The sequence below is a fragment of the Streptomyces sp. Xyl84 genome (assembly GCF_059731885.1).
The window spans coordinates 1,369,686-1,425,771 of the sequence record NZ_AP029182.1; the positions used below are offsets into that span (position 1 = coordinate 1,369,686).

The 56,086-nt window shown below is 73.8% G+C and carries 48 protein-coding genes and 3 pseudogenes (2 of these 51 only partly in view); 16 read left to right on the top strand and 35 right to left on the bottom strand.

The window, feature by feature from the left end; translation table 11 throughout:
- The 8 genes from AC6I72_RS05895 to AC6I72_RS05930 form a co-directional block, all read right to left on the bottom strand.
- Positions 1-346, bottom strand: the 5' end (the start) of a protein-coding gene (locus tag AC6I72_RS05895) for an FAD/NAD(P)-binding protein (RefSeq protein ID WP_497999803.1). Its footprint begins 473 nt before the window's first position; 346 of the gene's 819 nt are visible here — the first part of the coding sequence; it begins with the start codon at positions 344-346; its stop codon lies beyond the left edge, outside the window.
- Complete coding sequence (locus tag AC6I72_RS05900; RefSeq protein ID WP_497999804.1) at positions 343-801, bottom strand: Crp/Fnr family transcriptional regulator; 459 nt, start codon at positions 799-801, stop codon at positions 343-345. The genes AC6I72_RS05895 and AC6I72_RS05900 overlap by 4 nt, the downstream gene beginning before the upstream one ends.
- Positions 798-1,973 (bottom strand): 4Fe-4S dicluster domain-containing protein, encoded by a 1,176-nt coding sequence (locus AC6I72_RS05905; RefSeq protein ID WP_497999805.1) that lies wholly within the window; start codon positions 1,971-1,973, stop codon positions 798-800. The genes AC6I72_RS05900 and AC6I72_RS05905 overlap by 4 nt, the downstream gene beginning before the upstream one ends.
- A gap of 29 nt (positions 1,974-2,002) precedes the next feature.
- A complete protein-coding gene (locus AC6I72_RS05910) occupies positions 2,003-2,668 on the bottom strand; it encodes a CBS domain-containing protein (protein ID WP_497999806.1) in 666 nt (221 codons plus the stop codon).
- 122 nt (positions 2,669-2,790) lie between these two features.
- Positions 2,791-3,213 carry an Hsp20/alpha crystallin family protein gene (locus tag AC6I72_RS05915; protein ID WP_497999807.1) on the bottom strand — a complete coding sequence of 141 codons (423 nt, stop codon included), beginning with the start codon at positions 3,211-3,213 and terminating at the stop codon, positions 2,791-2,793.
- A 309-nt stretch (positions 3,214-3,522) separates the two neighbouring features.
- Complete coding sequence (locus AC6I72_RS05920; protein WP_497999808.1) at positions 3,523-4,176, bottom strand: CBS domain-containing protein; 654 nt, start codon at positions 4,174-4,176, stop codon at positions 3,523-3,525.
- A gap of 418 nt (positions 4,177-4,594) precedes the next feature.
- A complete protein-coding gene (locus tag AC6I72_RS05925) occupies positions 4,595-4,948 on the bottom strand; it encodes a hypothetical protein (protein ID WP_497999809.1) in 354 nt (117 codons plus the stop codon).
- 344 nt (positions 4,949-5,292) lie between these two features.
- The gene (locus AC6I72_RS05930) at positions 5,293-6,324 is read right to left on the bottom strand and encodes an Acg family FMN-binding oxidoreductase (protein WP_497999810.1); all 1,032 of its coding nucleotides are present in this window, start codon (positions 6,322-6,324) and stop codon (positions 5,293-5,295) included.
- A gap of 633 nt (positions 6,325-6,957) precedes the next feature.
- Here AC6I72_RS05930 and AC6I72_RS05935 point away from each other — a divergent pair.
- On the top strand, positions 6,958-9,645 hold the full coding sequence (locus AC6I72_RS05935; RefSeq protein ID WP_497999811.1) for a bifunctional acetate--CoA ligase family protein/GNAT family N-acetyltransferase: 2,688 nt from the start codon (positions 6,958-6,960) through the stop codon (positions 9,643-9,645).
- Between the two features lie 95 nt (positions 9,646-9,740).
- Positions 9,741-10,033: pseudogene (locus AC6I72_RS05940) on the top strand (BON domain-containing protein).
- Positions 10,034-10,174: 141 nt separating this feature from the next.
- Here AC6I72_RS05940 and AC6I72_RS05945 read toward each other — a convergent pair.
- The 15 genes and pseudogenes from AC6I72_RS05945 to AC6I72_RS06015 form a co-directional block, all read right to left on the bottom strand.
- Positions 10,175-10,930 carry a CBS domain-containing protein gene (locus AC6I72_RS05945; RefSeq protein WP_497999812.1) on the bottom strand — a complete coding sequence of 252 codons (756 nt, stop codon included), beginning with the start codon at positions 10,928-10,930 and terminating at the stop codon, positions 10,175-10,177.
- Between the two features lie 29 nt (positions 10,931-10,959).
- The gene (locus tag AC6I72_RS05950; RefSeq protein ID WP_497999813.1) at positions 10,960-11,400 is read right to left on the bottom strand and encodes a pyridoxamine 5'-phosphate oxidase family protein; all 441 of its coding nucleotides are present in this window, start codon (positions 11,398-11,400) and stop codon (positions 10,960-10,962) included.
- A 261-nt stretch (positions 11,401-11,661) separates the two neighbouring features.
- Positions 11,662-12,789 carry an outer membrane protein assembly factor BamB family protein gene (locus tag AC6I72_RS05955; RefSeq protein WP_497999814.1) on the bottom strand — a complete coding sequence of 376 codons (1,128 nt, stop codon included), beginning with the start codon at positions 12,787-12,789 and terminating at the stop codon, positions 11,662-11,664.
- 332 nt (positions 12,790-13,121) lie between these two features.
- Positions 13,122-13,277 (bottom strand): annotated as a pseudogene (locus AC6I72_RS05960) (IS110 family transposase); the annotation flags it as partial.
- A 454-nt stretch (positions 13,278-13,731) separates the two neighbouring features.
- On the bottom strand, positions 13,732-14,256 hold the full coding sequence (locus tag AC6I72_RS05965; protein WP_497999815.1) for a peptidylprolyl isomerase: 525 nt from the start codon (positions 14,254-14,256) through the stop codon (positions 13,732-13,734).
- A gap of 405 nt (positions 14,257-14,661) precedes the next feature.
- A pseudogene (locus tag AC6I72_RS05970) lies at positions 14,662-15,933 on the bottom strand (SWIM zinc finger family protein); the annotation flags it as partial.
- A 1,493-nt stretch (positions 15,934-17,426) separates the two neighbouring features.
- On the bottom strand, positions 17,427-20,375 hold the full coding sequence (locus AC6I72_RS05975) for an SCO1167/SCO6262 family helicase (protein ID WP_497999816.1): 2,949 nt from the start codon (positions 20,373-20,375) through the stop codon (positions 17,427-17,429).
- A gap of 152 nt (positions 20,376-20,527) precedes the next feature.
- Positions 20,528-21,112 carry a sugar kinase gene (locus AC6I72_RS05980; protein WP_497999817.1) on the bottom strand — a complete coding sequence of 195 codons (585 nt, stop codon included), beginning with the start codon at positions 21,110-21,112 and terminating at the stop codon, positions 20,528-20,530.
- Positions 21,109-22,248: an ROK family glucokinase gene (locus tag AC6I72_RS05985; protein ID WP_366725388.1), complete on the bottom strand. Its 1,140-nt coding sequence runs from the start codon at positions 22,246-22,248 to the stop codon at positions 21,109-21,111. Before AC6I72_RS05985 ends, AC6I72_RS05980 begins: the two co-directional genes overlap by 4 nt.
- Positions 22,249-22,364: 116 nt before the next feature.
- Positions 22,365-23,183: an ATP-binding cassette domain-containing protein gene (locus tag AC6I72_RS05990; RefSeq protein WP_497999818.1), complete on the bottom strand. Its 819-nt coding sequence runs from the start codon at positions 23,181-23,183 to the stop codon at positions 22,365-22,367.
- Positions 23,180-24,229 carry an ABC transporter permease gene (locus tag AC6I72_RS05995; protein WP_497999819.1) on the bottom strand — a complete coding sequence of 350 codons (1,050 nt, stop codon included), beginning with the start codon at positions 24,227-24,229 and terminating at the stop codon, positions 23,180-23,182. The genes AC6I72_RS05990 and AC6I72_RS05995 overlap by 4 nt, the downstream gene beginning before the upstream one ends.
- Positions 24,226-25,230 (bottom strand): sugar ABC transporter substrate-binding protein, encoded by a 1,005-nt coding sequence (locus AC6I72_RS06000; protein ID WP_497999820.1) that lies wholly within the window; start codon positions 25,228-25,230, stop codon positions 24,226-24,228. The genes AC6I72_RS05995 and AC6I72_RS06000 overlap by 4 nt, the downstream gene beginning before the upstream one ends.
- A gap of 241 nt (positions 25,231-25,471) precedes the next feature.
- Positions 25,472-26,209 carry a GntR family transcriptional regulator gene (locus AC6I72_RS06005; protein ID WP_498004607.1) on the bottom strand — a complete coding sequence of 246 codons (738 nt, stop codon included), beginning with the start codon at positions 26,207-26,209 and terminating at the stop codon, positions 25,472-25,474.
- Between the two features lie 290 nt (positions 26,210-26,499).
- A complete protein-coding gene (locus AC6I72_RS06010; protein WP_497999821.1) occupies positions 26,500-27,681 on the bottom strand; it encodes a cytochrome P450 family protein in 1,182 nt (393 codons plus the stop codon).
- Positions 27,682-27,864: 183 nt separating this feature from the next.
- Positions 27,865-28,536 (bottom strand): response regulator, encoded by a 672-nt coding sequence (locus tag AC6I72_RS06015; RefSeq protein WP_497999822.1) that lies wholly within the window; start codon positions 28,534-28,536, stop codon positions 27,865-27,867.
- Between the two features lie 100 nt (positions 28,537-28,636).
- On the opposite strand from AC6I72_RS06015, the gene AC6I72_RS06020 reads away from it, so the two are divergent.
- The gene (locus AC6I72_RS06020; RefSeq protein ID WP_497999823.1) at positions 28,637-29,602 is read left to right on the top strand and encodes an NADPH:quinone reductase; all 966 of its coding nucleotides are present in this window, start codon (positions 28,637-28,639) and stop codon (positions 29,600-29,602) included.
- A gap of 294 nt (positions 29,603-29,896) precedes the next feature.
- Here the strand turns inward: AC6I72_RS06020 and AC6I72_RS06025 are convergent, their stop codons facing one another.
- Positions 29,897-31,129 (bottom strand): sensor histidine kinase, encoded by a 1,233-nt coding sequence (locus AC6I72_RS06025; RefSeq protein ID WP_498004608.1) that lies wholly within the window; start codon positions 31,127-31,129, stop codon positions 29,897-29,899.
- A gap of 197 nt (positions 31,130-31,326) precedes the next feature.
- On the opposite strand from AC6I72_RS06025, the gene AC6I72_RS06030 reads away from it, so the two are divergent.
- Positions 31,327-31,524: a hypothetical protein gene (locus AC6I72_RS06030; protein ID WP_497999824.1), complete on the top strand. Its 198-nt coding sequence runs from the start codon at positions 31,327-31,329 to the stop codon at positions 31,522-31,524.
- A gap of 71 nt (positions 31,525-31,595) precedes the next feature.
- Here AC6I72_RS06030 and AC6I72_RS06035 read toward each other — a convergent pair whose 3' ends face one another.
- The gene (locus tag AC6I72_RS06035; protein WP_497999825.1) at positions 31,596-31,991 is read right to left on the bottom strand and encodes a guanyl-specific ribonuclease; all 396 of its coding nucleotides are present in this window, start codon (positions 31,989-31,991) and stop codon (positions 31,596-31,598) included.
- Between the two features lie 353 nt (positions 31,992-32,344).
- Here AC6I72_RS06035 and AC6I72_RS06040 point away from each other — a divergent pair, with 353 nt between their 5' ends.
- On the top strand, positions 32,345-33,094 hold the full coding sequence (locus tag AC6I72_RS06040; protein WP_497999826.1) for an SDR family NAD(P)-dependent oxidoreductase: 750 nt from the start codon (positions 32,345-32,347) through the stop codon (positions 33,092-33,094).
- Positions 33,095-33,449: 355 nt separating this feature from the next.
- On the opposite strand, the gene alc is transcribed toward AC6I72_RS06040, so the two are convergent.
- Entirely contained in the window at positions 33,450-34,565 is a 1,116-nt protein-coding gene (alc, locus tag AC6I72_RS06045; protein WP_497999827.1) for an allantoicase, read from the bottom strand.
- Between the two features lie 115 nt (positions 34,566-34,680).
- Positions 34,681-36,018 (bottom strand): allantoinase AllB, encoded by a 1,338-nt coding sequence (allB, locus tag AC6I72_RS06050; protein ID WP_497999828.1) that lies wholly within the window; start codon positions 36,016-36,018, stop codon positions 34,681-34,683.
- A 293-nt stretch (positions 36,019-36,311) separates the two neighbouring features.
- Here allB and AC6I72_RS06055 point away from each other — a divergent pair, with 293 nt between their 5' ends.
- The gene (locus AC6I72_RS06055; RefSeq protein WP_366725399.1) at positions 36,312-37,112 is read left to right on the top strand and encodes an IclR family transcriptional regulator; all 801 of its coding nucleotides are present in this window, start codon (positions 36,312-36,314) and stop codon (positions 37,110-37,112) included.
- A gap of 38 nt (positions 37,113-37,150) precedes the next feature.
- On the opposite strand, the gene AC6I72_RS06060 is transcribed toward AC6I72_RS06055, so the two are convergent.
- The gene (locus tag AC6I72_RS06060) at positions 37,151-37,879 is read right to left on the bottom strand and encodes an ABC transporter ATP-binding protein (RefSeq protein ID WP_497999829.1); all 729 of its coding nucleotides are present in this window, start codon (positions 37,877-37,879) and stop codon (positions 37,151-37,153) included.
- Positions 37,876-38,913 (bottom strand): ABC transporter permease, encoded by a 1,038-nt coding sequence (locus AC6I72_RS06065; protein ID WP_497999830.1) that lies wholly within the window; start codon positions 38,911-38,913, stop codon positions 37,876-37,878. The genes AC6I72_RS06060 and AC6I72_RS06065 overlap by 4 nt, the downstream gene beginning before the upstream one ends.
- Before the next feature lie 134 nt (positions 38,914-39,047).
- Between AC6I72_RS06065 and AC6I72_RS06070 the strand changes: the two genes are divergently transcribed.
- On the top strand, positions 39,048-40,550 hold the full coding sequence (locus AC6I72_RS06070; RefSeq protein WP_497999831.1) for a histidine kinase: 1,503 nt from the start codon (positions 39,048-39,050) through the stop codon (positions 40,548-40,550).
- Complete coding sequence (locus AC6I72_RS06075; RefSeq protein WP_497999832.1) at positions 40,547-41,185, top strand: response regulator; 639 nt, start codon at positions 40,547-40,549, stop codon at positions 41,183-41,185. The genes AC6I72_RS06070 and AC6I72_RS06075 overlap by 4 nt, the downstream gene beginning before the upstream one ends.
- Before the next feature lie 114 nt (positions 41,186-41,299).
- On the opposite strand, the gene AC6I72_RS06080 is transcribed toward AC6I72_RS06075, so the two are convergent.
- Entirely contained in the window at positions 41,300-41,623 is a 324-nt protein-coding gene (locus AC6I72_RS06080) for a DUF5955 family protein (protein ID WP_497999833.1), read from the bottom strand.
- A gap of 144 nt (positions 41,624-41,767) precedes the next feature.
- Here AC6I72_RS06080 and AC6I72_RS06085 point away from each other — a divergent pair, with 144 nt between their 5' ends.
- Both AC6I72_RS06085 and aceB read left to right on the top strand, forming a co-directional pair.
- Positions 41,768-42,394: a nucleotidyltransferase family protein gene (locus tag AC6I72_RS06085; RefSeq protein WP_497999834.1), complete on the top strand. Its 627-nt coding sequence runs from the start codon at positions 41,768-41,770 to the stop codon at positions 42,392-42,394.
- Positions 42,395-42,578: 184 nt separating this feature from the next.
- Positions 42,579-44,204 carry a malate synthase A gene (gene aceB, locus AC6I72_RS06090; RefSeq protein WP_497999835.1) on the top strand — a complete coding sequence of 542 codons (1,626 nt, stop codon included), beginning with the start codon at positions 42,579-42,581 and terminating at the stop codon, positions 44,202-44,204.
- A 130-nt stretch (positions 44,205-44,334) separates the two neighbouring features.
- Here the strand turns inward: aceB and AC6I72_RS06095 are convergent, their stop codons facing one another.
- From AC6I72_RS06095 to AC6I72_RS06105, 3 genes are all read right to left on the bottom strand, one after another.
- On the bottom strand, positions 44,335-45,258 hold the full coding sequence (locus tag AC6I72_RS06095; RefSeq protein WP_497999836.1) for a HipA family kinase: 924 nt from the start codon (positions 45,256-45,258) through the stop codon (positions 44,335-44,337).
- A 234-nt stretch (positions 45,259-45,492) separates the two neighbouring features.
- Positions 45,493-46,653 carry a pentapeptide repeat-containing protein gene (locus tag AC6I72_RS06100; RefSeq protein WP_497999837.1) on the bottom strand — a complete coding sequence of 387 codons (1,161 nt, stop codon included), beginning with the start codon at positions 46,651-46,653 and terminating at the stop codon, positions 45,493-45,495.
- A 360-nt stretch (positions 46,654-47,013) separates the two neighbouring features.
- The gene (locus AC6I72_RS06105) at positions 47,014-48,609 is read right to left on the bottom strand and encodes an IucA/IucC family protein (RefSeq protein ID WP_497999838.1); all 1,596 of its coding nucleotides are present in this window, start codon (positions 48,607-48,609) and stop codon (positions 47,014-47,016) included.
- Positions 48,610-48,708: 99 nt separating this feature from the next.
- On the opposite strand from AC6I72_RS06105, the gene AC6I72_RS06110 reads away from it, so the two are divergent.
- From AC6I72_RS06110 to AC6I72_RS06120, 3 genes are read left to right on the top strand one after another with little or no spacing between them, the layout of a single operon-like run.
- The gene (locus AC6I72_RS06110) at positions 48,709-50,262 is read left to right on the top strand and encodes an IucA/IucC family protein (protein WP_497999839.1); all 1,554 of its coding nucleotides are present in this window, start codon (positions 48,709-48,711) and stop codon (positions 50,260-50,262) included.
- Between the two features lie 9 nt (positions 50,263-50,271).
- Entirely contained in the window at positions 50,272-51,537 is a 1,266-nt protein-coding gene (locus AC6I72_RS06115; RefSeq protein ID WP_497999840.1) for a VWA domain-containing protein, read from the top strand.
- The gene (locus AC6I72_RS06120) at positions 51,537-52,364 is read left to right on the top strand and encodes a hypothetical protein (RefSeq protein ID WP_497999841.1); all 828 of its coding nucleotides are present in this window, start codon (positions 51,537-51,539) and stop codon (positions 52,362-52,364) included. The genes AC6I72_RS06115 and AC6I72_RS06120 overlap by 1 nt, the downstream gene beginning before the upstream one ends.
- 251 nt (positions 52,365-52,615) lie before the next feature.
- Here the strand turns inward: AC6I72_RS06120 and AC6I72_RS06125 are convergent, their stop codons facing one another.
- The gene (locus tag AC6I72_RS06125; protein WP_497999842.1) at positions 52,616-53,242 is read right to left on the bottom strand and encodes a winged helix-turn-helix transcriptional regulator; all 627 of its coding nucleotides are present in this window, start codon (positions 53,240-53,242) and stop codon (positions 52,616-52,618) included.
- Positions 53,243-53,323: 81 nt separating this feature from the next.
- Between AC6I72_RS06125 and AC6I72_RS06130 the strand changes: the two genes are divergently transcribed.
- Positions 53,324-54,532, top strand: a complete 1,209-nt coding sequence (locus AC6I72_RS06130; RefSeq protein ID WP_497999843.1) for a pyridoxal phosphate-dependent aminotransferase — start codon at positions 53,324-53,326, stop codon at positions 54,530-54,532.
- Between the two features lie 11 nt (positions 54,533-54,543).
- On the opposite strand, the gene AC6I72_RS06135 is transcribed toward AC6I72_RS06130, so the two are convergent.
- Positions 54,544-54,996 carry an ATP-binding protein gene (locus AC6I72_RS06135; RefSeq protein WP_497999844.1) on the bottom strand — a complete coding sequence of 151 codons (453 nt, stop codon included), beginning with the start codon at positions 54,994-54,996 and terminating at the stop codon, positions 54,544-54,546.
- A gap of 166 nt (positions 54,997-55,162) precedes the next feature.
- Here AC6I72_RS06135 and AC6I72_RS06140 point away from each other — a divergent pair, with 166 nt between their 5' ends.
- The gene (locus AC6I72_RS06140; RefSeq protein WP_498004610.1) at positions 55,163-56,017 is read left to right on the top strand and encodes a helix-turn-helix domain-containing protein; all 855 of its coding nucleotides are present in this window, start codon (positions 55,163-55,165) and stop codon (positions 56,015-56,017) included.
- Positions 56,014-56,086 carry the 5' end (the start) of a DUF397 domain-containing protein gene (locus AC6I72_RS06145; protein WP_497999845.1) on the top strand. It continues 134 nt past the right edge of the window, so only the first 73 of its 207 coding nucleotides appear in the window; its start codon is at positions 56,014-56,016; its stop codon lies beyond the right edge, outside the window. The genes AC6I72_RS06140 and AC6I72_RS06145 overlap by 4 nt, the downstream gene beginning before the upstream one ends.

Sequence of the window (56,086 nt, forward strand, 5' to 3'; positions counted from 1 at the left end):
CGCCGGCGATCACCAGCACGTCGTGACCGGCCGCCGCGTCCAGGTCCCATCCGACGCCGTACGGTCCGCGCACCCCCACGGTGTCGCCGTCGCGCAGCCGGTACAGCGCGGTGGAGGTCGCGCCCACCGCACGGACGGTGTGCACCGGCCCTCCGTGCGGGCCGCGCAGAGCGCTGACCGAGACGGGCACCTCGCCGACCCCGAACGCGTAGATCATCGCGAACTGCCCCGGGGAGAACGGAGGGAGCCGTCGCCCCGCGGGTACCAGTTCGAACGAACGAGTGTCCGCGGTCTCCGCCTTCACGGAGGCGACCCGGTAGGGCAGCGGAGGTGTCACCGTGGTCACGCCGGACGACCTCCGCTGGGCGCGTACATGTCCAGCAGCCTGATCCGGGTGGCCTGCAGGCGGTCGGCGACGACCCCGGCGAAGTGGCGCATCAGGACGTAACCGAGTCGCGGGTCGGCCGTGCACAGGTCGAGTACCGGGCCGGCGGGGAACTCCGTCGCCAGGACCGCATCCGCCGTCCGCGCCCCCAGGTGCCAACGGTACGGCGGTGAGATCCACGACCAGCCGAGCATCTGGCCCGGGCCGAGCGACTCCACCACGGGAGCGGGGTACCGGCCCGGCACGTGGATGTCGAGGTCGACCCGGCCGCTGCGCAGCAGCCAGAAGCGGTCGGCTTCGCCGCCCTCGTCGAACAGCCGCGTGCCGGCCGGGAACCCGGCCTCCGCCCCGAGAGCCAGGAGGCGCTCTCGCTGAGCGAAGGGCAGGAACTCCAACGGCGTGGACGGACCGCTCATGCGTCTTCCTCCGACGGCTGGGAGCACGTCCAGTCGTGCAGGGCGGCCGCTTCCTCGGTGATGTCGATACCGACCGGGCACCAGACGATGCACCGGCCGCATCCGACGCAACCGGAGGAGCCGAACTGGTCGTACCAGGTGCCGAGTTTGTGGGTCATCCACTGCCGGTAGCGGCTGCGTGCGGACGTACGGACCGGGCCGCCGTGGAGGTAGGAGAAGTCGAGGTCGAAGCACGAGTCCCACACCCGCCACCGTTCCGCGTGGTCACCGGTGAGATCAGTCATGTCCTCGGTGGTGGTGCAGAAGCACGTCGGGCACACCATGGTGCAGTTGCCGCAGGTCAGACAGCGGCCGGCGACGTCGTCCCAGCGAGGCGCGTCCAGCGTGCCGGCCATCAGTTCCCGCAGGCCGGCTTCCGGCATGGTCCGTCCCATGTGTCCCGCGGCAGCGGCGACGCCGGCGCGCGCCGCCTCCTGGGTGGCACGGTCCGCCGGCCGTGCGGGGAGCTGCGCGAGGATCTCCCCGCCCTCCGCGCTGCCGCTGCGGATCCAGAAGCGATGGCCGGCGTCGTCGACCACCTCCGTGAGCACCAGGTCGTAGCCCGGACCGGCCGCCGGCCCCGTACCCATCGAGACGCAGAAGCAGGTCTCGCCCGGCTCCGTGCACTCGACGGCCACCAGGAACGCTCCCGAGCGGCGCCCCTGGTAGACGGCGTCCCGGTGCGGCCCGCCTGCCAGGACCCGGTCCTGGATCGCGATGGCGCGCAGGTCGCACGAGCGCACTCCGAGGAAGGCGTAACGGGGCGGTGTCGTCCCGTCGGCGCTGAACACCGTCTCCTCACCGACCCTGTCGGCGGACCACTGCCGTACCCGCGAGGGGTGCAGGAACGTCTTCCACGACTGGGGACCCGCCGCGTTGGCGAAGGCCGCCCCGTCCGGCCGCTCACGCAGCCGGTACCGGCCGGCCTCCGACTCCACACCCCACCCGTAGGGCAGCTGGTCGGCCGACTCCAGCTCCGCCAGGACGATCGCGCCGTCCCGCACCGTGGGGCCGACCACGGTGTACCCGCGTCCGGCCAGGACGTCCACGAGGGCGGCCATCCCGTCCTTGCCCATCACCAGCCCCGACGTGCAGCCGGCCGCCGGGGCGGTCCCCCCGGTGTTCGTGTCCATGACCTCTCCTTCGGCGCGGCGTCAGCCGCTCACGGGTCGGGCGGGCACCAGGCCCCGGACGCTGTCCCCGCACCGCCGTCTCCCGCGGCGCAGCCGGCGGTCTTCTCCGGGCCGCCGGGGCCGAGCCGGTCGACCACCTCCACCACCCCGTCGACGCTCTCGCACAGGCGTACGAGGACGGGGATCAGGCTCCCGTGCGCCACTGTGCCGCTGAGCGTCACCCGGCCCTCCGTCACCTCGACGGTCAGCGCGGAAGGCGACAGGCCCAGCGTCTGGACGATGACGTCCTCCACGATCTCCTCCTGGATCGCGTGGTCCCTGCGGAGGAACAGCTGCACCAGGTCGCTGCGGCTGATCACGCCGATCAGGCGGCCGTGGCCGTCCACCACGGGCAGGCGCTTGACCTTGTGCCGCTCCATCGTCCGCGCGGCACGCACGGCGTGCCAGTCGGGCTCCGCGACCACGGCGGGACTCGTCATCAGGTCACGCGCGCTGTTCGCTCCGATACCAGAAGTCCGCCTGCGGAGCAGGTCCGCCTCGGACACCACCCCGACCGGCCGGTCCTGGTCGTCGGCGACCGGGACCGCGGTGATCCCGTACTCGTCCAGAAGGCGTGCGATCTCCTTGAACGGCGTACCCGGCCGCACGCTCACGACGGAGGGCGTCATCAGATCACCCACGGTCCGCTGCCTCATCACCCAGCGCCCTTCCCGGTACCCCGAGACCGGCCCCGCCGGGCCGGCCGGACGGAACGTCCTCGGGCCGGCCCGGCTCCCTCACGGCGCGCACCTGACGGCCGGCGCCTTGCGGTGCACGATCACTCACCCCGTTTGACCTCGATGTGCCGCTCCTCGGTCCTTGGCCGCCCGACCCCCACGCTCACGGTGAGCATGCCGTTGGTGCACTCAGCCCGGACATCGTCTTCGTCGGCCCCGGGCGGAAGGGGCACGCTCCGGCTCATGGAGCCGTACCGGATCTCGCTGCGGTGCTTGTCCACGTCGCGTTCCGTGCGCTCGGCCTTGACGGTCAGCGTGCCCTCGCTGATGACCACGTCGATGTCGTCGGGAGAGACGCCCGGCAGCTCCGCCCGCATGACGTACCGGCCCTCCTCCATGTACTCCTCGATCCGGACCGTGTACAGATCCCCCATCGCGGGCATCGCGAACCGAGCGGGGAAGGTCTCGAACCACTCGGGAATCTCCGGGAAGGGGAACTTCTGCCTGCGCGCGAGTGTGGCCATCGCTCTCTCCTCCTGGCTGCGGTCGCGACTGCCGACACCCCCAGTCCACCTCAAGCGCCCGCCTGCCGCTGAGGCCGAACAGCCCAGGCACGGGCTCCGAAAGTCCCTGCTCCGCTCGTCGGCGCCTGCTGTGCGACGCGCCGCGCGGTGCTGGTCCGATTCCGTGCGCCCGTGGTGCGTGGCCCGTGGCGACGCGGGAGCCGCCGCACCATGGAGGCCGGTCCGGGAAGGGACCGTCGCGGAACGCTCATCGGGCCCGCCCACGCCTGCCCATGCCCCCGGTGGGTCTCAGGCCCCGCCGCGCGCCTGTCAGGTCTCGTCCGTCCGGTGCCCGAGATTCCCGGAGACCGACACGACACCGTCGACGCCCCGGCAGAGCTGCTCGACGACATGAGCCAGACGGCGGTCCTCCACGGTGCCGGTGAGAGTCACCCGTCCGTCGCGTACCGTCGCGGTCACGTCCCGGTCGTCGATCCCCAGCGTACGCCGGAGAACGTCCCGGGTGATCTCCTCACGGATGGCCTCGTCGCGGCGCAGGAACACCCGCAGCAGGTCACCACGGCTGACAATGCCCACGAGCCGATCGGCATCGTCCACGACGGGCAGCCGTTTGACGTGCTGTGTCTCCATCAGCCGGGCCGCCTCGACCACGGTCCACTCGGGCCGTGCACACACCGCGGGCGCGGACATCAGCTCCTCCGCCCTGGCGCCCTCGGCCTTGGCACGCTCCCACGCCTCCAGGTCCGGGACCGGGGCCCGGCCCGACGGGTCCGCCTGATCGGCGCTCTTGCGCAGCAGATCCGCCTCCGACACCACCCCCACGGGGCGGTCGAGACCGTCCACCACGGGCACGGCCGTGACACCGTTCTCCTCCAGCAGCCTGACGAGTTCCTTGAACGGCGTGCCGGGCCGCGCCCGGACGACGCGCCGGGACATGAGCTCATCGACTGTTCGGTGGTGCATACCGCCTCCCGGGTACACGACCTCACGGGTGAGAACCCGTCGCCGGGAGGCGGTGGGGCCCGCGGGACGTCGGACACAGCACCATTCTGCGGACTCGGCGGCGCTCACGCGAGCTGTCGATCCGCCTCGGACCCCCGCACGTGCGCCGGGCACTGGAGTCCGCCCGCAAGCGCTCGCCCGCGGCCGGCGTAACGCCGGTCCGGAGCCCCCTGCGGGGTGCCGCGGGACGCACCGGAGCAGCACCAGGCTGTGCCGCAGGGCGGGACACGGCGGCGACCGGAGCGTCGGCTCGAGGCGCCGGGTCCGGTGCGCGGCACCGATTGCGGCGGCCCCGGCGTGGAAGCCCCGTGGAATTCGGACGCGGTGCCGGTGTGCGCCCTTGGACATGGGGCGCACACCGTGACTTCACCTGTCGGGATCAACGGCCGCCGCCGTGACCGCCGCCACCGCCGCCGTGACCGCCGCCACCGTGGTCACCACCGCCACCGTGGTCACCGCCACCGCCGTGGTCGAAGCCACCGTAACCACCGTGGTCGAAGCCACCGTGGTCGTAACCGCCGTGGTCGAAGCCGCCGTGGTCGTAACCGCCGTAGCCGCAGTCATCGCCCCACCAGCCGCAGTCGTCGTCGGAGTGGTGGGAGTACGAGGACACGTGAGCCGGGGCCGTGGGTGCCGCCATGGCGGTCCCGGCCGCGCCGATCGCACCGCCGCCTGCCAGCAGGGCGCCGGCCGCGGAGATGGCGAGCAGCCGCTTGGTGCGCTGCACGTTCATGGGGAATGCCTGCCTTCCGATGCCTCGCTCGATGTGTTGGGCAGAAGGCTTCGCCGTGAGGCATGAGGAATCCGGCTCAGCCTCCGAGAGTGCCGCGGGGGGCGACGCACCTCATGACCCGGAACGCCAGATACGGACAGACACGGAGCCGACCCTCCTGAGAGGGGGTCGACCGGGTGGGCGTGTATCGCGTCACAGCACCGCCTCACAGGCAAGTCTCGTCGGCGACCGACGCCGCGCACAGGGGCCGAAGGGCCCGGCCGGCCTCCTACCGGCCCTCTTGAAGCGGGCCGGCCGTCGCCGCTTCCCGCTCGTCACCGTCACTCGTGGGTGGTCGGCGTGGGTCAGCCGCCGGGCGTGTCTTGTGCGCCGTCGAGGACGTCGAGGACGTCCTCGACGGGTCTGCGAGGCGTCGCCGGTCCGGGAGGTCCGTAGCCGAGGCGCAGCACCATCTGGACCTGACCGCGGCCGCCGACGGGGTCGCGGACGAGCAGGCGGAGGTCCGCGCTTTCCAGGGGGTGGGAGGTCATGGACGTGGCGAGCCCGGCCGATGTCGCCTCCAGCAGGACGCGTTCCAGCGCCTGGCCGGCGACCAGCCAGTCCCCCGGTGTGTCCCCGCGGGTGCTGAGCACGGCCAGCTGGGGGTGTTCCTCGAAGGAGGAGCGGTCGCGGCCTGCGACCCGGTGGCGGCCCGCGAAGTCCCGCAGGAGGGGCTTGCCGTCCCATCGGCTCGGACCGAAGGCGTACTCCGGCACGCCGTCGACGGCGGACCTGGCCGACGCGCCGAACCTGGTCCAGCGGGTCAAGTCCTCGTAGGCGGACGGGTCCAGGCTGTCGCGGCTCTCCGCGTCGTGGACGAGATCCAGCACGGCGTCCACATGCCACGGCCCCGGGAACTGCAGCTCCGCTCCCTCCTGCGCGGCGGCGGCCTGGAGATCGGCCCGGATCCGTGCCGGGACCTCCCTCTCCTCGAAGGGACTCCGGCTCGTGTGCCGCCGGGCGAGCCACGGGTACAGCCGGCGCGGGTCGTCAGCCGCCGGCACGGCGCCGCTCGGGTCCGGGGCGTCGAGGAAACGCACCTCGGCGAGCAGCAGCGGGTCCGCCGGGTCGGGCAGCAACCGGACGCGGGCGTCGAGTCGGGCGTGGGCGGCGGCGACACGCAGGTTGAACAGAGCCGCCCCGCACCCGATGTGCAGGGCCCGGTCCCCCGGGTCGGTGCGGTGCATGGCGCGCCCCGGGTCGGCGAGGAGGTCGAGTACACCTGCCCCGGCCGACCAGCGGAAACTCCACGGCTGTGCGTTGTGCATGGAGGGGGCGGTCGTCGAGTCGGCGACCAGCGCGATCACCGTCCGCACATCGAGCTGTCGTGAGGGCATCGCAGCCTCCTTGCACATCTCCCTCGTGTTCTCCAGTGAACTTGTCCCTTCCGTCCCGTGCACTGAGCCGACCGGCCCGGGGCCCAGGGCCCAGCGGCCCTTCGGTGATCCGGGGCGCAGCGGCCGGAGCGTGGGTGCGAGGGTGTCGTCCGGGCCGAGGCGCCTGGCGAGGTGTCGGGTGACGGCCCCGGTGCCGGGGGCCGACCTCCAGGACGGCGCGGGGCTGCTCGCCGCCGGGGCGGACGTGGCGCATGAGCGCGCGGGAGAGGGCGGCGCCGCTGGGCGCGACGGCTCCGGTGGTCCGGGAGGTGCTGGTGGAACTGCCGGAGGAGGACGAGGGCGTCCGAAAGGGCGGCTGAGGCGGTCTGGGTGGTCATGCGGGTACCTTCCCGAACGGCGCGGGCTCCAGACCGGCGACAGCTGCACACCCGTCCGCAGGGTCGTCGAGGCGAACGAGATCAGAGGCGAGAGGGAGCGGCGCCGAGTGCCCGGCGACAAGGGCGGCAGCCCGCCCCGGCAGGCCGGCGCAGAGGACGAGGGCCGCTCGGCCCGCACCCGTGCCCGGCCGGCCTCTGTGGCGCGGGGACGGGGCGCCGCAGGCTGGGGCCGGGAGCGCGGAGGGAGACGTACGCGATGACCGACACGGAGCAAGCACCGGTGCACGCGCTGCTGACCGACGGCACCACCATCCGGATCCGCCGCTCGAACCCCGGCGACCACGCCGGGGTACTGCACCTCTACGAGGAGATGTCCGACGCGAACCTGCGACTGCGGTTCTTCGCCATCAGCCGTACCTCCGCCCGGCAGGCGGCCGAACGCGTGGCCGCGGCGCCGCGCCCCGGCTACCGCGCCCTGGTCGCCGAGCACGCCGGCCGCCTCGTCGGCCTCGCCGAGTACGAGGCCGACCCGCACGGCTCGACCGCCGACGTGGCGCTGGCGGTCGCCGACGACTGGCACCACCGCGGGGTGGCCACGCTGCTGCTCGAACACCTGGCGGACGCCGCCCGCACCGCGGGCGTCACGGCGTTCACCGCCGACGCTCTGGCCGAGAACCTCGACGTGCTGCGCGTCTTCCACGACCTCGGCCTGCGGGTCACCCGGCGCTACGACGGCCCCGAGGTGCACTGCGTGGTGCGGCTCACCGAGGACGAGAGCTACCTGAGCGCGGTGGACACCCGCGGGCGCCTCGCCGACGTCGTCAGCCTGCGCCCACTGCTGCGCCCGGCCTCCGTCGTGGTGATCGGGGCCGGCCGCAGACCCGGTTCCGTCGGACGCGCGATCCTCCGGAACATCGTCACCGGGGCCTTCACGGGGAGGGTCTTCGCGGTCCATCCGGTCGCCTCCACGATCGCCGGGGTGCACGCCCACCGGTCCGTGGCTGCGCTGCCGCAGGTGCCCGACCTCGCGGTGCTCGCCGTCCCGGCGGCAGCGGTCCCGCAGGTGGCGCGGGAGTGCGGGCAGGCCGGGGTGAGGGCGCTCCTCGTCGTCACGGCCGGTCTCGACGCCACCGGGGCGATGACCCTCATGGAGGTGTGCCGCCGCCACGGCATGCGTCTGGCGGGGCCCAACTGCCTGGGCCTGGCCAACACCGAGGACGGTGTCAGGCTGGACGCCACCTTCGCCGCCCGGCACCCCGGTGCGGGCACGGCCGGGGTCGCCGTGCAGTCGGGCGGCATCGGCATCGCGCTGCTGGAGGGACTGGCCCGTCTCGGTGTCGGCGTGTCGAGTTTCGTCTCGCTCGGCGACAAGTACGACGTCAGCGGCAACGACCTGCTCCAGTGGTGGGAGGCCGACGGGCGCACCGGTCTCGCACTGCTGCACCTGGAGTCCTTCGGCAACCCCCGCGCTTTCTCGCGTACCGCCCGCAGGGTGGCCCGGCGGATGCCGGTGCTCACCGTGGACGCGGGCCGCTCCGAGGCCGGGCGCCGGGCCGCGGCCTCGCACACGGCGGCGGCGGCCACGCCCACGATGACCCGCCAGGCGCTGTTCACCCAGGCCGGCGTCACGGCCACCCGTACCATCGGCGAACTCCTGGACACGGCGGCCCTGCTGCACTCCCAGCCGCTGCCCGCGGGCACCAGGGCAGCCGTCGTCACCAATGCCGGCGGCGCCGGTGTACTGGCCGCGGACGCCTGCGCGGATGCGGGTCTGACCGTACCCGCCCTGCCGGCCGAGTCGGTGCACGCACTGCTGGACCTGCTGCCCCCGGGTGCCGCCGCCACGAACCCGGTGGACGCCACCGCGACGGTCGGTGAGGACCAGTTGCGCGCCTGTGTGGAGCACCTGGTCCGCGGCGCGGCAGTCGACGCCGTCCTGGTCGCGCTCGTTCCGACAGCGGTGGCCGCGGCGATCGGAGAGGACCTGGTCAGGGCGCTCACGGAGGTACCCGGGCCACTGCCACGGCCCCTCGTCGTGGTCCTTCCCGCGCAGCCGGCTCGAGTCGAGCTGTTGCACATGTGCGCCGAGGGCGCCCTGCCCGCCTACAGCGACGCCCAGGACGCCGCGCGTGCGCTGGCCCACGCGGCCGCCCGGGCCCGGTGGCTGGGAACGCCCACCGGCGACGTGGCGGAACTGCCGGACGTCGACAGCGGGCGGGCACGGCAGATCGCCGCCCGTTTCCTTCAGGACAACCCCGAGGGTGGCTGGCTCGATCCGCAGACCGTCTCCGGCCTGCTCGGCTGCTACGGCCTGCCACAGCTCCCCTGGGCCTGGGCGCGCGACGAGGACGAGGCCGTGGCGGCCGCACGACGGCTGGGGGGATCTGACGGGCGCGTGGTGATGAAGGCGTACTGGCCGGGCCTGTTGCACAAGAGCGAGGAGCACGCCCTCCATCTCGACCTGCGGGGTGCCGACCGCGTCAGGGCGGCCCACCGGGACCTGGTGAACCGGTTCGGTGACCGGCTGACAGGTGTGGTCGTGCAGCCACTGGCCGAACGCGGCACCGAACTGTTCGCGGGCGTGGTGCAGGACGAGGTCTTCGGCCCCCTGGTGGTCTTCGGGCTCGGCGGGACCGCGACGGAACTCCTGGCCGACCACGCCGGCCGGCTCGCTCCGCTCACCGACCGCGACGTGCGGGACCTGCTGGCCGGCCCCCGCTGCTCCCCGCTGCTCCACGGCTGGGCGGGCGCCCCGGCCGTCGACCTGGACGGGCTCCAGCAGTTGCTGCACCGTCTGTCACGGATGGCGTGCGACCTGCCGCAACTGGCCGAGGCGGACCTCAACCCGGTGCTGGCCGGACCGCACGGGATCACCGCACTCGACGTGCGCGTCCGTCTTCTCCCGCGCCGCCCCCACGACCCCTATCTGCGCCGCCTGCGCTGAGCGGACGAGCGGACCGCGGCGCGGCAGGCTTGAGACCGAAGGGCCCTCCACGGTGTCCGGGCGGCCCGTCCCCGTTCAAGGACATCATCAACCTCATGGAGCAGTGGAAGGTCAGCGCGCTGCCGGTCCTGGAGGGCGAGGGCCGGGTGATCGGCGTCGTCTCAACGACATCGCCGAGGAGGTACGGCGCGAGGTCGTCTCGCTCCTCTTCCCCGGCCCCACCGGGCAGGTCGGTGTCGAGGTCTGCGACGGGGTGGTGACCCTCACCGGGCACGTGCGGGACACGTCGTTCGTGCCCGTCGCCGCCCGCCTCGTACGCGCAGTCGAAGGCGTGGTGGACGTCGACTGCCGGCTGACGGGCGGGGCCGGACCGCTCGGCCAGGTCTGAATCCGCCCGGTCCCAGCGTCCGGTCCCAACGGGCGGACCGCGGAGTGCGGGCGGACGGCGGGATCCAGCGGAATCTACCGGGGGTGGGAAGGGAACCCGCCTGGGGAGTCCGAGTCCTGGGCGTCATGTCGCGCAGGACCGTCAGGAAGCCCCTTCGGCGGGGGACGCGTGGGTGCTGAGTCCCGCCCCCCGGGAGCCGGGCCCGGCAGGTCTCGTCGGCCCGCCGTCGTCCTCCGCCGGGCCGGTGTGCCGTCGCGACGTCGTGATCGCGGATCGGACGTCCACGACACCTTCGACCGAACGGACGAGCCGCAGGGCCAGGGGCACCACGGCCGCGTCCGCCACCTCGCCGTCCAAGGTGACGACGCCTTCGCACACCCGCACACGCACCGAGTCGAGCGGAACCGGGAACCGGCCGGCGACGACTTGCTCCCGGACCTCCTGCGCGATGGCCTCGTCGCTGCGGAGGAACACCTTGAGGAGATCGGAGCGGCTGACGATGCCGATGAGGATTCCTCGGTCGTCGACGACGGGCAGTCGCTTGACCCGGTGCCGGGCCATCAGCCTGGCGGCCCGGGCGAGGGTCGCGTCGGCGCGGACGGTGACGGCCGGAACGGTCGCCAGGTCCCGCGCGGTCACCGCCCGCGCCCTGACCGCGTGCGGGGAGCCGCCCGGTCGACCCGACCGGTCCGTTTCGCTGTCGCGGAACTCCTCCTTGTGCAGGAGGTCCGCTTCGGAGACGACGCCGGTGACGTGTCCGTCGCCGTCCAGCACCGGCATCGCACTGACGCCCCACCGCCGCATCGTCCGCACGATCTCCTTGAACGTCGCACCGGTCGCGAGGGCGACGACGGTGCCGGTCATCACGTCGCTCACGGTGTACTGGGAGCCCTGCATGGCGTTCTCCGAAATGATCGGCCGATTGATCAGAGGAAGGAACCGAGCCCGTACAGGCTGCAGCCGCCGACCAGTTCACGGCCGGTGACCAACTCGGGTTCGATGCGGATGAAGACCTCCCGGGGCGAGGGCACCCAGGAGGGAGGCCAGTCCGTGACGAGGTGTCCGCGTTCGGCAGGGTCGGTCGTCACGGACGCGGAGCCGGTCACCACGACGCTCCAGCCGGAGTGGGCGACCGTGTCCACCTGGTCCGCCTCGAACGCCACGACCGCGCCGTCGATCGCACGAGCCAGCTCGGAGGCGGCCGCGGTGCGCAGCAGTACCGCGCCGTCGCCGTCCACGCGGAAGTTCACCGGGAGCACCGCGGGCAGGGCGTGCCGCGTGTGTACCACACGGCCGACAGCGGCCGTGACCAGGAACCGCAGGCACTCCTGCCGGTTCAGCTCCCGGAATCCGTCATTGCGGTACATCGGTCGGTCCGCCTCTCTCTTTTCGTGACCATGCGGCCGGCGCACCGCTTCGCCACCGCGCGCCGGCTCACTCGGCCGCGACCACGGGGAGGACCTCGTTCAGACGTAGCCCTTCATAGCGATCCTTGCCCTCTGGGTGCCGGGTCCTGCCGTCGGATTCGCCCGACGTCTCCAGCGTGTGCAGCGTGGCCCCGGTCGCGCATGGGCCGGTCGGCCCCATCGGCCGGCCGACCGGTGCGTGGTCGGCGCTGCGCCGTCCGACTATGGCCTTCGGCTCCTGAGCCGGGACGGCATTCGTCCGGTCCGCGCGTCGATGGCGTTCAGCCTGTCCGTGTGGGTCGAGAGGAAGGCTATGCCGTTCCAGAGGACGGGCACGGTGCCGCCCTGGGGACCCAGGTATCGCTTCCAGCGGCGGGTGCCGGTGGCGAGGTCGACGGCGTACAGGTAGTTGATGCCACGGCCGGAGACGACCCAGCCCGAGGAGCCGCTGAGTGCGATGGCCGAGGCGCCGTCGCGGTTGGCCAACCGCCAGCGGATGTCGCCGGTGGCCGCGTCGACGGCGTAGGAGGCCGGACGGTCCCTGCGGGAGTGTGGCTGCGTGCTGAAGTACACGGTGTCGCCCAGGACCGAGACGCTGCTCCGGATGAGTCCTCCGTAGGCCCGGCTCCACAGGACCTCGCCGTCTTCCGCGCCATGCGCGAACAGCGTCGACTGGACGGCGGCGTAGACGACCCCGTCTGCGACGCACGGGCTGTTGGCCATGCCTACCCACGTGCTGTCGCACGTCACCCGCCACAGGCGGTCGCCCGTGGCGGCGTCGTACGCGGTGAGGGCGCCGACTTCGCTGGTGTGGAAGATCCTTCCGTCGGCGAGGGCTGGATGGGTCATGGCGCGGTCGAAGACGTGGGAACTCCAGAGCAGTTCACCACTGGCGAGGTCCCTCGCGAACAACGTCGCAGGATTGGCACCGCGGTTGTACAACCAGGCGGAGTCCACCCCGTACACCACCCCCTTGTCAGCCACGAGCTGTACCAGACCGTCGCGGCGGTGGCGCCAGTGCTCCTGGCCGTCCTCGGCACCGAGCGCGTAGACCCTCCCTATGTCGTCGGTGACACAGACAACGCCGTCGCTGACCACGGGCGGGGCAAAGCCCATCCGCTCTCCGATCTCGGTGCTCCAGCGCACGGTTCCCGTCAGGGCGTCGAGTGCGTAGCAGACGCCGTCCTTGGAGCAGACGTACACCGTGCCGTCACAGACGGTCGGCGCCTGCAGGTTCCTGTGTCGTCCGGCCCGGAACCGCCAGGGCCGGAAGTCCTGCGGCGCTGTCCCCTCCGGGTAGACACCGTTCCGGGCCGGGCCCCCCTGCAGCATCGCGGTTGAACTCGTCATCGGTTCTTGTCTCCTGGCTGTGGTCAGTTCTCGTGCGGTGGATCTGGGTTCCTGGCACAACTACGCCGATGATCTTCCAACGACCTCCGCTCAGACCGATCTGCTGTCCTGGGCACGAACCAGGCTCAACGGGTCAGGTGAACGAGCGAGGCCGAACGCCAGGCCGAGCCGCGGCTCTCATCACTCAGGGGACGCTCAGCCCGCCGTGCGCCCTTGAGGGGACAGGCCGGGCCGGGCGATCTTTCTCGTCGAACGCCGCTCTCACGGACACCCCCTATGACGTGGCGGTGCAGGGAACCCGGTCTGACCGGGTTGAAGACCTCGCGGGCTGCTTATCGCTCGGGGCATCGGATGATCTCACGGCGGGTCTTGCCCTCCTGGGTGCGGCGTTCGTAGTACGCCTGGGTGCGTGGGTCGTGGCGCAGCCGGGTGAAGACGATGCGGTGCAGGGCAGCCTTCGCCTGACGGTCGCCGCCGTGGCTGAGCCGGCGCGTGCTCCGACGGCCCCGCGGTCCCTCGGCTGATCAGCAAGCCGGCGTCAGGCGGACATAGGGTCGTGGCTGCGGTGCGCACCGCCCGACCCGAAGGACGCGAACACGTGTGGCGCCGGCAGACGATGCGCACCGGACCCGGACGGGCATGCGTCGCGGACATCGACGGCGTCCGACTTGGTGACCGGGTTGCGGGTTGGCGTAGGAGTAGGCGTTCCTCTGGGCCGGGTCGTCGGTGTCGATGACGGGGCCGACCGAGAGGAAGCGTCCGAGTGCGGGGGCGTGTTCGCGGACGCCGAGGTGGACCAGGCCGGTGGGATCGCTTGGTGCCGCCGACGACGCCGCGGGTTACGGGGTGGTCCCGCTCTGGGTGGAACGGGTCTCAGCGAAAGGAAGCCGCTCGCGGCGGATGATGACGAGGGTGGACCCACGGTGACCGCACCGCGGTTCATCAGGGCCGGCAGGACGGCCGGACCCTGAGCAGTTCGGTCCTCAGCACGGGCGCGCCGTCGACAGGCGCCGGTTCCTGCGCGGTCGGCTCGATTCCGCCGGCAGCGATCTTGTCGAGCGTCTTCAGGCCGGCGGCGCCGACCGTGCCGAACACCGTGTAGTCCGGTCGCAGCGCGGAGTCTCCGTAGACGACGAAGAACTGCGAACCGTTCGTGTCCGGCCCGGCGTTGGCCATCGCCAGCAGACCGCGCCCGTAAAGGCGACGGACGCCGGTCGGATCGCTCGGTGCCGGCGGCAGGTCCACCGGCAACTCGTCCTTGTACTCGTACCCCGGCCCGCCCTCGCCGGTGCCGGTCGGGTCGCCGCACTGCAGGACCTTCAGCGTCGGGTACGCGGTCAGCCGATGGCACACCGTACGGTCGTAGAACCGGTGCCGCGCCAGGTGCACGAAGCTCTGTACCGTGCACGGCGCCTCCGCCCGGTCCAAACGCAGCGGGAGCGGCCCCTGGCTCGTCGGGACAGCCATGTCGACCGTGCCGTGACCGGGGGTGTGCCGCGGGTCGGGCGGCAGGGGAACCGGTCGCGCCGCCGGCTCGTCCGGTGTCCGGGTGTACTGACAGGGACCGTGCGTGGTGCGCGGCGGGGCATCGGAAGCGGAGGCGGTGGTGCTGCCCCCGGACACGGCCAACGCCGCTGCCGCCAATGCGGTCATGAGAGCTCGGTTCATCCTGCACACCCTCCAAAAGCCCGTCAGATTCCGGAGCGGTCGCAGTCTAGAGCGCGGCCGCGCGAGCGAGTACCCGTCCGCCGGCCCCATCCGCTCCCGGCCTCCGGCCCGGCCGCAGGCCACTCGTTCGGATGCGGCACCGCGTCGGCCGGCGGATGAGAGCGTCCACCCGGTGCACGATTCTCCGGGATTTCCTCGCCGAACTTACTCTCCGGGCGTGTCCAGGCCGGTCAGGGCGCCGACCGGGTCCAGGTCCGGGGTGCCGCGGGGCCACCAGTCGTCGCGGCCGGGTTCGGACTCGTAGGCGTACCAGAGGTGGTCCTTGCCCAGGCGGAGCTGGAGCCGCCCGGCGGGGTGGGTGAGACGGTTGCGCCAGGGGCGGAAGGCGGGCAGGTCGGCGGCGAGGAGCAGGGGGCGGGCCCGGTCGAACCGGCCGGCCGGCGGGTCCCAGGACTCCTCCAGGACGGCGAGCCCTTCCGCACCGCCCTGCCGCCAGGCGGCCACCGCGCGGGCCAGCTCCGCCGGGGTGCGCCCGGTCGCGGAGGCGAGCGCGGCGTACAGGGAGCGGGTGGCGGCGGTCAGGCCCGACCCGGGGCGGGCCGCGGCGAGGCGTACCGCGTCCTGCCACAGGGTCAGCCCGCCGACGGGGTCGCGGCCCGTGGTGAGCAGGGCGTGGGCGCGTACGGCCGCGTCGGTCGCCAGCTGGTCCAGCGCGAACGGGTCCGGGCCGCCGGGGGCCGCCGGGTACACCGGGGGCTGCTCGGGGTGCGCCGGGGGCGGCAGCGGGGCGGGGAGCGGCTGCGGGCGGCGCGCCAGGGCGTCGGCGGCGCGCACGCCCGGGAGCGCTTCCGGCTCGCGCTCCTGGGCGGCCCTCGCGGCGCGGGCCGCGCTGCGCCGGGACAGCGCGTCCAGCAGTTCGCGCTCGCCCCGGCCGCGGAGCAGCAGCAGGACGAACGGGTCGGCGTCCAGCAGCCGCGCCGTCTGGTAGCACAGGGCCGCCCCGTGCTTGCAGGGGTGACCGCGGTCGGGGCAGGAGCAGCGTGCCTCCAGGTCGTGCGGGCCGGGGAGCAGCGGGACCCCGCACCCGGTCAGGGACTGCGGCATCTCCTTGTCGAGGAGCGCGGCGATGTGGGCGGGCTGCTCGGCGGCGGCGTCGAGGAAGCGGTCCCATTCCGCGTCGTCCAGCGTCCGCAGCCGCACCTGGACACGGTACGGACGCGGACGGCTGCCCTGCACGTACGCCAGCACGAGGCCGGGCGTCACGGTGATCGCGTCGACGTGTCCCGTCTGCGCGTAGGCGCGCCCGCGGGCCAGCCGCGCGGCGTCCAGCGCGCCCTCCTCCAGGGCGGTGGTCCACGCCTCGCCCCACCAGGTCCCGGCGGAGCCGGAGTCCCCCGGGGCGGGGGCCGGGAGCGCGGGGAAGGTGCGCCGGAGTTCCCCGTCGCGGCGGGGCGAGGCCATGCTGCCGGGGGCGCGCAGAGCGGCGGAGGCGGGAGCAGGGGCCGGGGCAGGGGCCGGGGCCGGGGCCGGGGCAGGGGCCGGGGCCGGGGCCGGGGCCGGGGCCGGGGGCATGGTGGCACCGGTCTCGGTGCGGGTTTCCGTGCGGGTGGCCGGGCCGGTCTGCGTACCGGTTCCGGCGCGGGTCGCCGTGCCGGTGCCTGCGGGAGTTGCCGGGCCAGTGCCTGGGCAGGTCTCCGTGCCGGTACGGGAACGGGCCTCCCCGTGAGTCTCCGTGCCGGTCCCGGGACAGCCCTCCCTGCCCGTTTCCGCGCGCCCTTCCGTCCTGGCCCCCGGGCGGGCCCCCGCGCGAGTCTCCGTGCCGGCCCCTGCGCCGGTCTCCGCGTCGTGCTGGATGTCGGGCTCCGCGCCGGGGCCGGTGGTGGTGGGTGCGGTGGGCCTCGGGGCCCGTTCCGGGGTGGTGGGGAGAGACTCCCCGGCCTCTCCCGTCGCCGCGTCGTCCGGCCTGGGGCCGGTCGCCCCCTCGCTCGCCGCTTCGGCGTGCGCGTCGGATGTCTCGTCCGCCGTCCGCACTCCCGGCGGCATCCGGAAGGACCGCCCGAGGAGCTCCGCCACGGTGCGGACGGTGGCGCCGGGGCCGTCGCCGGTCCTGCTGCCGCCGGCCTGGCGCACGGAACCACGAGGCGCGCTGATCGGCGCCGGGGAGCGTTCCGACGGGCGGGCCTCTCGCGCGGCCCGGGCCGTACGGGAGGCACGGGGGCGGGGTTTCGCCGCTCCCCCGGCCGGGGCGGGGCGGTCCTCTTCCCCCTCCGTGCCGCTGCCGCCGCCGCTGCGGGCCCGGGCGGCGCGCAGGGCCTCGCGCGCCACGTCGGCGGGCCGGGGTGCGGCGGTGCTCACCGGCGCGGGGTCCGGGGTGGTGGACGCCGGGGTGGTGGGCGCCTGCGCGGTGGGCGCCTGCGTGGTGGCGGGGGCGGGCTGCTGCTGCGGGCCCGGCGGCGGCGCCGTACGGCGCAGGGCCGCGCGCGCCGCGTCGCCCGGGCGAGGTGGCTGTTCCCTCTCCCTCTCCTTGTCCGGCTCGGTCCGCTCCTTCGCAGCCGGCCGCACGGCCGTCTGCGGCGTGGGGATGCCCGCGGTCGGCGTGTCCGTCGGCGGCCGGTGGCCCCGTGCCGCCCGCAGCGCCTCGCGGGCCGCGTCGCCGGGGCGGGGCGGCTGGGGACGGCCGGCCGGCGTCCGCACGGTGGGGGCCGGTGCGGCGGCCCGCGCATCGGCGCCCGGGGCGCTGCCGCTGGTCAACGGCGTCGGCTCCTCACGGTGGTCCGCGCCGTCCTCCCGCACGGGCGCGGTGCCCTCCCCCTCGTCCGGCTGAGGAGAACCGGGCTGCCCGGCCGCAGCCGGCTGGAGGGAACCGGGCTGCTCGGCCCCGCCCGGCTGAGAAGGGCCGGCCCGCTCGGCCCCAGCGGGCTGCGGCCGCTCGGTCCGCTCGGCCGCGTCCGTCTGCTCCGCCGCGCTCATCAGGCCCCCCTCCGCAACGACACCAGGTCGGACAGTTCCCGGTCGGAGAGTTCGGTGAGGGCGGACTCGCCGGAACCGAGGACGGCTTCGGCCAGGGCGCGCTTGGCGGCCAGCATCTCGGCGATACGGTCCTCGACGGTGCCCTCGGTGATCAGGCGGTGGACCTGGACGGGCTGGGTCTGGCCGATGCGGTAGGCGCGGTCGGTGGCCTGTTCCTCGACCGCCGGGTTCCACCAGCGGTCGAAGTGGACGACGTGGCCCGCGCGCGTGAGGTTGAGGCCGGTGCCGGCCGCCTTCAGGGAGAGGACGAGGACGGGGGTGGCGCCTTCCTGGAAGCGGTCCACCATGCGTTCGCGCTCGGGGACCGGGGTGCCGCCGTGGAGGAGGTCGACGGGGACCGCGCGGGCGGTGAGGTGGGCGGTGATCAGGCGGGCCATGCCGACGTACTGGGTGAAGACCAGGGCGGAGCCGTCCTCCGCGAGCACGGTGTCCAGCAGCTCGTCGAGCAGCGAGAGTTTGCCCGAGCGGGCCGCCAGGCGGTCGCCGCCGCCCGGGTGCGTGCCGTCCTTCAGGTAGAGGGCCGGGTGATCGCAGATCTGCTTGAGCGAGGTCAGCAGCTTCAGGACCAGGCCGCGGCGGGCGATGCCGTCGGCGGTCTCGATGGCGAGCAGGGACTCGCGCACCACCGCCTCGTACAGCGCGGCCTGCTCGCGGGTGAGCGGGACCGGGTGGTCCGTCTCGGTCTTGGGCGGCAGCTCGGGGACGATGCCGGGGTCGGACTTCCTGCGGCGCAGCAGGAAGGGGCGCACCAGGCGGGCGAGCCGTTCCACGGCCTGGTCGTCCTCGCCGTTCTCCACGGCGCGCGCGTGGCGGGCGCGGAAGGACGTGAGGGGGCCGAGGAGGCCGGGGGTGGTCCAGTCGAGGAGGGCCCAGAGTTCGGAGAGGTTGTTCTCCACGGGGGTGCCGGTCAGGGCGACCCGGGCGGGCGCGGGGATGGTGCGCAGGGCCTTGGCGGTCGCGGAGTGGGGATTCTTGACGTGCTGTGCCTCGTCGGCGACGACCATGCCCCAGGGCCGGCCGGCGAGCAGGGGCGCGGCCGAGCGCATGGTGCCGTACGTGGTGAGGACGAAGCCGTCCTCGAGGCCGTCCAGGGTGCGGTCGGGGCCGTGGAACCGGCGGACGGGCACGCCGGGTGCGAACCGGGTGATCTCCCGCTGCCAGTTGCCCAGCAGCGAGGCCGGGCAGACCACCAGCGTGGGCGCGCGGTGGTCCCGCTTGAGGTGCAGGGCGATGAGGGTGACGGTCTTGCCGAGGCCCATGTCGTCGGCGAGGCAGCCGCCGAGGCCGAGGGAGGTCATGAGGTCGAGCCAGGCGAGGCCGCGCAGCTGGTAGTCGCGCAGGGTGGCGTGGAGGCCCGGGGGCGGCTCGGCGGGGCGTACGCCGGCGGTGATGCGGTCCCGCAGCGCGGCGAGGGCTCCGGCCGGCACGGCCTCGACGGTCTCGCCGTCGACCTCGGCGGTGCCGGTGAGGGCGACGGAGAGCGCGTCGACCGGGTCGAGCAGGCCCAGGTCGCGCTTGCGGGCCCTGCGGACCAGGGCGGGGTCGACGAGGACCCAGCGGTCCCTCAGCCGGACCACCGGGCGGTGGGCTTCGGCGAGGGTGTCCATCTCGGCCTCGGTGAGCGGGTCGCCGCCGAGCGCGAGCTGCCAGCGGAACCGCAGCAGTTCCTCGCTCTCGAAGAAGCCGGTGCCGTCGGTTGCGGAGCCGGGCGCGGGCCGCACCACGGCGGTCGCGGTGAGGTCGTGCGCCAGGTCGCGGGGCCAGTGCACGGCGACGCCGGCCGCCGCGAGCCGGGTCGCGGCGGCTCCGAGCAGGTCGCTCACCTCCGGCTCGGACAGGGCCAGGACGTCGGGTACGTCCTGTTCGCCGAGCCGGTCCAGCGGCGGCCAGACGCGGGCCGCGCGCCGCACGGCCAGGGCGGCGTCCACGCGCGCGCGGGGGCCGAACGCCGTGTCGGCCTCGCCCGCCCACAGGGCCGCTGCGTCGGCGACGAGGGTGGGGTCGGCGAGGCTGTGCACCTGGACGATCGCCGCGCCGGCGCGGCGGGCCGGCTCCGTGTCGTCCGCGTCGCCCGCCGGGCCCGCGTCGAAGAGGTCGTGGGCGGACAGGTCCAGGCGCAGCGAGATCCGCACACCGGCGTCCATGCCCGCGGCGACCTCGGCGGCCCAGTCGTGGGCGGCGGGGAGGTGCTGGGCCGCGCGGTGCGCGAAGGGCCTGCCCGCGGTGTGCGGTGCGGCGGGGGTGCGGGGCAGGGTGTCGGCGACGGCGTCGAGGAAGGCGCGCAGGAGTGCCTCGGGCTGCGGCAGCCGGAGCGGGCCGGGGCCGGGCAGCGGCACGGCATGGCCCTCGTGGGGCAGGGCGGCGGCGATGGCGCGCAGGTGGGCGAGGTCGTCGGGGTCGAGCGGGCCCGCGCGCCAGGCGTCGTGTCCGGTGGCGGTCAGGCCGGGCAGCAGGCGTCCGCGCGCGGTGAGCCGCAGCGCGTGCAGGGCGGCGGCGCCCCAGCAGGCCGTGGCGGGGTGGGCGGCGGGGTCGTGGCGGGCGCGCACGAGGTGGGGCAGGGCGACGTCGAGCGGGAGGGACAGGGCGGGGGCGGTGCGGCGGCGGGCGGCGGCGCCGTGCGGTCGCACCACCGTGAGGGTCGTGCGCACGGGCGGGGCGCCGGGGGCGGGCGGGGTGGGGTCGGCCGGGCCGTCGGGCGTCTCCCCTTCCGGGTCCCACAGGAGGATGCGGCCCTGGCGCGGCAGCGGTGCGGGCACGAAGACGGCGGGCAGGCGGAGCGGGACGGCCTGCCCGGCTCCGGTCGTCCCCGTCCCGCTCGTCCCGGTGACGGGCCGCCCCGTCCCGCTCGCCTCCGCCGAGGTCGTCCCGGCCACGGCCATGTCGCTCATCCGTCCTGTCACCTCCCGCTCGTCGGTCGAGTCAGCCGTCTTCGACTCTACGGGCGGGGTCTGACAATCGGCTCCGGCCCGGGCGCCGGGGCCCTCGCGCGGCCGCCGGGAGGGTCCCGCGGCCGGGGCCGGCGGCAGGGGCCGGGCGCGGGTCAGGGGACGGTCCGGGAGACGACGTAGACCATCGGCAGCACCGGATCCGACAGGTTCACGATGACGTCCTGGCTGGGTGCCGGGTTCTCCTGGCTGTGGCTGAGGCCCCACCAGGGGCCGGGACCCTTGAAGTTCCAGCCGGTGACGTCGCGGTCGCGGCGGCTGAAGGTGATGTCGCCCTTCTTGAGGTCGCTCCGGTTGACCCCCATGGCCTCGAGGAAGGTGTCGAGACCGGGCTGGGTGGTCCGGAACTGGACGTAGAGGCGGCTGGTCCTCCAGTTGTTCGTCTCGTAGGAGGCGACCCGGTCGGCGGGGTGCGGGATCGGCACCTGGTAGAGGCGGCGCTGGACCTTGGCCGGGTAGGTGGGGGTCAGGCCGGTCGCGGCGTACTTGGCTTCCTTGTCCTTGCCGCTGTCGCGGCTCTGGGCGGCGGAGATGACCAGGTAGCCGGCCGGGACGCCGATCAGCAGCATGATGATCAGCAGGGTCAGGGCCCGGCGGCGGTTGCGCCGGCGGCGGTCCTCGGCCGGCCGGGACGGCGGTTCGTCCGGTGCCGCCGCCTGGCGGGGCAGGGACATCGTCACAGCGTCTCCCGGGCCGCACGCCTGGCCTGCGCGTACTGCTCGTGGCGCTCGACCCGGCGGCGCTTGGCGCGCCGGAAGCGGCGGGCGACCAGGCGGGCGAGATCGGCGGCGCCGACCATGCCGGCCTCGGGGCCGAGCTGCGCCCGGACGATGCGGGCCTCGGGGCGGTAGCCGCGGCCGGTGAGCTGGCGTTTGAAGGCGTCGCGGGCCGGACCGATGAGCAGGTCGTCGGCCGCGGACACCCCGCCGCCGATGACGAAGCAGGACGGGTCGAGGGCGGCGGCCAGGTTGGCGATGCCTACGCCGAGCCACTGGCCGATGTCCTGGAGCAGTTCGACGCACATGGCGTCGCCCTCGCGGGCCAGCTCGGTGATCATCGGACCGGTGATGTCGGGGATGTTGCCCTTGACGTGCTCGATGATGCCGTAGGCGACCGGGGAGTCGGCGGCGGCCAGCTCCCGGGCCTCGCGCACCAGGGCGTTCCCGGAGCTGTACTGCTCCCAGCAGCCGCGGTTGCCGCAGGGGCAGCGGTGGCCGCCGGGCACGACCTGCATGTGCCCGAACTCGCCGGCGACGCCGAACTTGCCCCGCTTGACCTGGCCGTCCTCCAGGATGGCCCCGCCGATGCCGGTGCCGAGCGTGATCATGACGAGGTGGTCCTCGCCGCGGCCGGCGCCGAAGCGCCACTCGGCCCAGGCGGCGGCGTTGGCGTCGTTGTCGACCAGGACGGGCACCGACAGGCGTTCGGAGAGGCGGTCGCGCAGCGGCTCGTTGCGCCAGGACAGGTGGGGCGCGAACAGCACGCGGTTGCGGTCGGCGTCGACCCAGCCGGCCGCGCCGATGCCGACGGCGTGCACGTCGTGCCGGTCGGACAGGTCCAGGACCAGTTCCACGATGGTGTCCTCGACGACCTTCGGGCTCTTGGACTTGTCCGGGGTCTCCGTGCGGAGCCTCTCCAGGATGTTGCCGTCGGCGTCGACGACGCCCGCCATAACCTTGGTGCCGCCGATGTCGATGCCGACCGTCGGGACACGGGGCGCCGTCAGGTGGGAACGGCGCTCACGGGTGCCCACGGTGCGCAGGACCGTGGCTCGGCGGGAACCGATGGGGGCGGTGAGGTCGCGGTAGGTGCTCATCGGCCCCGATTCTGCCGCACGCCCGGTAAGGGTGCTGTATCGGCACCGGCGGTCCGGCGCCCCGGGCGTGCGGCACGCGCGCGCGTGGGGACGTCGCGCGCGGCGGCCGGCACGCTTCAGGAAGTGCCCTTTTCGGCTGCGGAGGTGGCCTTTTCGAGTTCGTGGCGGAGGTCGTCGAGTTCGCTGCCGCCGGCCATCTGCCGGGTCAGCTCCTCCAGGGTGGTCTCCTCACGTGTGTGATGTCCCACCATCGTGCCCCTCTTGAGGAGCACGAACCTGTCCCCCACCAGATACGCGTGGTGCGGGTTGTGGGTGATCAACACGACGCCCAGGCCCTCGTCGCGTGCCGCGGCCACATATTTCAGCACCACGCCCGACTGCTTGACGCCGAGCGCCGCCGTCGGCTCGTCGAGGACGAGGACCTTGGCGCCGAAGTGGACCGCGCGGGCGATGGCCACGCACTGGCGTTCGCCGCCCGAGAGGGTGCCGATGGGCTGGTCGACGTCCCTCAGATCGATGCCCATGCGCAGCAGTGCCTCCCGGGTGGTGCGGCGCATGAGGTCGACGTCCAGGCGTTTGAAGGGGCCGGCGCCCTTCCTGGGTTCGGAGCCCAGGAAGAAGTTCCGCCACACCGGCATCAGGCCCACGACGGCCAGGTCCTGGTAGACGGTCGCGATGCCGCGGTCCAGGGCCTCACGCGGGGAGGCGAGCCGTGTCTCCTCCCCGGCGATGCGCAGGGTGCCGCCGTCGTGCTGGTGCAGTCCGGCGATCATCTTGATCAGCGTCGACTTGCCGGCGCCGTTGTCGCCGAGCACGCAGGTGATCTCCCCGGCGTGCACCTGCAGGGAGACGCCTTCGAGGGCGCGGACGGTGCCGTAGTGCTTGCTGACGTCGGACAGCTCCACGAGCGGGGTGCGTTCGGTGGTGCCGGTCATGTGGTGGCCTCCGCCCGCTTGCGGACCCAGGCGTTGAGCAGGGTCGCCAGGAGCAGCATCGCTCCGAGGAAGAACTTGAACCAGTCGGGGTTCCACTCGGCGAAGACGATGCCCTTGCTGGTCATGCCGAACAGGAGTGCGCCGACCGCCGAGCCGACGGCGCTGCCGTAGCCGCCGGTGATCAGGCAGCCGCCGATGACGGCGGCGATGATGTAGATCAGCTCGTTGCCGACGCCCTCGCCGGACTGGACGGCGTCGAAGGAGAAGAGCAGGTGCTGGCCGGAGATCCAGGCGCCGAGGGCCACGCCCATGTACAGGCCGATCTTGGTCCTGGTGACCGGTACGCCGACCGCGCGGGCGGCGTCCTGGTTGCCGCCGACGGCGAAGATCCAGTTGCCGGTGCGGGTGCGCAGCAGGATCCAGGAGGCGACGGCGACCAGGGCGAGCCACCACAGGACGGTGACCTTGAAGTCGACGCCGCCGACGGTGAACGTGGAGGCGAAGACGGCGTGCGCGGCCGGGAAGCCCTCCATGTCGCCGATGGTCTTGGTGGAGACGGTGTCGTCGATCAGCTTGGTGAAGCCGAGGTTCATGCCGGTCAGCATCAGGAAGGTGCCCAGGGTGATGATGAAGCTGGGCAGCTTGGTGCGGGTCAGCATGAAGCCGTTGAACGCGCCGATCGCGAGGGTGACCAGCAGGGAGACGCCGACACCGACCCAGACGTTCGCCGTCATCTGGTAGCTGAACATCGAGGAGACCAGCGCCGAGGAGGTCACCATCACGCCCGCGGACAGGTCGAACTCGCCGCCGATCATCAGCAGGGCGACGGGGACGGCCATGATGCCGATCGTCGAGGACGCGTACAGCACCGTGCTGAGGCTGGAGGCGCGCACGAAACCGTCGGCGGCGAGGGCGAAGAAGACGAAGACGGCGATCGCGCCGACGACCGAGCCCAGCTCGGGCCGGGAGAGCAGGGTCCGCAGCGGGGAGGCGCCCAGCAGCCGTTCGTCGGTGCCGGATCCGGTCCGCTCCGAGGTGGCGCTCATCGGGTGCCCCGCTTCGTGTACTCCTCCAGGGCGGCGGCCTGGTCCTTGGTGACGATCTGCGGGCCGGTGAGCACCGGCTTGCCGCCGCCGAGGACGTCGCTGTTGTACTTGTACAGCCACAGCAGGTCGACGGCCTGGTAGCCCTGGAGGTAGGGCTGCTGGTCGACGGCGAAGCCGAGGGTGCCGTCCTTCAGCTCGGCGGCGACCTTGGCGTTCAGGTCGAACGTGTCGACCTCGGCCTTGCTGCCCGCGTCCGCCCTCGCCTTGACGGCCGTGTCCGCGTAGGGGGCGCCGAGGGTGACGACCGCGTCGACGGACTTGTCCGCCTGGAGCTTGGCTCCGATCGCGGACTGCACGTCGGGCATGTTGGTGCCGTTGACGTAGAGGTTCTCGACCTTGCCCGAGAAGGTCTTCGCGACACCGGCGCAGCGCTGCTCGTGGCCGACGTTGCCCTGCTCGTGCAGGACGCACAGGACCTTCTTCCTGCCGCGCTTGTCCAGTTCCTCGCCGACGGCCTCGCCGGCGACGGTCTCGTCCTGGCCGATGTGGGTGAGCGCGCCGAACGCCTTGGACTCGGCGGAGCCGGAGTTCACCGTCACCACCGGGATGCCGGCCTTCTCGGCGCGGGCCACGGCGGCCTTCATGGCGTCGGGTTTGGCGAGGGTGACGATGATGCCGTCGACCTTCTTGTCCACCGCCGCGTCGACGAGCTGCGCCTGCTGCTGGGCCTCGTCGTCGTGCGAGTACAGGAAGTTGATGTTGTCCTTGACGGCTGCCTGCTTGGCGCCGTTCTGCACGATGTCCCAGAAGGTGTCGCCGTCACCGGAGTGGGTGATCATCGCGAAGGTCCAGCGGGGCGTGTTCACCGCCGCCCTGCCCTGGGCCGCCGCGGCCTTACGGGCGTCCTCCGCCCGCTTGCCGCCGGTGCTGCTGCATCCCGCGAGGGACAGCGACAGTGCCCCTGCGAGGGCGATGCCTACCCAGGTTGGAAACCGTGCCACGAGGCTGTGCCCTTCTAACTGTGTTCGAACGTACGCGCGGGGCCGACGACACACCCATCAGCCCCGAACATCGCATTATCGGATATCTACAAGTGAAGGCAAGCGGCCGGGGGCCGTGAACCGGCCGCCTTGTCCGGACATTGTGACGACCGGTGCCCCCGGCCAGGGCTCACACCCGCTTCCCCCCGGGGCCCCCGGGGCCGCTCCTGTCACCCCTGGTCACCCTCGGGTCGCTCCCGGCTCAGGACCGTACGAGCAACTGGAACTCGAAAGAGTAGCGGGACGGGCGGTAGGTGTGCGTGCCGAACTCGACCGCCCGGCCCGTGGCGTCGAAGGTGGTGCGCTGCATGGTGAGCAGGGGGGCACCCTCCGCCTCGCCGAGCCGCTCGGCCTCGGAGGGGGTGGCGGCGCGGGCGCCGATGGACTGACGGGCGCTGTGCAGGGTGATCCCGGCGGAGCGCATCAGCCGGTACAGGCCGGTCGTCTCCAGCTGCGCGGTGTCCGGGTCGAGCAGGCCGGCGGGCAGGTGGTTGACCAGGTACGCCATCGGCTCGCCGTGTGCGAGCCGCAGCCGTTCCACCCGGTGCACGTCGGCGCCCTCGGTCACCCCGAGGGCGGCGGCGACCTCGGCGGACGCGGGGACGACCGTGTTCACCAGGACCGTGCTCGTCGGGCGCTGCCCGGCCGCCTCCAGGTCGTCGTAGAGGCTGCTCAGCTCCAGCGGACGCTTGACCTGGCTGTGCACGACCTGGGTGCCGACCCCGCGGCGGCGCACCAGCAGCCCCTTGTCGACGAGCGACTGGATGGCCTGGCGGACGGTGGGGCGGGACAGACCGAGCCGCGCGGCCAGCTCGATCTCGTTGCCCAGCAGACTGCCGGGAGTGAGGGCGCCCTGTTCGATCGCCGCCTCCAGCTGCTGCGACAGCTGGTAGTACAACGGCACGGGGGAACTCCGGTCGACACTCAGCGCGAGCGACAGGGTGGGGTCCGCATCTGGTCTGGGCACGGCCCGAGCCTAGCCCGGCGACCGGTTGACGGGAAGTCGTGTAGTCAGTTTGTCCGGACATATGGAGGGGCGGCGTCCGGAGTCGCCCCCACCTTGTTCCTCCGGACCGGCGGGACCGGCCGACGGGCTGCTCATCGCCTGTCGGACCGCTCCCGGCCCGGTGCCCGGCCCGCGCGGTCCGCCCGCCGTCCCGGCCCGGCTACCGCGCGCCCGGTCGGCGGGCGGGGTGCCCGGTCGGCGGGCCCCGGGGCGGCCGCGGCCGGCTACCAGCGCACCGGCAGGCTCCGGGTGCCCCGGATGAGCATGCCCGGCAGCCACTCCCCCGGCGGGCCGTCGAGCGCCAGGCCGGGCGCGCGCCGCAGGAGCGTGCGCAGGGCCGTACGCGCTTCCATCCGGGCCAGGGGCGCGCCCACGCAGAAGTGGATGCCGTGGCCGAAGGCGAGGTGGCCCTGGGTGTCGCGGCGGAGGTCGAAGCGGTCCGCGGCCGGATAGCGGGCGCCGTCCCGGTCGGCCGCGGCGAGGCCGATCAGCACCGGCTCACCGCGCGCGATGGCGGTGCCGCCGATCTCCAGCGGCTCGGCCGCGTACCGGAAGGTGGCGTTCTCCACCGGGCCCTCGTAGCGCAGCGTCTCCTCGACGACGGCGTCCACCAGGCCGGGATCGGCCCGCACCTCGGCGAGTTGCGCCGGGTGCCTGAGCAGGGTGTGGACGCTGTTGGTGATGAGGTTGACCGTCGTCTCGTGGCCCGCGATGAGCAGCAGGAAGGCCATGCCGCGCAGTTCCTGGGGGGAGAGCCGGTCGCCGTCCTCCGCGGTGGTGCGGATCAGCGCGCCGAGCAGGTCGTCGGCGGGGCCGGCGCACCGCTTGTCCTCGATCAGGTCGGTGAGGTAGGCGGCGAGCCGGTCCACGGACCGCACGAAGCCGTCCTCGCTGGTGGGGGCGACGAACTCGTTGGACATCTCCCGGAACGCGGCCCGGTCCATCTCGGGCACGCCCAGCAGCTCGCAGATGACCGTGATCGGCAGCGGGTAGGAGAACGCCTCCACGAGGTCCGCGCGCCCCAGCGGCAGCATCGCGTCCAGCAGTTCGTCGGTGATCGCCTGGATCCTGGGCCGCAGTGCCTCCACGCGGCGCGCGGTGAAGGCGCGGGTGACCAGGGAGCGCAGCCGCGTGTGCTGCGGCGGGTCCGCTGTCAGCAGGTGCTTGCCGATCACCTCCTCCTCGACGGGCCGCACGTCGAGGCCCGCGACGTCCTTCGCGAGCCGGGGGTCGGCGAGGGCGGCACGCGCCTCCTCGTACCCGACGACGAGCCAGGTGTCGTAGGACTCGGGCGGGGGCAGTCGCACGCGGTGGACCGGGCCCCGTTCCCGCAGGTGCGCGTAGACGGGGTGGGGGTCGTCCCTGAACCCCTCGCCGTACTCCGCCAGGTCGATCACGTCTGCCATCTCGGCTCCCCTCCGGAGCGCGTACGCCACCCGTCGCCCCGTGCCCGGACAACGACCGGCGGCGGCGCGAAGTGCCCATGGTGCTGTGACCGCGAAGGTTCACCGGCTCGCGACGCCCGGCACGGCGCCTCGCCGCACCGGACCAAAGCCCGGGCGACGACGGGAAGGTGACGACAGGACCTGCTAGGAAGCGTCCTCTTCGAGGAGTCCGGCGTCATGGGCGAGCAGCGCGATCTGCACACGGTTGTTCAGGCCGAGTTTGGCGAGGATGCGGGAGACGTGGGTCTTGACGGTGGCGACGCTCATGAAGAGGTCGGCGGCTATCCGGGCGTTGGCCAGTCCCTGCCCGACGCGGACGGCGACCTCGCGTTCGCGGTCGTTGAGTGCGGCCATCCGCTCACGCGCGCGGGAGCGCCGTCCGTCGCCCGCGGCCCCGGCCGCGTGCCGCATCAACTGGCGTGTGACGGTGGGCGAGAGCACGGGGTCACCGGCCGCCACCCGGCGCACCGCCTCGACGATCTCGGCGGGCGGGGTGTCCTTGAGGACGAAGCCGGCGGCGCCGGCGCGCAGCGCCCTCAGCACCTGCTCGTCGGCGTGGAAGGTGGTCAGGACCACGACCTGCGGTGCCTTCGGGCGGGCGCGCAGCCGTTCCGTGGCCGTCAGGCCGTCCACGCCCGGCATGCGCACGTCCATGAGGACGACGTCCGGCCGGGTGCGTTCGGCCAGCGTCTGCGCCTCGCCGCCGTCGGCCGCCTCACCGACGATCTCGATGTCGTCGGCGCCTCCCATCATGAAGGACAGCCCCGCCCTCACCAGGGGGTCGTCGTCGACGAGGAGCACTCGGATCACGGTCATGGGCCCAGCCAACCAAACGGCCCGGCCCGCGGCCACACCGGCTCACCGCCCCGCGGCGCGGGGGCGCGGCGGGCGTCCGGCGGTGGCAGCATGGCCGTTCATGCGTGCTGCCTACATCGAAGAGCTGGGTCCGCCCGAGGTCATCCGCTGGGGTGAGCTGCCGCCGCCCGTGCCGGGAGCCGGTGAGGTGCTGGTGGACGTGCTGGCCACGGCGGTGGACCCGGTGGACACGTTCGTGCGCTCGGGGGTCTTCCGTACGCCGCTGCCGTTCCCGTTCGTGGTCGGGCGCGACCTCGTGGGCACGGTGGCGTCGCCCGGGTCGGGGTTCGCGGCCGGCGAGACGGTGTGGTGCAACAGCCTCGGCCACGACGGGCGGCAGGGAGCGGCGGCGGAACAGGCCGCCGTGCCGGCCGGCCGCCTCTACCGGTTGCCCGCCGGGGTGCGGCCCCAGGAGGCGGTGGCCGTGTTCCATCCCGCCGCCACCGCGTACCTGGCGCTGTTCACCCACGGCGGGCTGCGGGACGGGGAGACCGTCCTGGTCGGCGGGGCGGGCGGCAACGTGGGGAGCGCGCTGGTGGAGCTGGCGGCGTGCGCGGGGGCGCGTGTCCTGGCCACGGCCGCGCCCCGCGACCACGACCACGTGCGCTCCCTGGGCGCGGCGGAGGTCGTGGACTACCGGGCGGAGGACCTCGGGGAGCGGCTCGCCGCCCTGGCTCCGGACGGGGTGGACGTCCATGTCGACACCTCGGGCCGCAACGACCTGCGGGCCGCGGTCGCCCTCCTCGCCCGCCGGGGCCGCGTCGTCCTGCTGGCCGGGGCCCGGGACGAGGCCACCCTGCCGGTCGGGCCGCTCTACATGAAGGACGGTTCCCTGCGCGGCTTCGCCATCTCCCACGCGACGGTCGCCGAGCTGGCCGCGGCGGCGGAGGCGGTCAACGAACGGCTTGCCCGGGGCGGCCTGCGGCCCCGCGCGGTGGAGTACGCCCCGCTGAGCGAGACGGCCCGCGTGCACCGGCGCGTGGAGCGCGGCGAACTGCATGGACGGCGCGTGGTCCTGCTGCCCTGACGGGCCGGGCGGGAGGCCGGGGGTACGGGGGCGGGGGCTGTGAGCACGTCCGGCGGCGGACCGAGCGTGCGCTGGGCGCGCGGGGCGCGCTCGGGAGCAGGGGGCGACGTGCGCGCCGACGTACGCGCGTGCGTGCGCGCCGCCGTACGCAGGTCAGTGCCGCGTGCGCGCCACCGTATGCCGGTCATCGCCCCGGGACGGGCCGCGTTCCCTTCGCGGCGGCTGCGGCCCGCCCTCGGGCCAGCCCTTTCCGGGCCGCCCCGGGCGTTCCGGCCCGACGGACGTGCGCCCCCGTCAGGCCGGCCACGGCAGGAGGGCCCGCACCTCGAAGCCGCCGTCCGGGCTCGGCCCGTGGCGCAGGGTGCCACCGGCCAGGGCGGCGCGTTCGGTGAGGCCGATGAGGCCCTGCCCGGAGCCGGGGACGTGCGGCACCTCCCCCTCGGGCGGCGGGTTGCGCACGTGGACGGCGAGGTCCTGCCCGGCGCCGCCGGTGACGGTCACGGTCACCTCCGCGCCGGGGGCGTGCTTGCGGGCGTTGGTCAGGGCCTCCTGGGCGATGCGGTACGCGGTGCGGCCGACGGAGGCGGGCACGGCGGCCGGGTCGACGACCTGACCGGTCAGCGTCACCTTCATGCCGGCCTCGCGGGACTCGGCGACCAGGGCGTCCAGCGCGGCCAGGGTGGGCTGCGGGCGCCCCGCGTCCTCGGAGTCCCCGGCGCGCAGGACGCCGATGATCTCCCGCAGGTCCTGCAGGGCCTCGTGCGCGCTCTCCCGGATGACCCCGGCGGCCCGCACGATCTCCTCGCGGGGCGCGTCGGGCCGGAACTCCAGCGCGCCGGCGTGCACGCTCAGCAGGGTCAGCCGGTGCGCGAGGACGTCGTGCATCTCCCGGGCGATGGCCTCCCGGGCGAGCCGCTGCGCCTGCTCGGCGCGCAGCCGTGCCTCCGTCTCGGCCCGCCGCGCCCGGTCCCGCAGGCTCAGCATGAGCTGCCGCTTGGACCGTACGAACATCCCCCAGCCGATGACCGACAGGGTGAGCAGCACGGCGAAGACGACGATGCCCGGATACGGCAGGTCGGGGTCCGGCCGCAGCCAGTAGAAGAGCGGGATCAGCGCGAGCTGGGCGCCGCCCACCCAGACCACGTACCGGAAGGGGCGGTGCACGGTGAGGGTGAAGAGGGCGACGACGACGGCACCGCCCGCGGTGTTCGAGACCACGCCGATGGGGATCATGGCGACGGCCAGCCCCAGGGGCCAGCGGCGGCGCAGCCAGACCGCAGCGCAGGCCAGCGCCCCGACCACCTGGTCGGTGACGGCCAGGACCCGCGGCAGGTTCTGCTCGTGGGGCAGGGAGTTGACGGCGCTGATGCCGATGAGTACGGCCAGGAAGAAACAGGAGAAGTCGACGAACCAGTCGCGGGCGGTGCGCCGGGTCCGGCCGGTGCGCCCCTCCTCGGGGTCGAGTCCGTCGGCCACGGCGGAGGGCAGCCACCACCGCCGTCCGGCGCGCACCGTCGGTTCCTGCATCGTCCCGTCTGCTGTCACAGTCGACAAATCTACGCAACGGGGAGAGGCCTCCGCCGCGCCCGGAGCACTTCCGCGACCGAAGTCGCGGCGCGGGCGACCTTCGGCTCTCCGTCCCGGACGGCCCGTAAACCTTGGTCGGCCGCCTCCCTCCCCGCGGCCGATGCGCGCGGGGGGACCACGGGGCGAGTCTCGGACGCATGAAGAAGGTTCTGGAGGTCGTCGGCTTCATCGCCCTGGTGCAGGGCGTGCTGGGGTTCGTGCAGGAGTTCACCGACTGGCACGTGGGGATTCTGCGGCAGGTTCCGTTCCTGCACGGCTACGAGGTGTTCGTGAGCTTCGTCCTGATCGTGCTGGCGTGCGCCCTGTTCGCCGCCGCCGACAGCCGCGAGCGGTGAGCGGTGAGCGGTGACCGTCGGGCGGTGGGCGCGTGCCGGGCGGCCGGTGGGGAGACCGCCCGGCAGCCGCCTCAGCAGCCGAAGTCGACGAGGTCGAACGTGACGTAGTGGTCCGAGGTGTAGTAGTCCTCCTGGGTCCGCTCGCCGGTGACGATCCGCCGGGCGCCCCGGGTGGGGGAACCGGGGGTGATCACCGTGTACTCGTGGTAGTAGCCGCCGGCCCGGCTGGGCAGGACGCCCTCGCGGTTCTGGAAGACGCTGCCGTCCTGCGAGTACGGGAAGGGGCCGCCCTGGTCGATCAGGTCGAGCGTGTCGTGGGCCTGGGAGGGCAGGGCGCCGTAGCAGATGCTGCCGACCGAGGCCGTGGCGGCGCCGGCCTGGCCGGCGGAGACGGTGCCGCCCACGAGGAGGGCGGACAGGAGGGCGCCCGCGGCGCCGATGCGGGTCATGCGTGGGGGGAATCTCATGGAACTCATGATGACGCGCGTAGACAGTGGCATGTCAATGTCAATGCCGTGGAGTTTCCCGGCAAGTCCGGTGAATTCACCGGCGGTTGACCTCGACTGTTCACCTGTTCGCCGGACGTTCATGCGAACCGGGTCGGCAGCGGCCGCCCGCCCCCTCGCTCTCGCCGATGCCGCGCGTCCCGCGAGCGCGTCAGCTGTCCGAGGGCTCCGACGCCTCCCCCGCCGACCCGCGCCGCGCAGGCGACGGCCCGCTCCCCCCTGGCAGGAGTGCGGGCCGTCCGCCGTGTCCCCGCCGGGACCTCGGCGTCCGATGGCCGCCAGCGCCGGTACGGGCCGGCCGCTGGGATGGAGGCATGACATCTCAGCGGAACCTCGAAGGAAAGACGGCTCTGGTGACCGGCGGCAGCCGTGGCATCGGTGCGGCGACGGCCCTGCGGCTCGCCCGCGAGGGGGCCGACGTGGCCCTCACCTACGTGAACGGGAAGGAGGCGGCCGAGGACGTGGCGCGGGAGATCCGGCGGCTGGGCCGGCGGGCGGTCACTTTGCGCGCGGACGCGGCGGACCCGCAGGAGGCGTCGGACGTCGTCGGACGGGCGGCCGGTGAACTGGACTCGCTCGATGTGCTGGTGAACAACGCGGGCGTGGGCCTGCTGGGGCCGGTGGAGAGTCTGACCCTCGCCGATGCCGACCGGGTGCTCGCCGTGAACGTGCGCGCCGTCTTCCTCGCCTGCCGGGCCGCCGCCGTGCGGATGCGGGAGGGGGGCCGGATCGTCACCATCGGCACCTGCATGACCCAGCGCGTGCCGGGGCCCGGCGGCACCCTCTACGCGACCGGCAAGTCCGCCCTGATCGGTCTGACCAAGGCGCTCGCCCGGGAACTGGGACCGCGCGGGATCACCGCGAACATCGTGCACCCCGGCCCGATCGACACCGACATGAACCCCGCCGACGGGCCGTACGCGCCCGGGCAGGCGGCGCTGACGGCGCTCGGCCGCTTCGGCACCCCCGACGAGGTGGCGTCGATGGTGGCCTATCTGGCGGGGGCCGACGCGGCCTACGTCACCGGCGCGGAGTTCGCCGTGGACGGCGGGCACGCGGCGTAGGGCCTGCGCGGCGGGCCGGGGGCAGGCCACCGGCCCGCCGCGGTCCGGGAAGGGCCGGCGACCACGGGACGCGGGGCCGCGGGAGGCCGAACCGCGGCCGTCATCGGACGCACGCCGAATCAGGGGTGCGGGACGCCGAGCCGCGGCCGTCGCTGGACGCTCGCCCGCATCGCGGGATCGCGGGAAGCGGGATCGCGGAGTCGGGGGACGCGGGATCGCGGAGTCGGGGGAGGCCGGATCGCGGGAAGCGGGATCGCGGAGTCGGGGGACGCGGGATCGCGGAGTCGGGGGAGGCCGGATCGCGGGGCGCGCCGGTGCTGTCGGGCCGGGCGCGCCCCGCGGGCCGTGGGACGGGTCAGCCGCCCAGTTCCTGGTGGCGGGCGGCCAGGCGCCGCGCGCCGTCCTCCGTCAGGGAGCCGAACAGGCGCAGCCGGGAGATGCCGCCGTCCGGGAAGATGTCCACGCGCGCGTGCGTGCCGACGGCGGGCACGGGCAGCACGAAGCGGTGGTTGGTGTCGGGCTGGCAGCGGGTGCGCGGCAGGACCTCGCGCCACTCGCCGTCCTCACCGTCCTTGACCGACACGGACGCCCAGCCGGCGCTGTTGCCCTTGAGGTAGGCGGTGTCGATCTCGACGGCGCGGATCTCGGAGCGGGCGACCAGCTCGTAGCGGATCCAGTCGTTGCCCTGGTCGCGCCGGCGGCGGGTCTCCCAGCCGTCGTCCATCTTGCGGGAGCGGCCCGGCTGGATGGTGTTGGTGGCCGGCGAGTAGAAGAGGTTGGACGCGTCCTCGACCCGGCCGCCGTTCTCCAGGGCGACCACGTCGAAGGTGCCGAGCGTCCGCAGCCACTCCGGGTCGGGCACGACCTCGCCGTACACGCGCAGCCGCGCGATGCCGCCGTCGGGGTGCTGGTTGACGCGCAGGTGCGTGAAGCGCTGCTCGACGTCGACCTCGAAGCCGTTGGCCGCGTGGCCGCCGATCGGGGTGCGCGGCAGGAGGGTCGTCCACTTGACGTCGCCGGCGAGCAGCTCCTCCGGGGAGGGCGAGCCCGGTACGCAGGTGCCTTCCACCGACACCGCCTGCGGGTAGTTGCCGCGGAAGTGCGCCGTGTCGATGACGAGACCGCGTACGACGCCGGGCGCGCCGAGCCGTATCAGCGCCCAGTCGTGGTCGTCCTCGGTGGGCCAGGGGTGCTCTGCGGAGACGCCGCGGCGGCGGCGGGTCTCCCAGCCGTCCATGACCTTGCCCTTGTGGCCGAAGTGCTCGGGGTCGAACTCGGCGCGCTCGGGAACCAGCAGGTTCTCGCGCTGGGCGAAGAACTCGTCGTTGGCGGCGACGACCCCGGCGCCCAGCCGGCGGTCGGCGAGGTTGGCGTGCTGGGTGAAGGGGAAGTCGGCGGTGCGGTAGTCCGCGTACGGGTCACCGCCTCCGTAGGGGTTCGCGTCGCCGGTGAAACGGGGAGTCGCCGTCACGGTGATCAGTTCTTCCTTTCGGGAGTCGGCCGGTGCGGGAGGGGCGCGCGTGCGCACGCGGTGCGGTACGGGTTCCGTACCTGACGCGGTCCCACGCGCGCGTGGGAGTGGTGGCTCAGTGGGACCGGTTCAGCAGCCGGCCCCGGGGGGCGGTGAACTCGCCGTCGGCGACGATGCGCTCGCCGCGCAGCCAGGTGGACTTCACCACGCCCTGCAGCGTCCGGCCCGCGTACGCGGTGACGCGGTTGCGGTGCTGGAGGCGGGCCGGGTCGACGGTGAAGGTCTCGTCGGGGGCGAGGACGGCGAAGTCGGCGTCGCGGCCGGCCTCGATGGCGCCCTTGCGGTCCAGGCCGGCGAGGGCGGCGGTGCGCGCGGACATCCAGCGTACGACGTCCTCCAGGCCGTGGCCGCGCTTGCGGGCCTCGGTCCAGACGGCGGCGAGGCTCAGCTGGAGGGAGGAGATGCCGCCCCAGGCGGTGGCGAAGTCGTCCGTCTTCAGGTCGGCGGTGGAGGGCGAGTGGTCGGTGACCACGCAGTCGATGGTGCCGTCGGCCAGCGCCTGCCACAGCAGGTCCTGGTTGGCGGCCTCGCGGATGGGCGGGCAGCACTTGAACTCGCTGGCGCCGTCCGGGACCTCCTCGGCGGTCAGGGTCAGGTAGTGCGGGCAGGTCTCGACGGTGATCCGCACGCCCTCGGCCCGCGCCTCGGCGATCAGGGGCAGCGCGTCGCTGGAGGACAGGTGCAGCACGTGCACGCGCGCGTTCAGCCGCCTGGCCTGGGCGATGAGTGCGGCGATGGCCGTGTCCTCGGCGTCGCGCGGCCGGGAGGCGAGGAAGTCGGTGTACCGGGGGCCGCCGTGCTGCGGGGCGGCGTCGAGGTGGTGCGGGTCCTCGGCGTGCACGATCAGCAGGCCGTCGAAGCCGGATATCTCCGCCAGCGAGGTGGCCAGCTGGTCCTGGTCGAGGTGCGGGAACTCCTCCACGCCCGAGGGCGACAGGAACGCCTTGAAGCCGAAGACACCGGCGTCGTGCAGCGGGCGCAGGTCCTTGACGTTGCCGGGCAGGGCGCCGCCCCAGAAGCCGACGTCGATGTGCGCCTTGTCGCGGGCCACGTCCTGCTTGACGCGCAGGTTGTCCACGGTGGTGGTGGGCGGCAGGGAGTTGAGCGGCATGTCGATCAGGGTGGTGATGCCGCCGGCGGCCGCGGCGCGCGTGGCGGTCCAGAAGCCCTCCCACTCGGTGCGGCCCGGGTCGTTCACGTGGACGTGGGTGTCGACCAGGCCGGGCAGCAGGACGTCGTCGCCGAGATCCTCCAGGCGGGCACCGGTCGGCACCGGCGCGTCGTGGGGCAGTACGGCCGTGATCGTGCCGTCGGCGACCGCGACGGACGCGGCGCGCGTCCCCTCGGGCGTGATGACTCGTGTCGAGCGCAGCACCAGTTCAGCCTCGGACACCGGGACCCCTCTCTTCGTCGCCGTCGTGCTTCCAGGACACGAGATGCGCAGGGACTTAGGCCCATTTACACCCATGTAACGGACTTCAACGTTCTGTTGAAGGAGTCTTCACTCCCGCCCTCACCCCGTCAAGGGGCACACTGCTGGACAGCCGGCCGGCGTACACACTCTGGACGTTTCCACAAAGCGGAATTAGAATTCCAACAGACAGAACGTAGTTCCGTACAGGCAGGGAGTCAACCGTCCCCCCGGTAGGCTTTGGCCCTTCCTGCCCGCCCCGAAAGGAACGCGCCGTGCCGACGTCCAGCGCCAGCACCACCGACTCCGCCAAGTCCTCCGCCAGCGGTGGCGTCCAGTCCCTCGAGCGCGCCTTCGACCTGCTCGAACGGATGGCGGACGCGGGCGGCGAGGTGGGCCTGAGCGAGCTGTCCGCCGCCAGCGGACTGCCCCTGCCGACCATCCACCGCCTGATGCGCACGCTCGTGGCCTGCGGGTACGTCCGTCAGCAGCCCAACCGGCGGTACGCGCTCGGCCCCCGGCTGATCCGTCTGGGCGAGTCCGCCTCCCGCCTGCTGGGCACCTGGGCCCGCCCCTACCTCGCCCGGCTGGTCGACGAGACCGGTGAGACGGCGAACATGGCGCTGCTCGACGGCGACGAGATCGTGTACGTGGCGCAGGTGCCCTCCCGGCACTCGATGCGGATGTTCACCGAGGTCGGCCGGCGGGTGCTGCCGCACTCCACGGGTGTGGGCAAGGCGCTGCTGGCCCACACCCCGGACCACGAGGTGCGCGCCCTGCTCGCCCGGACCGGCATGCCCGCGGCCACCGAGAAGACGATCACGACTCCGGAGGGATTCCTCGCGGCCCTGGAGGACGTGCGCAAGCTCGGGTACGCCATGGACGACAACGAGCAGGAGATAGGGGTCCGCTGCCTCGCGGTCACCGTGCCCGACTCCCCCACCGCCGCCGCGATCTCCATCTCCGGGCCGGCCGGGCGGGTCACCGAGTCCGCGACCGAGCGCATCGTCCCGGTCCTGCAGCAGGTGGCGGCGGAGCTGTCCCAGGCGCTGACCAGCGCGGGCGCGCCGGCCTGAGCGAACGGGGACCGGTCGGGCGGCCGGCCCCCGTGCTGTCAGTCCTCCGGCGCGGTGAGCCGTGCGTCCGCCGGGGCGCCGGACCGGAGGACGGACGTCCCCGGGGGCACACCCAGCCGTCCGTCCCGCATCTGCGCCACCGAGTCCACCGCCGCGAGGTGGGTCCGGTCGTGGGTGACCAGGACCGTTGCGGTGCCCCGGTCGCGGGTGAGGCGGGTCAGGAGGGTGAGGACGGCCGCGCCGCGCTCGTGGTCCAGGGCGCTGGTGGGCTCGTCCACCAGCAGCACCGACGGCTCGTTCATCAGCGCCCGGGCGATGTTCACCCGCTGCCGCTGGCCGCCGGAGAGCTGGTGCGGACGGCGGTGCGCCTGATCGGCGAGACCGACGGCGGCCAGCAGCTCCCGCGCGCGGCCCGCCGCCGCGCGGCGGCCGTCGAGGCGGGCCATCACCTCAAGCTGCTCCCCCGCCGTCAGCGAGGGCAGCAGGTTCGGCTGCTGGAAGACGATCCCGACGTCCCGCCGGCGCAGCGCGGCCCGCTCCGCGGCGGTCAGCCGCCCGGTCGGCGTCCCGGCCACCCGCACCCGCCCGCTGTCCGGTGTGATCAGCGTGGCCGCGACCGCCAGCAGGCTCGACTTGCCCGAGCCGGAGGGCCCGACCACCGCCGTGACGGTGCCCGCGGGGACCTCCAGGGACACCCGGTCCAGCGCGGTCAGTCTGCCGTCCCCGTCGGGGTAGGTCAGGGTGACGTCGTCCAGCAGCAGGCTCATCGCACGCCTCCCAGCGCGGTCAGCGGGTCGACGGCGGTGATCCGCCGCACGGACAGGGCGGCGCCCAGCACGCCGAGGACGGTCATCACCACGGCCGGCACCAGGACGGTGGCCGGGTCGAGCACGAAGGGCACCGTGCCGCCGCCCCGCACGAGGACACCGGCCAGGCCGGCCAGGGCGGTGCCCAGGAGCGTGCCGGCGGCCAGCAGGACCACGGCCTGCCCCAGCGCGTCGCGCAGCAGGTACCCGGTGGCGGCCCCCAGGGCCTTGAGCACGGCGATGTCGGGCGCCCGCTGGATCGTCCAGACCGTGAAGAAGGCCCCGACCACCAGCGCGGAGATGACGAACAGGAACCCGCGCATCAGTTGCAGCGAACCGTTCTCGGCCTGGTAGGAGCCGATCGCGGTCACCGCGTCCCCCTTGGTGAGGGTCCTGGTGCCGGCGGCCTCGTCCCCGGCGGTGACGTCGGCGCCGTGCGTGCGCAGCGCGATCACCGTCGCCCGGCCCCCGTCCCACGCCGTCCACACCACGGGGGTGTGGCTGTAGGACGCGCCGCCCGTCACGGCCGCCACCGTCCACGAGGACGCCCCGAGCCGCACCCGGTCCCCGGCCGCGACGCCCAGGTCCGAGGCCGCCTTCTCGGAGAGCACCGCCTGTCCGGGGGCGACCTCGTGCGGTGCGAGGCCCGAGCCGGGCCGCACCGCGAACGCCGACAGGGCCGCCCTGCGGCCGCCGGCCGTGGCGTCCACCGTGCGGATCGCCACCGGTTCGGCGTACGGCACCCGCTGCGCCCACCGGGCGACGGCGGCCGGCGGCAGCGACGAACCGGTGAACGACACCGACTGCCCGTCCGGCGGCGCGGCGAAGGCGAGGTGGTCGGCGGGCAGGCCCCTCACCGCCGAGGTGTTCTCCTCGGCGAGCCCGGCGGTCAGCCCGGACAGCAGCCCCACGAGCAGGGTGATCAGTACGACCACGGCTCCCATCAGGGCGAACCGCCCCTTGGCGAACCGGAGGTCTCTCCATGCGACGAACATGTCCCCAGCCTCGGCGGCGCACCCCCCGCCGCGCATCGCGCCGGGGCACGCTCCTGCCGGATCGAAGGGTGCGGCCGCCTTTCAACCTTTCGGTTGACCGGTCCCGCGCACCGCCCGCTTACGCTGGGTCCGTCATGGACGTCCGCCCGCACTCCCCCGTCGTCGTCACCCTGCGCCTGTGCCTGTACGCGCTGTTCGCCGGACTCCTCGCGCTCGCCGCCCTCCGCGCCGACGGTCCCGCGACGGTGGCGGCGGCGCTCGGCACGGGCGCGGTGTTCGCCCTCGGCGCGCTGAGTCCGGCGGTGCGCCGCTCCCGGCGCCGCTCGGCGGTGTGGCTGGCGGTCCTCAGCGCGGCCTGGCTGGTGCTCCTCGCGTTCTCCCCACAGGCCGTCTGGGCGGCGTTCCCGCTGTACTTCCTGCACCTGCACCTGCTCCCGGCGCGCTGGGGGCTGCCCGCCGTCGCGGCGACCGCGGCGGCGGCGATCGCCGGATTCACCGGGCACGGGGAACAGCTCAGCCCGGGCGTGTTCATCGGACCGCTGCTCGGCGCGGCGGTCGCCGTGGCCACGGTCCTCGGCTACGAGGCCCTGTACCGGGAGAGCGAACGGCGCCGTGAGCTGATCGAGGAGCTGGTGGCCACCCGGGCGGAGCTGGCCGAGGCGGAGCGCGCGGCCGGCACGCTCGCGGAGCGGGAGCGGCTGGCCCGGGAGATCCACGACACGCTCGCCCAGGGCCTGTCCAGCATCCAGCTGCTGCTGCGCGCGGCCCAGCGCGGGATCCCCGGCGACTCGCCGGCCGCGGCCCACATCGAGCAGGCCCGCGCCACCGCGCAGGACAACCTCGCCGAGGCCCGCCGTTTCGTGCGCGCCCTGACGCCGCCTGACCTGGAGCACGGCTCGCTGACCGGCGCGCTGGAGCGGCTCTGCTCGCGCACGGCGGGCCCGCCGGTGGTCCGCTTCTCTGTCAGCGGCGCCCCGGCCGGGCTGCCCACCCCGTACGAGGTGGCGCTGCTGCGGATCGCGCAGTCGGCGCTCGGCAACACCCTGCGGCACGCCCGCGCCGCCCGCGCGGAGGTCACCCTCAGCTTCATGGACACGGCGGTGGCACTGGACGTGGTCGACGACGGGGTGGGCTTCGCCCCGGACACGGTCGCTGCGGCCGGCGCGGGGGCGGTGAGGACAGCCGGCGCGGCGGGGGCGATGGGGACTGCGGGGCCGGCGGGCGCGGCGGGGACGGCTGGAGGCACGGCGGGCTCCGCCGCGGGCGGCGGGGCGGGCCTCGCGAGGGAGGGCGGGGCGGGCCTCGCGAGGGACCGCAGGCCGGCTGCGGGCGGCAGGACGGCACCCGCGAGGGACGGCAGGTCGGCGGACCACGGTACGCAGGCGGACGGCGGTGCGGCTGAAGGCGACGGTGCGGCGGCGGGCGACGCCGCTGAAGACCGGCGGGCGGCGGCGGGCTGCGGTGCCGTTGAGAGTGACGGTGCGGCGGCGGGCGGCGGTTTCGGGCTGCCCGCGATGCGCTCGCGCGCCGAGGCGCTGGGCGGCACGTTCACGGTGGAGTCCGCGCCCGGGCAGGGCACGGCGGTGGCGGTCACCCTGCCCTACCCGGACGCTCGTGGCGCGGGAGGCGGCGCATGACGATCCGGCTGCTGCTGGCCGACGACCATCCCGTGGTGCGCGCGGGTCTGAAGGCCGTCCTGTCCGCCGAACCCGACTTCGAGATCGCCGGGGAGGCGCCCACGGCGGAGCGCGCCGTGGAACTGGCCGCCGGGGGCGGGTTCGACGTCGTGCTGATGGACCTCCAGTTCGGTCCGCGGGGCGCGCACGGCGCGGAGGCGACGGCGGCGATCACCGCACGGCCCGGCGCGCCCCGCGTCCTGGTCCTGACCACGTACGACACCGACGCGGACATCCTCGCGGCCGTGGAGGCCGGCGCGGCGGGCTACCTGCTGAAGGACGCGCCGCCGCACGAGCTGGCCGCGGCGGTGCGGACCGCGGCCTCCGGCCGTTCGGCGCTGGCCCCGGCGGTCGCGCACCGGCTGATGGACCGGATGCGGGCGCCGGCCGCCGCGCTCAGCCGCCGCGAGCTGGAGGTGCTGGAACTGGTGCGCGACGGCCTGTCCAACCTGGAGATCAGCAAGCGTCTGTTCCTGAGCCAGGCCACGGTGAAGTCCCACCTGGTGCACGTGTACGCCAAGCTGGGTGTGGAGTCGCGTACGGCGGCGGTCGCGGCCGCCACCGAGCAGGGGCTCATCCGGCGCCGCAGACCCTGACGCACGGCACCGGGCGGCGAACCGCCACCGGGACCCGCCGGGGCCGGCGGCCGAGGCCTGCAGGCGGGGCCGGCGGGCACCCCTGAACCGGTCCGGGCTCAGGCCCGCCCCGGCTCAGCGCACCGGTGGTGGCGGTGGCGGCCCGAACATGTCCACCGCGGCGCGCACCTCGCCGAGGCCGGCCCGCAGGGCGCTGACCGACCCTATGGAACCGGCGATCAGCAGCAGGGAGCGGCGCAACCGGGGAATCTCGGGGGTGCCGTGGGCGGCCATCGCGGCGAGCGAGGCGAGTTCGTCCTCGGCTATGGCACGGTCCGGGAAGTCCCGGGGGTGGGCGGCGAGTTCGCGGCGTAACCGGGACACGGCGGTGCGCAGTTCCGCCACTCTCGGGTCCTCTCCGCTGCCGGTCACCGCTCTTTGTCCCAAGCTCCGCAACACAGCCCTCCCCCTAGCACGTCGTCGTGCGCAGTCCCCGGACGCGGGTCAGTAAACGCCACCCGGGGCGCGGCGCGCCACCGTACGGACCGAAATTCAGCCCCGCGCGCCGGGCACGGGCGACGGGCCGTCAGGTATGCAGGACACATGACACCTGTGGACGGCACGGACGACATGGACGACATGGACGACGAGGTCGCCGGCCTGGTCCTGGCCGCCGGCGGCGGACGGCGGCTCGGCGGCCGGCCCAAGGCACTGCTCACCCACCGGGGCCGGCCGCTGGTCGAACACGCGGTCGGGGTGCTCCGGGCGGCGGGGTGCACGCGCGTGCACGTCGTCCTGGGCGCGCGGGCGGGGGACGTACGGGAGCTGGCGCGGCTGGAGGGCTGTGTGCTGGTGGAGAACCCCGGGTGGGAGCAGGGGATGGGCTCGTCACTGCGGGCCGGGCTGGACTCGCTCGCGGGTTCGGGGGCACGGGCGGTGCTGGTCTCGCTGGTCGACCAGCCCGGCATCGGCGCGGAGGCCGCCGGCCGGGTGCGGGCCGCGTTCCGGGACGAGACGTCGCTGGTCTCGGCGGCCTACGACGGGGTGCGCGGGCACCCGGTCCTGTTCGGTGCGGCGCACTGGGCGGGTGTCGCGGCGAGTGCGGGCGGGGACCGGGGGGCACGCGGCTACCTGAAGGAGCATGCCGGGCTGATCACCCTGGTCGAGTGCGCGGACGTCGCGCAGGCGTACGACATCGACACGGAGGCGGATCTGTGCCACCTGGAGTGAACGGGGTGGCACCGAGCGACACCTTTCCTCGACTCAGAGAATCTCGACATCAACAAACCATTGAAGTTCCACGATGAGGAAACTACTATCCACTGATCAGAAGCACCCGACCGCACAGCGGGTGCGAATCACCCCATTCGTACGCCTTGGCACCCGGTGCCACCGCTGAAGGAAGTGACAGCTCATGTCCGCACCAGCGCCGTCCCCGCTGGCCATCGTCGACGCCGAGCCCCTGCCCCGGCAGGAGGAGGTCCTCTCCGACGCGGCGCTCGCCTTCGTGGCGGAGCTGCACCGGCGGTTCACGCCGCGCCGCGACGAACTCCTCGCCCGCCGTGCGGAGCGCCGCGCCGAGATCGCCCGCACCTCCACCCTCGACTTCCTCCCGGAGACGGCCGCGATCCGCGCGGACGACTCCTGGAAGGTCGCCCCGGCCCCCGCGGCCCTGAACGACCGCCGGGTCGAGATCACCGGTCCCACCGACCGCAAGATGACCATCAACGCGCTGAACTCGGGCGCGAAGGTCTGGCTCGCCGACTTCGAGGACGCCTCCGCCCCCACCTGGGAGAACGTCGTCCTCGGCCAGCTCAACCTGATCGACGCCTACACGCGCAACATCGACTTCACCGACCCGCGGTCGGGCAAGTCCTACGCCCTGCGCCCGGCCGGGGAACTGGCCACGGTCGTCATGCGCCCGCGCGGCTGGCACCTCGACGAGCGCCACCTCACCGACGCCGACGGCAAGCAGGTCCCCGGCGCCCTCGTCGACTTCGGCCTGTACTTCTTCCACAACGCCCAGCGCCTGCTGGACCTCGGCAAGGGCCCGTACTTCTACCTGCCCAAGACGGAGTCGCACCTGGAGGCCCGCCTCTGGAACGAGATCTTCGTCTTCGCCCAGGACTACGTCGGCGTCCCGCAGGGCAGCGTCCGCGCCACCGTCCTGATCGAGACGATCACGGCCGCGTACGAGATGGAGGAGATCCTCTACGAGCTGCGGGACCACGCCTCCGGTCTGAACGCGGGCCGCTGGGACTACCTGTTCTCCATCGTCAAGAACTTCCGCGACGGCGGCGAGAAGTTCGTCCTGCCGGACCGCAACGCGGTCACGATGACCGCCCCGTTCATGCGGGCGTACACCGAACTCCTCGTGCGCACCTGCCACAAGCGCGGCGCGCACGCGATCGGCGGCATGGCGGCGTTCATCCCCTCCCGCCGGGACGCCGAGGTGAACAAGGTGGCCTTCGAGAAGGTCCGCGCCGACAAGGACCGCGAGGCCGGCGACGGTTTCGACGGCTCCTGGGTCGCCCACCCCGACCTGGTGCCGATCGCGATGGAGTCCTTCGACAAGGTCCTGGGCGACAAGCCGAACCAGAAGGACCGGCTGCGCGAGGACGTCGACGTCAAGGCCGCCGACCTGATCGCGATCGACTCGCTGGACGCCAAGCCCACCTACCCGGGCCTGGTCAACGCCGTCCAGGTCGGCATCCGCTACATCGAGGCCTGGCTGCGCGGCCTCGGCGCGGTCGCCATCTTCAATCTCATGGAGGACGCGGCCACCGCGGAGATCTCCCGCTCGCAGATCTGGCAGTGGATCAACGCGGGCGTCGAGTTCGAGAACGGCGAGAAGGCCACCCCGGAGCTGGCCCGCAAGGTCGCCGCCGAGGAACTGGACCGCATCCGCGAGGAGATCGGCGACGAGGCCTTCGCCGCCGGTCACTGGAAGCAGGCCCACGACCTGCTGCTCCAGGTCTCCCTCGACGCGGACTACGCCGACTTCCTGACGCTGCCGGCGTACCAGCAGCTCAAGGGCTGACCGACAGCCGAGCGGACGGCCCCGGGAGAGGTGTTCCCGGGGCCGCTTCGCGCTCCGTCCCGTCCGTCACCCCGCCCGGACCAGCGTCACCCCTCCCGCCCCGGCCCGTCAGCCCTCCCGGTCCGGCCGGTCAGCTCTCCCGGTCCAGGTGGACGGACCAGTCCTGCTCCGCCGACGGCTTGCCGTGCAGGTCCGGGACCCGCTTGAGCCAGTCCGGCCGCCCCTGCCGGGTCCGCGCCGCGCGCCGGGCCTCCTCGGCGGCCAGTTCGTCGCCGCCGGGGAAGTCGGTGGGCAGCCAGGCCGCGGAGGCCCGCGCGCGGGCGTGCAGATGACCGACGTAGGCCTCGCGCACCTCCTCGGCCGTGGCGAACCCCGGCTCCTCGCTCAGCCAGGCGTCCGGCACCCGGGCCACGATCTCGCGCAGCAGCGTCTCGGTCACCCGCGGCGCCAGCTCGGCGTCGGCCGCGCGCACGTCGGGCGCGTACCGGCCCAGCGCGTGGTGACGGAAGTCGTACGCCTTCTCGGGCGCGGTCAGGTCCCAGCGGTGGTGGAAGACGAGCGCCGCGCCGTGGTCGATGAGCCACAGGCGCGGGGGCACGACGCCGAGCGTCGGCCAGATCATCAGGTTGGAACTGTGCACGGTACGGTCGACGTTCACCGTCAGCGCGTCCAGCCAGACGATCCGGCCGGCCTCCAGCGGATCCACCCGGAACGACTTCGCGACCTCGGGGGTGAAGTCCCGCGCCCCCGGCAGATGATCCATCCCGAGGTTGACCCCGGCGCTGGCTCCGTGCAGGTCCCGCACCTCCTGGTGGACCTCGTGCGCGGCGATCGCCGGGTCGAAGTGCACCAGGACCAGTTCCGGGAACCGCAGCCCGAGGGCCCGTGCCAGCTCCCCGACGATCACCTCGGCGACCAGCGCCTTGCGCCCCTGCGCACTGCCGGTGAACTTGACGACGTACGTGCCGAGGTCGTCGGCCTCGACGACTCCGGGGACGGAGCCGCCGGAGTGCAGGGGCTCGATGTAACGGGTCGCGGTGACCTCTCTCAACATGTCCGAAGGTCCCGTCGTTCGCCGGCCTCGAAGTTCACGGCGACCTCCAGGACGCCGCACTCCGGGAGAACGGGCTGATCAGCCCTGGGGAGAGTCCGCGGGGTTTCGACCGACACGCTCGCTCCCCGTCTCCCCAGCAGTCCCTCGGCGGCACTGCGGCCCTTGCTCGTGGCCTCCGGCATGAAGTGAACATAGTAACCAAGCGTGACAGCCGGCGGGGGAAGGCCCTGGCCGTCAGGGAGTGGACCGCAGCGGCGGTGCCTGCCGCGTCATCCCCGGCGGCTGGAGCAGGGGCGAGGGCTCGGGGCCCGGGTCCTCGGTGTCGACGACTCCGGCGGCCGTGCGGTCGAAGCCGGCGGGCCAGCGGGTGTGCTCACTGGCAAGGGCGCCGGTCAGGCGTGCTTCGGCGAGGTCGGCGGTCCGCAGGTCGGTGCCGCGCAGGTCGGCCATGCGGAGGTCGGCCCGCCGGAAGACCGCGCCGTGGGCGGCGGCCTTGCGCAGGTTCGCCTCGCGCAGGTCGGTGTCCGTGAAGTCGGCGTCACGCAGGTCGGTCTCGACCAGCTTCGCGGCGCGCAGGTCGGCCAGAACGCAGCGCGTCCGGCGGAGAATCGCCGTCGTGAGGTCGGCGTGCCGCAGGTTGACCGAGACCAGGGACGCCTGGGTCAGATTGGCGTGGTACAGGCCCGCCGCCTCCAGGCAGGCGCGGTCGAAGTTGACCTCGGGGAACCACAGTCCGTCGCAGTCGGCCCGGCGCAGGTCGGTGATGCCGAGATTGACCCAGGACTGCTCCCGGTGCCGGCACAGCACGCCGAGCGCGGTCAGCGCCACCTGGGCGTCGGCGGCGCGGGTCTCCAGGGGTGCGATGTCGTTGATGGGCACGTCTGCGGCCGGTGAGGGAGGCCCGGCGGGTGGCCAGGGCAGGTGTGTCCGCAGATACGCGGCCTGGATGGAGATGACGGCCTCCCGGTCGCGGGCGGACTGCTCCGCGATCCGCCACAGCGCGTGCAGCCCTCCGATGCGCACATCCAGCTTGTCGCTGCCGAGCTGGTCGACGGCCCGGCTGAACCGGTCGGTGACGTAGCCCTCCTGGGTGGCGCGCAATCCCTCCTGGCTCACCCGCAGTTGCCGCCAGGTGGCGTACGCGCCGAACAGCACGACCAGGCCGCCGACCACCTGCAGAAGCGTCGTACGGACATCGTTCACCGCCTTCAGCCGGTCCGGCGCGGCGACGCTCGCCCCGGCGAGATCGTGGTCGACCACCACCCCCGGCAGTACGACGAACACGGTGCCCAGGACGACCAGCCCCGCACCGGCCAGCAGTCCCGCGGCCGCACGACGCCTGACCGGCCCGTCGTGCCATGCGCGCCGTCCGCGCTCCGACTCCCCCGTCTCCATGGGCACGAGAGCTTAGGCCCTGTCGTCGAATTCCCGCCTGCCTCGCGACGCCATGCACGCACTCTCGCCGCACCGGGCCCAGACCCGAGTACGTCCAGGGCCCGGCACGCCGAGAGCACGCACCTGACGCCGCGAGGCCCGCCCTCCGGGCGGACGACGGGAATGTGACGACAGGACCCAGCGCTGCGACCGGAAGAGTTCACCGGCAGACCTTCCCGGCCACGGCACCGGGCGCCGCCCGGAAGACGATCAAGCGTGCTGTGCGCCGGTGGCCCCGCGACACGACAACGGCCTGACGGGCTTCCCGGCCCGCCCGTCATCCGGCCGAGCGGGCACCAGGTCCGCCTCATGGTGAATCCGCTAGCCGCCTGCCAGCGGGTTCGGCAGAGGGCGGTAGCGGGCGTCCGCGCCGTCCGCGCCCGTCCAGCGCAGCAGCAGGTTGGTCTTGCCGGGCAGTGCCGGGGCGCTGAGCAGACCGGGGATCTCCGGCAGGTCGTGGCGTTCCAGTTCACGGCGCACGGCGGGCCACGGGTCGAAGCCGGGCCTGCGTTCGGCCAGGGCCGCGGCGATCTCGGTGAGGTGGTTGACGACCAGGCAGTACACCAGCCGTTCCCAGCCGGCCGCCCGGCCCACCTCGGACAGGAGTTTCACGCCCTCCGCGTCCCGGAACAGCGCCTGCACGGGCAGGCCGCGGGCGTCGACGGCGACCAGGGAGTTCTGCAGGTGCGCCTCCAGGACCACACCGTGCCGGGCGAAGGCGGTGAGGGCCGGTGGCACGACCTGGCGCAGGTACGCCCCCCACCACACCGCCGGGTCCAGCGGTCCGTCCAGCGGGTTGCCGCGGAACCCCTCGGCCAGGGCGGCGGCGAGCAGCGGGGTCGCGCCCGGCAGCAGGTGCCGGCCCGTCCCGTCGCGGACGACGACGGCCAGTTCCTCGAAGGCGAAGGCGGCGGTGCGGTAGCCGCGGTCGCTCAGCCAGGCCGCCGGGCCCCCGGCCGCCGCGAGGGCGGCCGTCGCCGCCGCGTCGGTGCGGCGCAGTTTCAGCAGGTCGTGCCGCCACAGCCGGCGTACGTCGTTGGTGATGCGCACGTCCAGGCTGAACTTCAGGAACAGGTCGGCGTCCGGGGCGTGGACGGTGCGGACCGCCGCGGTGGGCCGCACCTCCCGGGCGGTCGTGCCGAGCCGGAGCAGCCGGCCGTCCGCGAACGCCCCGGCGAGGCCGCCGCCCACCAGGTCGAGCTGCCACGGGTGGGCGGGCAGCAGCCGGTAGCCGGGCGGGGCCTGGCCGAGGGCGTCCAGCGCCGAGGTGTCACCTTCCTCGACGGCCTGGTCGGCGCGCACCGCGAGCAGCACCAGCGGGAAGCGGGCGTGCGCCTCCGGCGCGTACGGCAGCCAGGAGGTGACCGGCCCGCCCCCGCGCGCCTTGGGCGCCGGGTGGTACGGGTGACCGGTGACGAGGGACTGCTCGGACCGGGTGTAGAGGTCCCCGGGCGACGTCGCACGGTCACGTGCGGCGAGCAGCGCGGCGACCGCGTCCCGGCTGTCGATCATCTCGGCGGGCAGTTCGTCGTTGGTCACACCGGTGTGGCGGCGCAGTTCGTCGGCGACGAGTTTGACCAGTTCGGCGTGGCCGACGCGCTGCCAGCGGCCGGCGGCGAACACCTCGGGCTCGGCGGGCCGCCGCCCGCCGCGCAAGCGCAGCAGCCGCCCGCCGCCCGGCAGCCGGTACACCCGCCGCCCCCCGGAGTCCGGGCACCGCCGGGCCACCTCGCGCACAAGGCAGTTCAGCAGGGGCGCGGCGGCGTAGGCGTCGGCGCGCGCGGCGACGTCGTCGTCGACGGGGGGCGCCACGGCACGGCCGGGCACCGCCGGTGCCCGGGTGAGCGGCGCCGCGACGCGGTCGGTGGGGGGTGCCGCCATGTCGTCGGCGGGGGGCGTCGGCTCCATGCGTTCCATTCGTTCCGTACGTCCACACGGTGCGAGGGTGATCAGTATGTCTGTCCGGCGCGCTACCGTGACGCCCGCGCCCCCGATCCGTACCCGAGGAGCCCGACCGTGCACCGTTTCCCGACCGCCGAGGCCCAGATCGGCGAGGAACTGGCCGTGGTGCGGCCCGGCCTGGTCCCACGGTACGCGCGCGAGCTGAGCGGCGCCCGGGCGTCCGTGCTGACCCGGCTGTGGCGGGCGTTCGCCCACGAGCCGCTGCCGTGGATCACCGGCCGGCGGCGGGAACGGGACGCGCTGGTGCTGCGGCTGTCCGACGGCCGGGCGCTGCACGGGCCGCCGGCGGACCCGTACGCCACGTCCGCGTACGTCACCTCGGTGCGCCTCGACGGCACGGCGTACGACGACCCGGCGCGGCTGACGGCCGCGCTGGCGGTGCCGCACGGTGACGCGTTCGCGGCCGAACTGGCGCACAGCGTCGCCTCGCTGGCCCTGTCGCGGGCCGGCAGGCCGACCGGTGCCCAAGCCCTCGCCTGGCCGGTCCCCGCTGACCGGTGGCCTGCCCCGGACCGGGAGTGGGAGTGGGAGCAGCGGGTGGTCGACGGGCACCCGTTCCACCCCAACTGCCGTTCCCGGCCCGGCTTCTCGGTGGCCGAGCAGCTGGCGTACGGGCCCGAGCACCGGCCCGTGGTCGAGCTGGGACTGGTGCCCGTCCCGGTGCGCGAGTGTCTGGTGAGCGGAGTGTGGCCCGAGGAACTGCGGGACGGCGGACGGCTGCTGATCCCGGTGCACCCGTGGCAGGCGGAGCACGTGCTCAAGCGGCCCGCCGGGGGCGCCGCTCTCACCGCTCACCCGCTGATGTCGCTGCGCACCCTGGCCCTGCCGGGCGGGCCGCACGTCAAGACCGCGCTGTCGGCCCGGCTGACGTCCTCGGTGCGGGACATCTCGGTCGGTTCGGTGGCCGCGTCGGCCGCTCTGTCGGCCTTCGCGGAGGACCTGGCGGGCCGCGCCGGCGGCCTGCTCCACTTCACCCGCACGCTCGGCGCCGCCACGGCCCACTCCCCGGACCTGGCGGCCCTGTGGCGCGAGCCGCCGCAGACGTACACGGCCTCCGGCGAGCACGTCGTGCCGGTGGCGGCCCTGCCCGTCACCGGGCTGGCCGGCTCGCCCACGTGGCTGGCCGCCCTCGCCCGCCTCGCGCTCACCGTCGGGCTGCGTCTGCTGGAGCTGGGCGTGGCCCTGGAGGCACACGGCCAGAACCTGCTGGTCGTGCTGTCTGCCGACGGGACCCCGCTGCGCCTGGTCTACCGCGACCTCGCCGACATCAGGGTGAGCCCCGCCCGCCTGGCCCGGCACGGCATCGCCGTCCCCGGCCTGCCCGCCCGCAACCTCACCGACGACCCGACGGCGCTGCGCCGCAAGCTGTTCGGCTCACTGGTGGCGGGCGCGCTGGCCGGGACGGCGGGGTCGGGACCGGCACTGCGCGCCGCGCTGGAGAGCGCCGTACGCGACCTGCCGCGCACCGCCGATTCCCGGGCCCTGGCCGAGGAGCCGCTGCCCGCCAAGGCGCTGACGCTGATGCGGCTGTCCCCCGGGCACGCCGGGGACCTGTGGACGGGACTGCCCAACCCGCTCGTTTTGGTCCCACCCCGTCCTGATCAATAAGATCCGCCGATGATCACAAGACAACGGCTGGCGGCAGGAGTCTGTGCTCTGCTCGCCGCCCTGACGGCCGGGATGGCCTTTCCCGCCGGTGCGGTCGCCGACGAGCCGGACGGCACGGCCGCGCCGAAGGTCGAACTCGTCCTGGACGTCAGCGGTTCCATGCGTACACGGGACATAGACGGCGGGTCGCGGATGGCCGCGGCCAAGCAGGCGTTCAACGAGGTGCTCGACGCCACCCCCGAGGAGGTCCAGCTCGGCATCCGGACCCTGGGCGCCGACTACCGTGGCGAGGACCGCAAGACCGGCTGCAAGGACACCGCGCAGCTCTACCCGGTCGGCCCGCTGAACCGCACCGAGGCCAAGACGGCGGTGGCCACCCTCGCACCGACCGGCTGGACCCCGATCGGCCCCGCGCTGCAGAAGGCGGCGGCCGACCTCAAGGGCGGCGACGGCACCCGCCGCATCGTCCTGATCAGCGACGGCGAGGACACCTGCCGGCCGCTGGACCCGTGCGAGGTGGCCCGCGAGATCGCGGCCCAGGGCATCGGCCTGACCATCGACACGCTCGGCCTGGTCCCGGACGCCAAGACCCGCGACCAGCTCAGCTGCATCGCGGACGCCACCGGCGGCACGTACACCTCCGTCCGGCACAAGGAGGAACTCTCGGACCGGGTGGGCCAGTTGGTCGACCGGGCCGCCGACCCCGTGGTGACCCCGGTCGCCACCGAGGGCGCGGCCGACTGCGCCAAGGCGCCGGCGCTCAAGTCCGGCCTGTACACCGACCGCGAGGAGTTCGGGCAGCAGCGCTGGTACCGGGTGGACGTGAACCCGGGCCAGGAGCTGCGCGCCGCGGTCAGCGTCGCCGACGACCGCACCGTGCGTCCCGACTACGGGGTGCTGCTGCGGGCGGTGACCGTGCACGGCCGGGAGATCGTGCGCGGTGAGGCGGCCGGCACCGGCCGCACCGACGTCGTCTCCACCGGCCTGCGCTACCCGAAGGCGAAGAGCGACGACGACAACGCCCCGGCGGAGACGGTGTGCCTGCAGGTCACCAACTCCTTCGCCGCGGCGGACGGCGTCAAGACGACGCCGGGCCTGCCGCTGGAGCTGACCGTCGACGTCGTGGACGCCCCGGGCAAGGCGCGTGACGTGGCGGCGTTCGGACTGGGCCGCGGCTGGTGGCTGCTCGGTGTCCTGGTGCTGGTCGGCTTCCTCGCCGGACTGGTCTGGGGCTGGCTGTCGCGCTGGCGCGTGGCGATCTGGAGGACCAACTGATGCGTCTCACACGTGCGTTCGGTGCCGCGCTGCTGGCACTGGGACTGGCGGCGGCCCCCGCGGCGGCGGCTCCCTCCCCGTCCGCCAGCCCGTCCGGCGACAGCAAGGCCCCCACCCAGGCGGGCACCTCCTTCCGTACGGCGACCGAGATCGAGCAGGGGCAGCAGGCCACCGCGACCGGTTCCACGGGCGACTACCTGTACTGGTCGTTCCCGGCGGACGCCGGGCAGCGGCCCACCGTCCACGCCACGGTGAAGCTGCCGGACAAGCACACCACCCAGACCTGGCAGCTCGACGTCTACGACGGTCTGCGGCGCCGCCAGTCGTGCCAGTACGGCGCCCAGACGCGGACCGCCGAGGCCGGCACGCCCTCCGTCGAGCTGGCCTGCGTCCTGCGTACGGTCCGCGCCTGGGCGGAGCCGTGGGCCAACGACCCGCTGCCGGGCACCTACTACGTCCGGCTCACGGTGGTCGGTCTGCAGGCCTCGGACCTGGGCCTGCCGGTGAGCGCCGAGGTGAAGGCCGACTCCAAGCACATCGGCGGCGCGGCGGCGGTGGACGGCTCGCTGGCGAAGCCGCTGGTGCCGGGCATCGCGGTCAAGTCCCAGCAGGACGAGGCCGGTTCGGACGGCGGGGAGGGTTCGGCGGCGAAGAAGCCGGCCGTGCTGTCCAGCATCGAGCCCGACGACGGCTGGTCGTCGGGCTGGTGGTCCGACCGGTGGGTGTGGACCGGGATCGGCGCGGTGCTGGCCGCGCTCGCGGGCATCGGCGGGTACGCGCTGACCCGGGGCTCCGGGCGGCCGTCGCGGGTGCCGCCGGGCGCCTGACTCCGCCCCGCCGCGACTGACGGAACACCAACTCGCAGGTGCGGCGAAGGGCCGCCCCCTCGGAGGCGGGCCTTCGCCGCACCTGCCACGGGCGTCACCGGCGCCACAGGTGCCGCCCGCGCCCCGCCGGCGCCTGCGCCCCGGATGCCGCGGCCGCCGCCGATGCCGGCTGCCACCCCCGAGTCGCGGACGCGGCAGATACCGGCCGCCACCCCGGCGCCGCGGGCGTCACCGGTGCCGCCGCCCCGCCCTCACCCCTCCCGCAGGGCCTTGGCCAGCGGACTGTCCCCGGTGACCGTCACCCGGCCGTCCCGCACCGCTTCCAGAAGTCCCGCTTCCCCGCGCGCCACGGCCGTGCAGGCCGGGGAGTCGAGAGTCAGCCGGGCGTCGGGTTCGCGGGGAGCGGGCCCGTCGCCGTACGGGACCTGCTCCGTGCCGCCGGCGTACAGGTGGAAGACGCCCTCCTCCAGCACCACCTCGACCAGTCCCTCGCCGTCCAGGGCCCGCAGCAGGGGCAGCGCGAACCAGTGCGCGCGCACGGCGTCGGTGGGCCGCGGCTCGCCCAGCTCGGCCTGCCCCCACTCCCCCAGCGCCTGGAGCACGGGCAGCAAGTCGCGCCCGCGCGCGGTGAGTTCGTAGACGAAGGCGGCGCCGGGCGGCGGCAGCCTGCGCCGGCTCGTCAGCCCGTCCCGCTCCATGTCCTTGAGCCGTGAGGCGAGGACGTCGGTGCTCACTCCCGGCAGATCGGCGTGCAGATCCGTGTAGCGGCGGGGACCGGCCAGCAGTTCCCGCACGATCAGCAGGGTCCAGCGGTCGCCGACGGCGTCGAGCGCGCGGGCGGCGGAACAGTACTGGTCGTAGCTTCGGCGAGGTGACATGCGACGCAGTCTAGACATGTTGTTGGACTTTCCAAGCTCACACTTGGTAAAACCAAGCGTCACCAAGAACCGGAGGGACGCATGGAGTTCCGGCAGTCGAGCAAGCTCAACGAGGTCTGTTACGAGATCCGCGGCCCGGTGATCGAGCACGCCAACGCGCTGGAGGAAGCGGGCCACAGCGTCCTGCGCCTGAACACGGGCAACCCGGCGCTCTTCGGTTTCGAGGCGCCGGAGGAGATCGTCCAGGACATGATCCGGATGCTCCCGCGGGCGCACGGCTACACGGACTCGCGCGGTGTCCTCTCCGCCCGCCGGGCGGTCGCCCAGCGCTACCAGGAGCGGGGCCTGGAGGTCGGCGTCGACGACGTCTTCCTCGGCAACGGCGTCTCGGAGCTGGTGTCCATGGCCGTCCAGGCCCTGCTGGAGGACGGCGACGAGGTCCTGATCCCGGCGCCGGACTACCCGCTCTGGACCGCCGTGACGACGCTGGCCGGCGGCAAGGCGGTCCACTACCTGTGCGACGAACAGGCCGACTGGTACCCGGACCTGGACGACATGGCGTCGAAGATCACCGACCGCACCAAGGCGGTGGTGATCATCAACCCGAACAACCCGACGGGCGCCGTCTATCCGAAGGAGGTCCTGGAGGGCATCCTCGACCTCGCGCGCCGGCACGGCCTGATGGTCTTCGCCGACGAGATCTACGACCAGATCCTCTACGACGACGCCGTGCACCACTCGACGGCCGCGCTCGCGCCCGACCTGGTGGTCCTGACCTTCTGCGGCCTGTCGAAGACGTACCGCGTGGCGGGCTTCCGCTCCGGCTGGCTGGTCGTGACCGGCCCCCGCCAGCACGCGAAGGACTACCTGGAGGGCCTGACCATGCTGGCCTCCATGCGCCTGTGCCCCAACGCCCCGGCGCAGTACGCCATCCAGGCCGCGCTGGGCGGCCGCCAGTCCATCCGCGACCTGACCGTGCCCGGCGGCAGGCTGCACGAGCAGCGCGACGTGGCCTGGCGCAAGCTGAACGAGATCCCGGGCGTCTCCTGCGTGAAACCCAAGGGCGCCCTGTACGCCTTCGCCCGCCTCGACCCCGCCGTCCACAGGATCCACGACGACGAGAAGTTCGTCCTGGACCTCCTCCTGCGCGAAAAGATCCAGATCGTCCAGGGCACGGGCTTCAACTGGCCCGCCCCGGACCACTTCCGCATCCTCACCCTCCCGCACGCGGACGTCCTGGACACGGCGATCAGCAGGATCGGACGGTTCCTGGGCGGGTACCACCAGTAGCCGGCCGGCACTCACGCGAGCACGGTTTCGCACCAGACGGTCTTCGTGTACGGGTCCGCGCACACCGTCCCCCAGTGGCTCGCCAGTGCCTCGACGAGGAGGAGGCCGCGGCCGGACTCCGCGTCGGGGGACGTCTGCGGGAGCGTGCCGGGGCCGGGCGGGCGCCGCTCCGGGCGTGGGTCCGTGACCTCGATGCGCAGTGCGGGGACGGGACCGGCGGGGTGGAGCGTGAGCCGCAGGCGGAAATCGCGGCCTCTCACCGCGCCGTGTTGCACCGCGTTCGCGGCGAGTTCGGCGACGAGCAGAGCGGCCGTCCGGTTCGCCTCCGTGTCGTAGGGCCAGCCCCAGTCGTCGAGTTGCTGCGCCGCCAGACGGCGGGCGAGGCGGGCGCCCCTGGGAGTGGCCGAGAGACGGATGGCGAAGTGGGCAGGGGCAGCGGTCGAGCGGGTGGTATCGGCGTTCATGTCACCCAGCGTGGCCGGTCGTCACTACGCTGTGCAGTCATGGAGGTCGTACTCAGCGTCGCTGTCCGGCCGTTGTCCGGGCCTGTCCGGGCGGCGACGCGTGACGCGAGGGCCCCTGACGGCGTTGGGATCGGGCAACACACCAAGGAGTCGGAGCGTGGGCACGATGGGGCAGGGGCCGCAGAACGGTGACGGGCCGGAAACGGGCTGGGAGGACGAGGAGTCGGCGGCCGTCCTGCGGACCGTCGGCAAGGTGGTCAAGAAGTTCCGCGAACGGAAGGGCCTCACACAGGCGGAGTTGGGCGCGGCCATCGGCTACAGCGAGGAGCAGGCCTCCGCGGTGGAACGGGGGCGGCGGACGCCGAAGCCCCAGTTCCTGGAAGCGGCGGACCGGGTGCTGGACGCCGGCGGAGTGATCGCCGCGCTCAGCAAGGACGTGGAGGAGGCCCGCTACCCCAAGAAGGTCCGGGACCTGGCCAAGCTGGAGGCCGAGGCCGTCGAGATCTGCGCGTACGACAACTCCGTGGTCAACGGGCTGTTGCAGACGGAGGAGTACCTGCGGGCCGTGTTCGCGTCGCGGCGCCCTGCCTTCTCGGAGGAGGACGTGGAACGGCTGGTCGCTGCACGGCTGGCACGGCAGAGGGTGCTGGACGGGAAGCAGACGATCCCGGCTTTCAGCTTCGTGCATGATGAGGCTGCTCTGCGCCGCCCGGTCGGAGGCAGAATGGTCCTGCGCCGCCAGCTCGAACGCCTGTTGGAGGCCGGGCGGATGCGCAATGTGGAGGTTCAAGTACTGCCCCTGGGTTGCGAGGACAACGCCGGCCTCGACGGACCGTTCCATCTATTGAGGCTGAAGGAGGGCGCCACCGTGGGACACAGCGACATCCAACTCGTCAGTCGGTTGATCTCGGACCGCAGGGAGATCCAGATCCTCGAACTGCGCTATGGGATCATCCGGGCTCAGGCCCTCACACCACGAGAGTCACTGGCCTACATCGAGAAACTGCTGGGAGAGACATGAGCTTGAAGCCCCTGGCCGGTGACGGCACCGAGTTGAAGTGGTTCAAGAGCAGCTACAGCAACCCCGACG

Bases quoted from the DNA above. Each gene is read 5' to 3' on its own strand.
- AC6I72_RS05925 (WP_497999809.1), bottom strand. From the start codon at position 4,948: ATGAACGTGCAGCGCACCAAGCGGCTGCTCGCCATCTCCGCGGCCGGC.
- AC6I72_RS05930 (WP_497999810.1), bottom strand. From the start codon at position 6,324: ATGCCCTCACGACAGCTCGATGTGCGGACGGTGATCGCGCTGGTCGCC.
- AC6I72_RS06020 (WP_497999823.1), top strand. From the start codon at position 28,637: ATGCGTGCTGCCTACATCGAAGAGCTGGGTCCGCCCGAGGTCATCCGC.
- AC6I72_RS06065 (WP_497999830.1), bottom strand. From the start codon at position 38,913: ATGTTCGTCGCATGGAGAGACCTCCGGTTCGCCAAGGGGCGGTTCGCC.
- AC6I72_RS06115 (WP_497999840.1), top strand. From the start codon at position 50,272: ATGATCACAAGACAACGGCTGGCGGCAGGAGTCTGTGCTCTGCTCGCC.
- AC6I72_RS05950 (WP_497999813.1), bottom strand. From the start codon at position 11,400: ATGTACCGCAATGACGGATTCCGGGAGCTGAACCGGCAGGAGTGCCTG.
- AC6I72_RS05935 (WP_497999811.1), top strand. From the start codon at position 6,958: ATGACCGACACGGAGCAAGCACCGGTGCACGCGCTGCTGACCGACGGC.
- AC6I72_RS05965 (WP_497999815.1), bottom strand. From the start codon at position 14,256: ATGGCTGTCCCGACGAGCCAGGGGCCGCTCCCGCTGCGTTTGGACCGG.
- AC6I72_RS06125 (WP_497999842.1), bottom strand. From the start codon at position 53,242: ATGTCACCTCGCCGAAGCTACGACCAGTACTGTTCCGCCGCCCGCGCG.
- AC6I72_RS06060 (WP_497999829.1), bottom strand. From the start codon at position 37,879: ATGAGCCTGCTGCTGGACGACGTCACCCTGACCTACCCCGACGGGGAC.
- AC6I72_RS06085 (WP_497999834.1), top strand. From the start codon at position 41,768: ATGACACCTGTGGACGGCACGGACGACATGGACGACATGGACGACGAG.
- AC6I72_RS06135 (WP_497999844.1), bottom strand. From the start codon at position 54,996: ATGAACGCCGATACCACCCGCTCGACCGCTGCCCCTGCCCACTTCGCC.
- AC6I72_RS05915 (WP_497999807.1), bottom strand. From the start codon at position 3,213: ATGGCCACACTCGCGCGCAGGCAGAAGTTCCCCTTCCCGGAGATTCCC.
- AC6I72_RS05990 (WP_497999818.1), bottom strand. From the start codon at position 23,183: ATGACCGGCACCACCGAACGCACCCCGCTCGTGGAGCTGTCCGACGTC.
- AC6I72_RS06030 (WP_497999824.1), top strand. From the start codon at position 31,327: ATGAAGAAGGTTCTGGAGGTCGTCGGCTTCATCGCCCTGGTGCAGGGC.
- AC6I72_RS05995 (WP_497999819.1), bottom strand. From the start codon at position 24,229: ATGAGCGCCACCTCGGAGCGGACCGGATCCGGCACCGACGAACGGCTG.
- AC6I72_RS06095 (WP_497999836.1), bottom strand. From the start codon at position 45,258: ATGTTGAGAGAGGTCACCGCGACCCGTTACATCGAGCCCCTGCACTCC.
- AC6I72_RS06025 (WP_498004608.1), bottom strand. From the start codon at position 31,129: ATGCAGGAACCGACGGTGCGCGCCGGACGGCGGTGGTGGCTGCCCTCC.
- AC6I72_RS05955 (WP_497999814.1), bottom strand. From the start codon at position 12,789: ATGACGAGTTCAACCGCGATGCTGCAGGGGGGCCCGGCCCGGAACGGT.
- AC6I72_RS05945 (WP_497999812.1), bottom strand. From the start codon at position 10,930: ATGCAGGGCTCCCAGTACACCGTGAGCGACGTGATGACCGGCACCGTC.
- AC6I72_RS06040 (WP_497999826.1), top strand. From the start codon at position 32,345: ATGACATCTCAGCGGAACCTCGAAGGAAAGACGGCTCTGGTGACCGGC.
- AC6I72_RS06070 (WP_497999831.1), top strand. From the start codon at position 39,048: ATGGACGTCCGCCCGCACTCCCCCGTCGTCGTCACCCTGCGCCTGTGC.
- AC6I72_RS05900 (WP_497999804.1), bottom strand. From the start codon at position 801: ATGAGCGGTCCGTCCACGCCGTTGGAGTTCCTGCCCTTCGCTCAGCGA.
- AC6I72_RS06010 (WP_497999821.1), bottom strand. From the start codon at position 27,681: ATGGCAGACGTGATCGACCTGGCGGAGTACGGCGAGGGGTTCAGGGAC.
- AC6I72_RS05920 (WP_497999808.1), bottom strand. From the start codon at position 4,176: ATGCACCACCGAACAGTCGATGAGCTCATGTCCCGGCGCGTCGTCCGG.
- AC6I72_RS06075 (WP_497999832.1), top strand. From the start codon at position 40,547: ATGACGATCCGGCTGCTGCTGGCCGACGACCATCCCGTGGTGCGCGCG.
- AC6I72_RS05975 (WP_497999816.1), bottom strand. From the start codon at position 20,375: ATGAGCGACATGGCCGTGGCCGGGACGACCTCGGCGGAGGCGAGCGGG.
- AC6I72_RS06015 (WP_497999822.1), bottom strand. From the start codon at position 28,536: ATGACCGTGATCCGAGTGCTCCTCGTCGACGACGACCCCCTGGTGAGG.
- AC6I72_RS06130 (WP_497999843.1), top strand. From the start codon at position 53,324: ATGGAGTTCCGGCAGTCGAGCAAGCTCAACGAGGTCTGTTACGAGATC.
- AC6I72_RS06140 (WP_498004610.1), top strand. From the start codon at position 55,163: ATGGGGCAGGGGCCGCAGAACGGTGACGGGCCGGAAACGGGCTGGGAG.
- AC6I72_RS06100 (WP_497999837.1), bottom strand. From the start codon at position 46,653: ATGGAGACGGGGGAGTCGGAGCGCGGACGGCGCGCATGGCACGACGGG.
- aceB (WP_497999835.1), top strand. From the start codon at position 42,579: ATGTCCGCACCAGCGCCGTCCCCGCTGGCCATCGTCGACGCCGAGCCC.
- AC6I72_RS05910 (WP_497999806.1), bottom strand. From the start codon at position 2,668: ATGAGGCAGCGGACCGTGGGTGATCTGATGACGCCCTCCGTCGTGAGC.
- AC6I72_RS06120 (WP_497999841.1), top strand. From the start codon at position 51,537: ATGCGTCTCACACGTGCGTTCGGTGCCGCGCTGCTGGCACTGGGACTG.
- AC6I72_RS05905 (WP_497999805.1), bottom strand. From the start codon at position 1,973: ATGGACACGAACACCGGGGGGACCGCCCCGGCGGCCGGCTGCACGTCG.
- AC6I72_RS06035 (WP_497999825.1), bottom strand. From the start codon at position 31,991: ATGAGATTCCCCCCACGCATGACCCGCATCGGCGCCGCGGGCGCCCTC.
- AC6I72_RS05985 (WP_366725388.1), bottom strand. From the start codon at position 22,248: ATGAGCACCTACCGCGACCTCACCGCCCCCATCGGTTCCCGCCGAGCC.
- AC6I72_RS06105 (WP_497999838.1), bottom strand. From the start codon at position 48,609: ATGGAACGCATGGAGCCGACGCCCCCCGCCGACGACATGGCGGCACCC.